56 protein-coding genes, 1 tRNA gene and 2 rRNA genes (1 of these 59 cut by a window edge) are annotated in these 56,062 nt (G+C 60.9%); 29 read left to right on the top strand and 30 right to left on the bottom strand.

Annotation, left to right across the window (positions count from 1 at the left end; translation table 11 throughout):
- From INS80_RS10190 to INS80_RS10180, 3 genes are all read left to right on the top strand, one after another.
- Window positions 1-60 carry the final stretch of a VOC family protein gene (locus tag INS80_RS10190; protein WP_192965528.1) on the top strand. 321 nt of this gene lie to the left of the window's left edge, so the window shows 60 of its 381 coding nt (coding positions 322-381); its start codon lies off the left edge, out of view; its stop codon occupies window positions 58-60.
- 325 nt (window positions 61-385) lie between these two features.
- Entirely contained in the window at window positions 386-856 is a 471-nt protein-coding gene (greA, locus tag INS80_RS10185) for a transcription elongation factor GreA (RefSeq protein WP_192965527.1), read from the top strand.
- Between the two features lie 21 nt (window positions 857-877).
- Complete coding sequence (locus tag INS80_RS10180) at window positions 878-1,900, top strand: hypothetical protein (protein WP_192965526.1); 1,023 nt, start codon at window positions 878-880, stop codon at window positions 1,898-1,900.
- A gap of 212 nt (window positions 1,901-2,112) precedes the next feature.
- Here INS80_RS10180 and INS80_RS10175 read toward each other — a convergent pair whose 3' ends face one another.
- From INS80_RS10175 to INS80_RS10150, 6 genes are read right to left on the bottom strand one after another with little or no spacing between them, the layout of a single operon-like run.
- Window positions 2,113-3,369, bottom strand: a complete 1,257-nt coding sequence (locus INS80_RS10175) for a molybdopterin-binding protein (protein WP_192965525.1) — start codon at window positions 3,367-3,369, stop codon at window positions 2,113-2,115.
- Entirely contained in the window at window positions 3,366-4,178 is an 813-nt protein-coding gene (locus INS80_RS10170; RefSeq protein WP_192965524.1) for a molybdopterin guanine dinucleotide synthesis, read from the bottom strand. Before INS80_RS10170 ends, INS80_RS10175 begins: the two co-directional genes overlap by 4 nt.
- On the bottom strand, window positions 4,175-4,666 hold the full coding sequence (gene mobB / locus INS80_RS10165) for a molybdopterin-guanine dinucleotide biosynthesis protein B (protein ID WP_192965523.1): 492 nt from the start codon (window positions 4,664-4,666) through the stop codon (window positions 4,175-4,177). The genes INS80_RS10170 and mobB overlap by 4 nt, the downstream gene beginning before the upstream one ends.
- Window positions 4,663-5,298, bottom strand: a complete 636-nt coding sequence (mobA, locus tag INS80_RS10160) for a molybdenum cofactor guanylyltransferase MobA (protein WP_192965522.1) — start codon at window positions 5,296-5,298, stop codon at window positions 4,663-4,665. Before mobA ends, mobB begins: the two co-directional genes overlap by 4 nt.
- On the bottom strand, window positions 5,295-5,660 hold the full coding sequence (locus INS80_RS10155) for a hypothetical protein (RefSeq protein WP_192965521.1): 366 nt from the start codon (window positions 5,658-5,660) through the stop codon (window positions 5,295-5,297). Before INS80_RS10155 ends, mobA begins: the two co-directional genes overlap by 4 nt.
- A 52-nt stretch (window positions 5,661-5,712) precedes the next feature.
- A complete protein-coding gene (locus INS80_RS10150) occupies window positions 5,713-6,618 on the bottom strand; it encodes a formate dehydrogenase accessory sulfurtransferase FdhD (protein WP_192967248.1) in 906 nt (301 codons plus the stop codon).
- A gap of 47 nt (window positions 6,619-6,665) precedes the next feature.
- On the opposite strand from INS80_RS10150, the gene INS80_RS10145 reads away from it, so the two are divergent.
- Both INS80_RS10145 and INS80_RS10140 read left to right on the top strand, forming a co-directional pair.
- Window positions 6,666-7,388 (top strand): AzlC family ABC transporter permease, encoded by a 723-nt coding sequence (locus INS80_RS10145; RefSeq protein WP_192965520.1) that lies wholly within the window; start codon window positions 6,666-6,668, stop codon window positions 7,386-7,388.
- Complete coding sequence (locus INS80_RS10140; RefSeq protein WP_192965519.1) at window positions 7,385-7,717, top strand: AzlD domain-containing protein; 333 nt, start codon at window positions 7,385-7,387, stop codon at window positions 7,715-7,717. The genes INS80_RS10145 and INS80_RS10140 overlap by 4 nt, the downstream gene beginning before the upstream one ends.
- An 18-nt stretch (window positions 7,718-7,735) precedes the next feature.
- Here the strand turns inward: INS80_RS10140 and INS80_RS10135 are convergent, their stop codons facing one another.
- The 5 genes from INS80_RS10135 to INS80_RS10115 form a co-directional block, all read right to left on the bottom strand.
- On the bottom strand, window positions 7,736-8,371 hold the full coding sequence (locus INS80_RS10135) for a hypothetical protein (protein ID WP_192965518.1): 636 nt from the start codon (window positions 8,369-8,371) through the stop codon (window positions 7,736-7,738).
- 15 nt (window positions 8,372-8,386) lie between these two features.
- On the bottom strand, window positions 8,387-8,521 hold the full coding sequence (locus tag INS80_RS10130; RefSeq protein WP_192965517.1) for an aa3-type cytochrome c oxidase subunit IV: 135 nt from the start codon (window positions 8,519-8,521) through the stop codon (window positions 8,387-8,389).
- Window positions 8,522-8,677: 156 nt separating this feature from the next.
- Window positions 8,678-9,157: a DUF6173 family protein gene (locus tag INS80_RS10125; protein ID WP_192965516.1), complete on the bottom strand. Its 480-nt coding sequence runs from the start codon at window positions 9,155-9,157 to the stop codon at window positions 8,678-8,680.
- A gap of 45 nt (window positions 9,158-9,202) precedes the next feature.
- Entirely contained in the window at window positions 9,203-10,246 is a 1,044-nt protein-coding gene (locus INS80_RS10120; protein ID WP_192965515.1) for an MBL fold metallo-hydrolase, read from the bottom strand.
- On the bottom strand, window positions 10,246-11,949 hold the full coding sequence (locus INS80_RS10115) for an acyl-CoA dehydrogenase (protein WP_192965514.1): 1,704 nt from the start codon (window positions 11,947-11,949) through the stop codon (window positions 10,246-10,248). Before INS80_RS10115 ends, INS80_RS10120 begins: the two co-directional genes overlap by 1 nt.
- A 153-nt stretch (window positions 11,950-12,102) precedes the next feature.
- On the opposite strand from INS80_RS10115, the gene INS80_RS10110 reads away from it, so the two are divergent.
- Both INS80_RS10110 and INS80_RS10105 read left to right on the top strand, forming a co-directional pair.
- Window positions 12,103-13,068, top strand: coding sequence for an L-threonylcarbamoyladenylate synthase (locus tag INS80_RS10110; RefSeq protein ID WP_192965513.1), 966 nt, complete (start codon window positions 12,103-12,105; stop codon window positions 13,066-13,068).
- A 199-nt stretch (window positions 13,069-13,267) separates the two neighbouring features.
- The gene (locus tag INS80_RS10105; RefSeq protein WP_192965512.1) at window positions 13,268-13,714 is read left to right on the top strand and encodes a DsrE family protein; all 447 of its coding nucleotides are present in this window, start codon (window positions 13,268-13,270) and stop codon (window positions 13,712-13,714) included.
- Window positions 13,715-13,877: 163 nt separating this feature from the next.
- Here INS80_RS10105 and INS80_RS10100 read toward each other — a convergent pair whose 3' ends face one another.
- The gene (locus INS80_RS10100; protein WP_369411387.1) at window positions 13,878-14,480 is read right to left on the bottom strand and encodes a YqgE/AlgH family protein; all 603 of its coding nucleotides are present in this window, start codon (window positions 14,478-14,480) and stop codon (window positions 13,878-13,880) included.
- 170 nt (window positions 14,481-14,650) lie between these two features.
- On the opposite strand from INS80_RS10100, the gene INS80_RS10095 reads away from it, so the two are divergent.
- On the top strand, window positions 14,651-15,553 hold the full coding sequence (locus INS80_RS10095; RefSeq protein WP_192965510.1) for a protein-disulfide reductase DsbD domain-containing protein: 903 nt from the start codon (window positions 14,651-14,653) through the stop codon (window positions 15,551-15,553).
- Window positions 15,550-15,999, top strand: a complete 450-nt coding sequence (locus tag INS80_RS10090) for an NUDIX hydrolase (RefSeq protein WP_192965509.1) — start codon at window positions 15,550-15,552, stop codon at window positions 15,997-15,999. Before INS80_RS10095 ends, INS80_RS10090 begins: the two co-directional genes overlap by 4 nt.
- Here INS80_RS10090 and INS80_RS10085 read toward each other — a convergent pair.
- The 6 genes from INS80_RS10085 to INS80_RS10060 form a co-directional block, all read right to left on the bottom strand.
- Window positions 15,942-19,388: an efflux RND transporter permease subunit gene (locus INS80_RS10085; RefSeq protein ID WP_192965508.1), complete on the bottom strand. Its 3,447-nt coding sequence runs from the start codon at window positions 19,386-19,388 to the stop codon at window positions 15,942-15,944. The genes INS80_RS10090 and INS80_RS10085 overlap by 58 nt on opposite strands.
- Window positions 19,389-19,391: 3 nt before the next feature.
- The gene (locus tag INS80_RS10080; RefSeq protein ID WP_192965507.1) at window positions 19,392-20,855 is read right to left on the bottom strand and encodes an efflux RND transporter periplasmic adaptor subunit; all 1,464 of its coding nucleotides are present in this window, start codon (window positions 20,853-20,855) and stop codon (window positions 19,392-19,394) included.
- A 124-nt stretch (window positions 20,856-20,979) separates the two neighbouring features.
- Window positions 20,980-21,522 (bottom strand): molybdenum cofactor biosynthesis protein B, encoded by a 543-nt coding sequence (moaB, locus tag INS80_RS10075; protein ID WP_192965506.1) that lies wholly within the window; start codon window positions 21,520-21,522, stop codon window positions 20,980-20,982.
- A gap of 12 nt (window positions 21,523-21,534) precedes the next feature.
- Entirely contained in the window at window positions 21,535-22,155 is a 621-nt protein-coding gene (locus INS80_RS10070; RefSeq protein WP_192965505.1) for a LysE family translocator, read from the bottom strand.
- Window positions 22,148-22,750 carry a metallophosphoesterase family protein gene (locus INS80_RS10065; protein ID WP_192965504.1) on the bottom strand — a complete coding sequence of 201 codons (603 nt, stop codon included), beginning with the start codon at window positions 22,748-22,750 and terminating at the stop codon, window positions 22,148-22,150. Before INS80_RS10065 ends, INS80_RS10070 begins: the two co-directional genes overlap by 8 nt.
- Window positions 22,751-22,763: 13 nt before the next feature.
- Window positions 22,764-23,540, bottom strand: a complete 777-nt coding sequence (locus INS80_RS10060; protein ID WP_192965503.1) for a uracil-DNA glycosylase — start codon at window positions 23,538-23,540, stop codon at window positions 22,764-22,766.
- A gap of 157 nt (window positions 23,541-23,697) precedes the next feature.
- Between INS80_RS10060 and INS80_RS10055 the strand changes: the two genes are divergently transcribed.
- From INS80_RS10055 to plsY, 6 genes are read left to right on the top strand one after another with little or no spacing between them, the layout of a single operon-like run.
- Entirely contained in the window at window positions 23,698-24,678 is a 981-nt protein-coding gene (locus INS80_RS10055; protein ID WP_192965502.1) for an aspartate carbamoyltransferase catalytic subunit, read from the top strand.
- A gap of 5 nt (window positions 24,679-24,683) precedes the next feature.
- Window positions 24,684-25,217 (top strand): hypothetical protein, encoded by a 534-nt coding sequence (locus tag INS80_RS10050; protein ID WP_192965501.1) that lies wholly within the window; start codon window positions 24,684-24,686, stop codon window positions 25,215-25,217.
- Between the two features lies 1 nt (window position 25,218).
- Window positions 25,219-25,614: a hypothetical protein gene (locus tag INS80_RS10045; protein WP_192965500.1), complete on the top strand. Its 396-nt coding sequence runs from the start codon at window positions 25,219-25,221 to the stop codon at window positions 25,612-25,614.
- Entirely contained in the window at window positions 25,611-26,156 is a 546-nt protein-coding gene (locus tag INS80_RS10040) for an aspartate carbamoyltransferase catalytic subunit (protein WP_192965499.1), read from the top strand. Before INS80_RS10045 ends, INS80_RS10040 begins: the two co-directional genes overlap by 4 nt.
- The gene (gene pyrC / locus INS80_RS10035; protein ID WP_192965498.1) at window positions 26,153-27,463 is read left to right on the top strand and encodes a dihydroorotase; all 1,311 of its coding nucleotides are present in this window, start codon (window positions 26,153-26,155) and stop codon (window positions 27,461-27,463) included. Before INS80_RS10040 ends, pyrC begins: the two co-directional genes overlap by 4 nt.
- Window positions 27,463-28,068, top strand: a complete 606-nt coding sequence (plsY, locus tag INS80_RS10030; protein WP_192965497.1) for a glycerol-3-phosphate 1-O-acyltransferase PlsY — start codon at window positions 27,463-27,465, stop codon at window positions 28,066-28,068. Before pyrC ends, plsY begins: the two co-directional genes overlap by 1 nt.
- Before the next feature lie 19 nt (window positions 28,069-28,087).
- On the opposite strand, the gene INS80_RS10025 is transcribed toward plsY, so the two are convergent.
- Window positions 28,088-28,813: a GGDEF domain-containing protein gene (locus tag INS80_RS10025; RefSeq protein ID WP_192965496.1), complete on the bottom strand. Its 726-nt coding sequence runs from the start codon at window positions 28,811-28,813 to the stop codon at window positions 28,088-28,090.
- Between the two features lie 383 nt (window positions 28,814-29,196).
- Between INS80_RS10025 and INS80_RS10020 the strand changes: the two genes are divergently transcribed.
- The 6 genes from INS80_RS10020 to INS80_RS09995 all read left to right on the top strand — a co-directional run bounded on the left by INS80_RS10020 (window position 29,197) and on the right by INS80_RS09995 (window position 32,718).
- The gene (locus INS80_RS10020) at window positions 29,197-29,673 is read left to right on the top strand and encodes a YHS domain-containing (seleno)protein (RefSeq protein WP_192965495.1); all 477 of its coding nucleotides are present in this window, start codon (window positions 29,197-29,199) and stop codon (window positions 29,671-29,673) included.
- Window positions 29,674-29,803: 130 nt separating this feature from the next.
- The gene (locus INS80_RS10015; protein ID WP_192965494.1) at window positions 29,804-30,337 is read left to right on the top strand and encodes a GbsR/MarR family transcriptional regulator; all 534 of its coding nucleotides are present in this window, start codon (window positions 29,804-29,806) and stop codon (window positions 30,335-30,337) included.
- 80 nt (window positions 30,338-30,417) lie between these two features.
- The gene (locus tag INS80_RS10010) at window positions 30,418-30,807 is read left to right on the top strand and encodes a hypothetical protein (RefSeq protein WP_192965493.1); all 390 of its coding nucleotides are present in this window, start codon (window positions 30,418-30,420) and stop codon (window positions 30,805-30,807) included.
- A gap of 18 nt (window positions 30,808-30,825) precedes the next feature.
- On the top strand, window positions 30,826-31,221 hold the full coding sequence (locus INS80_RS10005; RefSeq protein WP_192965492.1) for a hypothetical protein: 396 nt from the start codon (window positions 30,826-30,828) through the stop codon (window positions 31,219-31,221).
- Window positions 31,222-31,242: 21 nt separating this feature from the next.
- Entirely contained in the window at window positions 31,243-32,052 is an 810-nt protein-coding gene (locus INS80_RS10000; RefSeq protein ID WP_192965491.1) for a fatty acid desaturase, read from the top strand.
- A 126-nt stretch (window positions 32,053-32,178) separates the two neighbouring features.
- Window positions 32,179-32,718: a histidine phosphatase family protein gene (locus INS80_RS09995; RefSeq protein WP_192965490.1), complete on the top strand. Its 540-nt coding sequence runs from the start codon at window positions 32,179-32,181 to the stop codon at window positions 32,716-32,718.
- Window positions 32,719-32,824: 106 nt separating this feature from the next.
- On the opposite strand, the gene INS80_RS09990 is transcribed toward INS80_RS09995, so the two are convergent.
- The 5 genes from INS80_RS09990 to INS80_RS09970 form a co-directional block, all read right to left on the bottom strand.
- Window positions 32,825-34,195, bottom strand: coding sequence for a glutamate--cysteine ligase (locus INS80_RS09990; protein WP_192965489.1), 1,371 nt, complete (start codon window positions 34,193-34,195; stop codon window positions 32,825-32,827).
- Window positions 34,196-34,262: 67 nt separating this feature from the next.
- A complete protein-coding gene (locus INS80_RS09985) occupies window positions 34,263-34,790 on the bottom strand; it encodes a hypothetical protein (protein WP_192965488.1) in 528 nt (175 codons plus the stop codon).
- A gap of 10 nt (window positions 34,791-34,800) precedes the next feature.
- Window positions 34,801-35,238: a hypothetical protein gene (locus INS80_RS09980; RefSeq protein ID WP_192965487.1), complete on the bottom strand. Its 438-nt coding sequence runs from the start codon at window positions 35,236-35,238 to the stop codon at window positions 34,801-34,803.
- Window positions 35,231-35,704 carry a GNAT family N-acetyltransferase gene (locus tag INS80_RS09975; RefSeq protein ID WP_192965486.1) on the bottom strand — a complete coding sequence of 158 codons (474 nt, stop codon included), beginning with the start codon at window positions 35,702-35,704 and terminating at the stop codon, window positions 35,231-35,233. The genes INS80_RS09980 and INS80_RS09975 overlap by 8 nt, the downstream gene beginning before the upstream one ends.
- Before the next feature lie 12 nt (window positions 35,705-35,716).
- Window positions 35,717-36,445 carry a 16S rRNA (uracil(1498)-N(3))-methyltransferase gene (locus tag INS80_RS09970; RefSeq protein ID WP_192965485.1) on the bottom strand — a complete coding sequence of 243 codons (729 nt, stop codon included), beginning with the start codon at window positions 36,443-36,445 and terminating at the stop codon, window positions 35,717-35,719.
- A gap of 12 nt (window positions 36,446-36,457) precedes the next feature.
- Between INS80_RS09970 and ubiA the strand changes: the two genes are divergently transcribed.
- The 3 genes from ubiA (at window position 36,458) to INS80_RS09955 (ending at window position 39,757) form a co-directional block, all read left to right on the top strand.
- Entirely contained in the window at window positions 36,458-37,420 is a 963-nt protein-coding gene (gene ubiA / locus INS80_RS09965; protein WP_192965484.1) for a 4-hydroxybenzoate octaprenyltransferase, read from the top strand.
- A 61-nt stretch (window positions 37,421-37,481) separates the two neighbouring features.
- Window positions 37,482-39,446 (top strand): OmpA family protein, encoded by a 1,965-nt coding sequence (locus INS80_RS09960; RefSeq protein ID WP_192965483.1) that lies wholly within the window; start codon window positions 37,482-37,484, stop codon window positions 39,444-39,446.
- On the top strand, window positions 39,443-39,757 hold the full coding sequence (locus INS80_RS09955) for a hypothetical protein (RefSeq protein ID WP_192965482.1): 315 nt from the start codon (window positions 39,443-39,445) through the stop codon (window positions 39,755-39,757). Before INS80_RS09960 ends, INS80_RS09955 begins: the two co-directional genes overlap by 4 nt.
- A gap of 246 nt (window positions 39,758-40,003) precedes the next feature.
- Here INS80_RS09955 and INS80_RS09950 read toward each other — a convergent pair whose 3' ends face one another.
- From INS80_RS09950 to INS80_RS09940, 3 genes are all read right to left on the bottom strand, one after another.
- A complete protein-coding gene (locus INS80_RS09950; protein WP_226892597.1) occupies window positions 40,004-42,424 on the bottom strand; it encodes a methyl-accepting chemotaxis protein in 2,421 nt (806 codons plus the stop codon).
- Window positions 42,425-42,768: 344 nt separating this feature from the next.
- A complete protein-coding gene (locus tag INS80_RS09945) occupies window positions 42,769-43,929 on the bottom strand; it encodes an ABC transporter substrate-binding protein (protein WP_192965480.1) in 1,161 nt (386 codons plus the stop codon).
- 222 nt (window positions 43,930-44,151) lie between these two features.
- Window positions 44,152-45,060 (bottom strand): LysR substrate-binding domain-containing protein, encoded by a 909-nt coding sequence (locus INS80_RS09940; protein WP_192965479.1) that lies wholly within the window; start codon window positions 45,058-45,060, stop codon window positions 44,152-44,154.
- Between the two features lie 91 nt (window positions 45,061-45,151).
- On the opposite strand from INS80_RS09940, the gene INS80_RS09935 reads away from it, so the two are divergent.
- The 5 genes from INS80_RS09935 to INS80_RS09915 are packed head-to-tail and all read left to right on the top strand — an operon-like array spanning window position 45,152 to window position 51,850.
- Window positions 45,152-46,336, top strand: coding sequence for a pyridoxal phosphate-dependent aminotransferase (locus INS80_RS09935; RefSeq protein ID WP_192965478.1), 1,185 nt, complete (start codon window positions 45,152-45,154; stop codon window positions 46,334-46,336).
- A 12-nt stretch (window positions 46,337-46,348) separates the two neighbouring features.
- Window positions 46,349-47,851, top strand: a complete 1,503-nt coding sequence (gene amaB / locus INS80_RS09930) for an L-piperidine-6-carboxylate dehydrogenase (RefSeq protein ID WP_192965477.1) — start codon at window positions 46,349-46,351, stop codon at window positions 47,849-47,851.
- Window positions 47,852-47,853: 2 nt separating this feature from the next.
- The gene (locus INS80_RS09925; RefSeq protein WP_192965475.1) at window positions 47,854-49,116 is read left to right on the top strand and encodes an NAD(P)/FAD-dependent oxidoreductase; all 1,263 of its coding nucleotides are present in this window, start codon (window positions 47,854-47,856) and stop codon (window positions 49,114-49,116) included.
- A gap of 20 nt (window positions 49,117-49,136) precedes the next feature.
- Entirely contained in the window at window positions 49,137-50,498 is a 1,362-nt protein-coding gene (gene hglS, locus INS80_RS09920) for a 2-oxoadipate dioxygenase/decarboxylase HglS (RefSeq protein ID WP_192965473.1), read from the top strand.
- Window positions 50,495-51,850 carry an FAD-binding oxidoreductase gene (locus INS80_RS09915; protein WP_192965471.1) on the top strand — a complete coding sequence of 452 codons (1,356 nt, stop codon included), beginning with the start codon at window positions 50,495-50,497 and terminating at the stop codon, window positions 51,848-51,850. Before hglS ends, INS80_RS09915 begins: the two co-directional genes overlap by 4 nt.
- 326 nt (window positions 51,851-52,176) lie before the next feature.
- Here the strand turns inward: INS80_RS09915 and INS80_RS09910 are convergent.
- From INS80_RS09910 to INS80_RS09900, 3 genes are all read right to left on the bottom strand, one after another.
- A tRNA-Met gene (locus INS80_RS09910) sits at window positions 52,177-52,253 on the bottom strand.
- 126 nt (window positions 52,254-52,379) lie between these two features.
- A 5S ribosomal RNA gene (gene rrf / locus INS80_RS09905) occupies window positions 52,380-52,494 on the bottom strand.
- Window positions 52,495-52,678: 184 nt separating this feature from the next.
- Window positions 52,679-55,505: ribosomal RNA gene (locus INS80_RS09900) — 23S ribosomal RNA — on the bottom strand.
- Between the last annotated feature and the right edge of the window lie 557 nt (window positions 55,506-56,062).

The raw sequence follows: 56,062 nt of genomic DNA, 5'->3' as shown, positions 1-56,062 counted from the left end.
CGGAGGTTCTATTTCCTGGACAATGAAGGAGTGGAATATGAGCTTGTTCAATACGATTGATATGATGCGCCTGGCCCAGAGCCAGGACAGGTACAAGGTCCGCCGCGACCGGGATCAGCAGAGTTTCTGGCGCATAGAGCGGCATTCTCCGGTCTGTGATCCGCTGCCGCCTCGGAAAGGCGCCAATCGATAGAAACTGCCACAAGCCGCGAGGTTCGCAGCAAAACTCTGCCCGCCGCGTCTGCTCCCTCTTGCATTTGGTCCCGTGATTGGGTCAGGTAATTGGCAACCCGAGCCTACGCCCCGCCGCCCCTGCGGCGGGGCTGCGACGTTCATAAGACAACAACCATAAGCAAAGAACGACCAGACGAAAGCGGACCAGACAATGGAAAAGATCCCGATGACCCCAAAGGGCTTTCAGGCCCTGGAAGCGGAACTGAAAAACCTGAAATCCGTAGAACGCCCGGCCATCATTCAGGCCATCGCCGAAGCGCGCGAGCTTGGCGACTTGTCAGAGAACGCTGAGTATCACTCAGCCCGCGAAAAACAGTCTTTCATTGAGGGCCGGATCAAAGAGCTGGAAGGACTGCTGAGCCTTGCCGATGTGATCGACCCCTCCAAGCTGTCCGGCTCGGTCAAGTTCGGCGCACGGGTCACAGTGGTGGACGAAGATACCGATGAGGAAAAGACCTGGCAAATCGTCGGCGAACACGAAGCCAATATCGAAGCAGGCCTTTTGAACATCAAATCTCCCATTGCCCGGGCCTTGATTGGCAAGGAAGAAGGCGACAGTGTGGAGGTGCGCACCCCAGGTGGAGAGCGCGCATATGAAATTTTGAAGATCGTCTATTCGTGAACAAGGGGATTTCCGCCCGCCATGACCGCTTCGGAACCCAGTAAAAAGCCTATGACCGGCCAACCGTTTGGCACGCTAGAGCGCCCGACATCTCCGGCGCTGGGCGGCGCGGAAACCGTTGCGATCCTTCTGGGCGCCCTCTGGGCACTCGGCGTGCTTGCAGCCTTTCTGCTGGTTCCGTCCGAGGGTGAAGGCTCAGGCGACTGGGGCGACTGGGTATTGAATGCGCTGGCGGTGTTCCTTCCCTTGGCCCTGCTTTGGGTCGGTGCCGTGGTGCTTCGCTCAGTTCGGATCATCCAGGGAGAAACTCAGCGCCTGCAGGCGGCGGTTGACGGGCTGCGGCACAGCTATCTGACCCACGCTCAGCAGGCCTCTGCCGTGGCAGAGCCTTCCGTGGCCAAGAAGCTGGAAGAAATTGCCGAAGCCACGCGTAAAACGGAAAGTGCGCTTGCCACCTTCCAAAGCAGCCGCCGCACGGCACCGCGCCCTGCGATCCCTGCCGAGGCGGCGCAAATGGCCGCAGCCGATCAGGGCACGCTGGCCCTTGGCACACCATCGGAAGAGATAAGCCCACCGCTGGCGATGGACCAATTCATTCGCGCACTCAACTTCCCGGAAACCGCCGAGGACGAAGAAGGCTTCTCCGCCCTGCGCGCGGCGCTCAAGGATCGCAAGGCCGCGCAGGTCATCCAGGCGGCACAGGATGTTCTGACCCTGCTCAGCCAGGACGGGATCTATATGGACGACCTGCGGCCCGACATGGCCCGCCCCGAGATCTGGCGTCAATTTGCGCAAGGCGCGCGTGGTCGCGCTGTGGCGGCCCTTGGCGGCATTCGCGATCGAACCTCGCTCGCGCTGACCGCCGCGCGGATGAAACAGGATCCGATTTTCCGCGATGCCGCGCATCACTTCCTGCGCCGCTTTGATCAGATGTTCGCAGAATTCGAAACCGAGGCGAGCGACAGTGAGATCTCGGCCCTCGGAGACACCCGCACCGCCCGTGCGTTCATGCTCGTGGGCCGTGTCGCAGGCACCTTCGACTAAAGCAGCTACACCTTCACCAAAAAGCGGTGTGCTCCCGCCTGGATCGCAGCAATCAACAGATTGCCGCTCTCCCGTTGGGCTCAGCGCCGCGCGGGGCGCGGCGCGGCTGCCCCCCACGCCCTGCATCGCAGGGCGCCCGGCCCAACCATGAAGGTCATTGCCTGCAATGACACCGAATGGGCGGGAGCACATCGCTCCGTTTTCAACGGTCTCTACAGAGTGAAACTGCCATAGGGGAGGAAACGCACCGGGTCACCGGGCTGGATATGCGCAGCGCCATCGCCAAGCTCCACCAGCCCTTCAGCCCAGCTAAGGCCACTGATCCGCCCCGAACCCTCGGATTTGAACACCTGGGCATGCCCGTCTCGGATGCGGGCGCGCAGGTACTCCCTCCGCCCCGGCTTTTTCCTTTTCTCAAAGGCTGCAGGCACTTCGAAGCTTTGCGGCTCCTTCCAGCCTGTGCCAGCCAGAACCCCCATGGCGGGGCGGGCAAAGATCAATGTGCAGACAAGAGCGGCAACCGGATTGCCCGGCAATCCAAAGACCGGCACCCCCTGCCAAAGCCCAAGCGCCAGGGGCCGCCCGGGTTTCAGGGCGATGCGCCATTCCTGCATGGCGCCCGCCTCGCGCAACAGGGCCGAGACGTGATCCTCATCCCCCGCAGAGGCGCCGCCACTGGTCAGCATCACATCCACTTGCCCCGCCGCCTCATCCAGACGCGCACGCAGGGCGGCGCGGTCATCGCCGACGCGCCCCAGGTCCACTGGCACCACTCCGATCTGACGCAATAGGGCCAAAAGCATCGGACGGTTGGCATCATAAATCTGGCCAAGCCCCGCAGGCGCGCCCGCTTCGCGCAGCTCATCCCCGGTAGACAGCACTCCCACCCTGAGCGCCTTGCGCAAGGGCAATTCCGCAATGCCGGTCGCCGCCGCTAGCGCAAGATCGGCGGGTGTCACGACACGTCCCGCAGGTAGGATCACATCGCCCTGCGTCACATCCTCTCCGGCGCGGCGGGTGTTGGCGCCCTGCTTCAAGGGCCCGTGAAAGGCGATCTGGCGTCCATCGGTGGTCACGTCCTCTTCCAGGATCACTGTATCGACCCCCTCAGGCAAAGCAGCGCCGGTCAGGATACGGATCGCCTTGCCCGGCGGCACCTCACCCACAAAAGGCACACCGGCCGCAGCGCGGCCTTCCACAAGGTCCATCACCTGAGACCCCTCGGGTGCGGGGCCTTGAAAGCCATAGCCATCCACGGCAGTGTTTGGTTGCGGCGGATTAGAACGCCGCGCAACGACATCGCTTGCCAGCACCCGGCCCACCGCCTGATCCAACAGCACCGTCTCGATCCCGGTCACCGGCGCCAACCGGTCACGGAGCAACGCCAGTGCGTCCGCTACCGGGGTCCAGTTCACACCCGCAGGCAGGGCAAAGCAATCATCCCGCAAGGGCGGCGGTTTCAGGGTCATATCGGCAACACTCCCAGGATCCAGCCCTCTTCCGGGGCGGTGACATCAAGCATTCGGCTCAGTTCTGCCACAGGGCGACGGGCAAGTTCCAGTGCCACCTGCTGCACCTGCCAGGCATCCTTGATCATTCCTGCCGGCGGCTGATCCACCGTCAAAGATGGCCAGATCTCCACCAAAGCAATCGGCTTGTTCAGGGTCTCGAACGGCCAAGCCGCAACATTGGGTGCAAAGCGATGGCGCAGGCGGGACAGCACAGGCAGACCCATCATCAACTGTCCGCCAACAGAGCCTGCACCGGCCATTTGCCAGCAGGTAAATGTGCCCCGCGCCAGAGCTTCGACCGCGCGCCGCTCGGCAAAGGGGTTCCGGTATCCAAGCTTGTTCCGCGGCAGCCCGTCTATGTCGCGCTTGAGCCCATTGCCCCAGAACGGGCCCTGACCGCCAAACTGGCGATTGATCGATCCGGCCAGGTCAAAGCGGTTGTTGGCCTTTGGCGTATCCTCGACACGCGCCGCGAACCATTCCCACAAGGTCAGAGGATCGCCCTGCCCCGTCAGTTCAGCTGCAAATCCCGCCGGATAGCCAAAAGGGAAGTCAAAGCCGATGCAAAGCCGTCGACCCAAGCTGAGGGCCTCTTCGACCTGAGCGCAGAGCCAGTCTTCAACCCGGACACGATTGCGAAAATAGTGCGGCTCACGCGCACCATCGCGATCCGCGAGACAGGCCCAGATCGCATCGCGGCGCGGGCGGGGTCCGGTGTCGTTGCCGCCGGACCAATCCACCATCACGAAGGTATCGAACCCTCTCACAAGCCCAGTTCGGTCGCGATGAAATCGGCGATGGCCTTGGTGTCATCCAGGTCAAAGACCGGCCGGTCCAGATCCAGCGGGATGTCACTGGCCACCGCCCGGATACTGCTGTCGCCCGAGGCGATCAGCGGATTTCCGGCACTGGTGCGATAGGCTTCGATCTTTGGATGGGCTTCACGCTTGAAGCCTTCGACCAGCACCAGATCCACCGGGCGCATCCGGGAGAGCAGTTCGGTAAAGGACGGCTCCGGCGCGCCGCGCAGCTCTTGCATGATGGCAACCCGGTTGGGCGAAGCCAGCAGCACCTCCGAGGCGCCCGCCTCGCGGTGGCGGTGACTGTCGGTGCCGGGCTGGTCCACATCGGTGCTGTGGTGCGCATGTTTCAGGGTGGAAATCGTCAGGCCACGGGCGCAGAACTCGGCCACCAGGCGCTCCATCAGGCCCGTTTTTCCGGCATTTTTCCAGCCGGTCACTCCGTATATCTTCATCTCAGCAGTCTTTCCGCACGCGCCAGATCCTCGGGCGTGTTCACGTTGAAAAAGGGATCAAAGTGGGTGGCGTCAAACAGCGCCTCGCGGCCCGCGTGCGCATCGGTCCATAGCACCACCTTGCGCAGGCCATCATTGAGCGCCGCGCGCAGATCATCGCGCAGGGCCACCGGCCAGAGGCCAAATGTGGGATGGCGGTTCACACGGCTGCGCCCGCCGGATTTCAGCTCATCCCCGGTGCGGGGCGTTGTTGCCAGCACCAGAGGGTGCACTTGCCCCGCAGAGGCCGCGACCAGCCGGTCGACCAGATCAGTCGGGAAGAAAGGCGTATCGGCGGCGGCGGTCACGATGGCGTCTGCACCTTGTTCCGCAGCCCAGTCGAGCCCCGCCAGAACACCTGCCAGCGGTCCGGCAAAACCTTCGATGCTGTCGGCCACCACCGGCAGGCCAAGATCAGAAAAGCGGTCCGGGTCGCCATTGGCATTGAGCGCAAGGCCCGCCACCTGCGGCGACAGCCGGTCGATGACGCGGGACAAAAGGCTTTGCCCGCCGATGTTCAAGAGCCCCTTGTCACCACCGCCCATGCGCGTGGCCAGACCGCCCGCAAGGATCACGCCGAGAGGTTTGGTCATGCTCGGCCTCCCTCGACATCGTACGGTTTGCTCAACACGACTGCTGCCAGAAATAAGGTGAAAAGATAAGCGAACCCCTCAAACCCCATCATGAAAAAGACAAATGCAAAAAAGCCTACATGGCTAGCCATAAACGCTAACCTGCAGGTTTTCACCTTACTGCGCAGCGCTTCGGATCCGCCGCGTATCCCTCGAAAAAGCACCCTACGGGAGGCTGAGCGGTCCCAGAACGATACACCCAGTTCCATGGCGATTGGTTGCCAATAGAGGAACCAAACAAAAAAATGTAACGCAACCCATATAAACAATGGGGCAAAAAACAACGGGAACGGCCCCAACAGATCCAAAATCAGTTCGTTCATAGGCGCCATCCACTATTCCCCATAGAGACGCTTGATACCCGCACTATCGCCATTATCCCGCGCTCTTTCTGCGATGTTTCTTGTCTTCCTGCGGCATGGATGCGGGATCCACGTCGCGCTCCAGACGGTCCTCTCCCGACAGGCAAATGAACCGCTGCCCGCGCATCCGGCCAATCAGGGTCAGGCCGACCTCGCGGGCGATCTCTACCCCCCAGGCGGTGAAGCCCGAACGCGAAACCAGCACCGGGATGCCCATCATCGCCGTCTTGATCACCATCTCCGAGGTCAGCCGCCCGGTGGTGTAGAGGATCTTGTCCGATGGATCGCTCCCGGTGGAGAGCATCCAACCCGCGATCTTGTCCACTGCGTTGTGGCGGCCCACGTCCTCCATGTAGACCAGAGGGCGTTCCTGATGGCACAGCACAGTGCCGTGGATCGCGCCCGCCTCCAGATAGAGGGAGGGCGTGCGGTTGATCTTGTGGGCCAGCGCATAAAGCCACGATGTGCGCACCGGCGTGGCAGGCAGGCGCACGTCCTCAAGCCCCTCCATCATGTCGCCAAAGACGGTGCCCACGGCGCAGCCCGAGGTGCGGGTCTTTTTCTGCAGCTTTTCCTCGTAACTGGTTTCCACCTCGGTGCGCACCACGGCGGTTTCCAGCTCTTCGTCGTAGTCGACGCCGGTGATGACATCATCGTCGCGCAGCATGCCCTGGTTGCGCAGGAACCCCAGCGCCAGGTATTCCGGGTAGTCCCCGATGGTCATGGCGGTGACGATCTCCTGCCGGTTCAGGTAAATGGTCAAGGGGCGTTCCTCGACCACGGAAATCTCACTGGTGGCACCCGTATGATCGACGCCCGTCACGGCGCGGGTCAGCCGCCCGTTCTGCGGCGCGGGCGCTATGATATACTCTGCGTGATCTTCCGCTTTTGCCAATTGCAAACCTCCCCAATCCCCCATAGGCCAGTGGCGCAACCCCATGGTGCGGCTCAACTTAGGACGGGCAAATGGCGATAACCACCACGAAATCGGCCTTTTGGAGAGGCGTGCGGGACGGCGCGCCGTTTCTTCTGGTCTCGGGACCTTTTGGGCTGTTGTTCGGCGTGCTAGCAGCCGAGGCGGGACTGATTGTCCCCGAGGCTCTGACCTTCTCGCTTGCTGTATTCGCCGGATCGGCTCAGTTCACCGCCCTTCAACTGATGCAGGAAAGTGCACCGATTCTCATCGTGCTGATCTCGGCCCTTGCGGTGAACCTGCGGGTGGCGATGTACTCGGCCTCTCTCACCCCCTATCTGGGGTCGGCTCCGCTGTGGCAGCGGGCCATTGCCGCCTATTTCACGGTGGACCAGTCCTACGCCCTGTCGATCGTGAAATTCGAAAGCGAACCCGAGATGTCGGTGCCGGAACGTATGGCCTATTTCTTTGGCACCAACGGGCTGGTGGCGCCGGGCTGGATGGCGGCGACCGTGACCGGCGCGATGATCGGCGCGCAGGTTCCGGACAGCTGGGGACTGGATTTCGTGCTGCCGCTCGCGTTTCTGGCGATGATCGGACCGATGCTGCGTACCCCCGCCCATGTTGTGGCCTGTTTCGTGGCCGTTGTCACCGCCCTGCCCGCCGCCGCGCTGCCTTATAACCTTGGCCTGATCGTTGCGGGCCTTGCAGGAATGATGGCAGGGGCCAGGGCCGAGGTCTGGTTTGAGCGGCGCAGAAGGGAGACCAGCCAATGAGTGAAATAGATCCCGTGACCCTGTGGACCGCGATCATTGGCCTCGCGGTCGGCAGCTACCTGTTGCGCTTTGCCTTCATCGGACTTGTCGGCGGGCGCGCCATGCCGGACTGGCTGATGCGGCACCTGCGCTATACCGCCGTTGCCATCATCCCCGCACTGGTCACCCCTCTGGTGGCCTGGCCTGCGCCCACGGGCGGCACACCCAGCTTGCCCCATGTGGCGGTTGCGGCGCTGACGCTGGCTGTTGGATACATCACCCGGAACGTGCTGTTTGCCATGGGCACCGGAGCGGCGTCCTTTGTCCTGCTGCTGTATTTTGGGGGCTAAACGAGACCGGAAAAGGCCTTATTCACCGTTCAGGATCGCATTGTTACGCGCGAGGCCCACCTGCAGATCGGCGCTGTCGTTCTCGTAATAGCGCGTCTCGGTCACACCCGGAACCTGAGCGATCTGCTCTGCCAGTTTCACGGGGTAGAAGGTGACCTTGATATCCTCAAAGCCGGGGATTTTCTTCAGCACCGATGCGGTGGCATTGGCGCAATAGGCACCCGGCACCCGACCATTGCTGACGACAAGCTCATAGGCAAGCTGTGCCTGCTCAGGCGTAACTGGAATTTCCTGTACCAGAACGTGATGGGTGCTGCGGGCGTGCGAGCCGCGGTAGGCCTTTTCCACCGCTGGGGTGATCCCGTACAGCACATCGTTCCGCTCGGGAACGACGTCGGCATAGAAAGAGCCTGCGGGATCAAAGATCACGCGTTCAGACGCATTGACCATCAGCGAAGTGTGCCCGCCCTGCCCGGTGCGGTTGTTGACCATCGTATAAAGGGTCAGCTTGGGAGGGCCGTCGTGACGGTATGCAACCCTTTCAAGGGTTGCATGATCTGCATTGGGCTGAGGCTGCGCGCCGCAGCCCGACAGCACCATGCTTCCTCCTGCGAGTGACGCCAAAAGCGCCAGTCGCAGCACTGGTTTACTCATCACACAGACCGCAGATCAGGTCGCGAAAACCGCAAGGAAGACTGCAAGAAAGGCCAGGAAAATGCAGAAGCGCACGGTAAACTTGATGAACCCTGCGTAGGTCTGCTCCTGAACGGTGATGTCCATGGATCCGGGTTTATGCTCAGCCATGTGTCGATATCCTATTCGCGTGTGTTTTGCCCGTGGATACTGGAATTCCCGCGCCCTGTCACGACGTCAATAGGGCGCATCCATGCGAAAATCGCGCCTCCTGCGGCGCATTTGCCATGCTGACGCGCTGGTGCGGGGCGTATCGATGCGCGGATCTTACCCCTCCGAATCGCGGCCCTCTTCCAGATCGCGGGCCAGACGGAAACCTATCCGGGTGGCAGGGGTTTCGGGCTGCGCCTTGGGCAGGGCCCGCAGCATCACGTTCAGCTGGGTGACGTGCTGCACAAGCTGGGTACGGGTGCCTGAGCTGTCCGAACCATAGAAGGTCACGATATCAGGGTCGAAATAACCCATGCCTTCGATGCGCATGACACCGGCATCGCCCCCGGCAAAGCCCATAGCGACCTCTTGTTCGCTGTCGAGCTGTTCTTCGAAGTTCTGAATATAGAGGATCATCCGCTCATAGGCCCAGCGGGCGGGGCTTTTGGCCTCGGCAGGTTTCTGCATGGCCTTTGGCAGGACCGGGCCGGTCTGACCGGGTTTGGGATCGCAGTGGACCTCGTGCACCTGAGGCAGGATTGCCGCCTCGGCGATTTCAGCGCTGGTCTCGATACTGCTGTGGATCTTGTCGCTCATATGTCGCCACCCTTTCGCGGCCTCGCATGCCTGTCTCGATGCCGGTTACTTGCGCTGATAGAGCCAGGCGCCATCCTCGCGCTGGATGCGGCTAACCTGGTCCGTGTGGTAGAGATGATTGACATGCGCCACGGCTTCAACCAGCGCAAGACCGTACTCACCGGCGCCGATGGTCCGCTTGAACAGGGGAGAGAAGCACTCTGCCGCCGTGCGCGGAGTATCGAGGTGCTCCATCAGCCGTTCAAGCGCACCGTGGTGGTTATCGATCAGCTGCCGCATGCGCAGCGGCAGGCGCGAAAACGGCAGCTTGTGCCCGCCCAGCGCCAGATGGTCGTGGCGCGCCAGCGGCGCCAGCCGCTCGCAGGCCTCAAGCCATTCGCCAAGCGGGTCTGCCATGGGCTCAGTCGCATAGACGCCGATGTTGGGGCTGATCGAAGACAGGATTTGATCGCCGGTGATCACCAGATTGTCGTCGCGGCTCCAGAAGGTCGCATGCTCGGGCGAGTGCCCGTTTCCCATGTGCACATCCCAGTCGCGCCCGCCCATGCGAAACACGTCATCCTGCTTGATCCGGGTAAAGCCCAGCGGCATCGGATAGACCGTGTCGGAAAAATTGAAGGGTCGCTCGGCGACGCGCTGATCGTAGATATCCCTGTCCATACCGGCACTGCGATAATACGCGAGGGTTTCCTCGGGCCAGGTTTCCTGCACATCCAGCGTCAGCATGCGGGAAAACAACCAGGCGGTACGGGTGGTAACCAGTTCGGCGCCATATTCGGACTGAAACCAGCCCGCAAGGCCGATGTGGTCGGGATGGTGGTGCGTCGCGACCACGCGGGAAACCGGCTTGCCCTTCAGCGGGCCCGCCATCAGCGCCTCCCAGATGCCGCGACTTTTCTTCGTGTTGAAACCGGTATCGACCACCGTCCAGCTGTCGCCCTCGTCAAAGGCATAGACATTGACGTGGTCGAGCTTCATCGGCAGCGGCTGGCGCATCCAAAGGACACCCTCGGCCACCTCGATCGCGTCGCCGGTTGCGGGCGGCTCTTCCCAGGGGGTGCGCGGGCCGACTTCGGGAACAGAGGCCATCAGTGCGCCAACTCTTCAAGGGTGAGTGCCATCACCCCTTCGACGCCTTCCTGCGCGTGCTGCAACAGGCCCGCATGTTCGGGCAGCATCCGCTTGATGTAGAAGCGCGCCAGTTTTTCGCGCGCGCCGCCCTGATCCGCCATGGCCGCGGCGAGGTGATAGTGACCGCCCAGCACGCGGGCAAAGGCGCGCAGATAAGGCACCGCCCCGGCAAAGCGGTTCTGCAGGTCTTCTTGTGCCACCAGCCAGTCAGTCGCCTCGCGCAGGCTTTCGCAAGCCTGCCAGACCGCCTCGGCCATGTTGGGATAGACCGGGCGGGCGCGTTCCGCCTGCTCTTCAATCTCGTCCATCAGCCGGTTGGCCATATCGCCGCCGTCCATCATTTTGCGGGCCACGAGGTCCATGGCCTGAATGCCATTGGTGCCCTCGTAGATCGCACTCACCCGCACGTCGCGGCAGAACTGCGCGGCGCCTGTTTCCTCAATGAAACCCATGCCGCCGTGCACCTGCACACCGGTTTCCGACACACGGATCCCGACATCCGTTCCAAATGCCTTGGCAATCGGTGTCAGGAAGGCCGCACGGGCCTTGCAGAGCGGCTCTTCGGTTGCAGTGGCCATGTCGATGGCATGGGCGCAGGCCAGAAGGATCGCGCGGGCCGCAAAGACATCGGCCTTCATCTCCATCAGCATGCGGCGCACATCCGCATGATCTGCGATGACCCCCGACGGGGTCTTGCCCTGTTTGCGCTCCAGCGCATAGGCCAGCGCCTTTTGATAGGCTGCCTCGGCCACACCGACACCCTGTGCGCCAACCCCAAGACGCGCATTGTTCATCATGGTAAACATGGCCGCCATGCCGCCATGTTCCTCGCCCACCAGCCAGCCGGTGGCCCCGTCATACTGCATCACGCAGGTCGGGCTGCCGTGAAGACCCAGCTTGTGCTCAAGGCTGACCACCTTGAGACTGTTTGCCGGACCCGCTTCGCCATTTTCATCCGGCAGGAACTTGGGCACCAGGAACAGCGAGATCCCCTTGGTGCCCGCCCCCCCGTCCGGCAGGCGCGCCAGAACCAGATGGCAGACATTCCCGGTGAAATCATTGTCCCCCCAGGAGATGTAGATTTTCTGTCCGGAGATCGCATAGGTTCCGTCACCGTTGGACACCGCCTTGGAGCTGAGCGCGCCCACATCCGATCCGGCCTGCGGCTCGGTCAGATTCATGGTCGCGCTCCATTCGCCCGAGATCAGTTTCGGCAAGTAGAGCGCTTTCAGCGTATCGCTTGCATGATGCTCCAGCGCTTCGATCTGACCCTGATTCATCAGCGGCGCGAGCTGCAAAGACAGGCAAGCGCCCGACATCATTTCATTCACCGCCGAGGTAAGGGTCATCGGCAGCCCCATACCACCCTGTTCCTGAAGCGCGCTCATGCCAAGCCAGCCGCCCTCGGCAATCGCTTTCCAGCCTTCCGCGAACCCCGGCGACGTCCGCACCACGCCGTTTTCCAGCCGCGCCGGGTTCAGGTCCCCTGGTCGCTGCAGCGGCACCATCACCTCGTCACACATCTTTCCCGCTTCGGTAAGGATCGCCGAGACCATGTCGTCCGACGCCTCGGCAAATCGCTCGGTCGCTGCGATCTGATCGAAGTCCAGAATGTGGCTGAGCAGGAATTCATACTCGCTAACGGGGGAACGGAAGGTCATTGGCGTCCTCTTGGGGTCCTTTGGGGGCTCTCGTCTGCGCACCAGTCTTAACCCGGACTTGGCAACACATGCGAGGCCCCTTATATCTCGCGGCCTGCTCGATTACCTATCCACTCGCCCTTTTCAATCAACCAAAACGCCGCGTCACCGATCATGAGTAGCCAAATCACGGAAATCCTGAGCCCCAACGATCAGGATTTGATCCACGCCGCCGACCTTCTTAAAGCGGGTAAACTCGTGTCCTTTCCGACCGAGACTGTCTATGGTTTGGGCGCCGATGCGCGAAACGGCACGGCGGTGGCCGCGGTCTACGAGGCCAAAGGCAGGCCCAGTTTCAACCCGCTGATCGCCCATGTGCATTCGACAAAGGCCGCACAGCAGCTGGTGCAGTGGAATGATCTGGCCGACCGGCTGGCCAAGGCCTTCTGGCCCGGGCCGCTCACCCTCGTCCTGCCCCTACGCGAAGGCCACAGGGTGTCGGGCTTGGTGACAGCGGGGCTTTCGACACTGGCGGTCCGGGTTCCTGCGCATCCCACCGCCCTGCGCCTGCTTGAATATGTGGGCGGGCCGGTTGCCGCGCCCTCGGCCAACCCGTCGGGGCGGATCAGCCCCACGACAGCCGCCCATGTTCTGGCCGGGCTGAATGGCAGGATCGCAGCGGTCGTGGACGATGGACCCTGTGCCGTTGGCGTGGAATCCACGATCCTGGGCCTTTCGGGGCCAGAGGTGATCCTGTTACGCCCCGGCGGATTGGCGGCCGAAGAGATCGAGTCCGTCCTTGGACAATCCCTCATGCAGCGCGATGACGCCGGTCCTCTCACCGCACCGGGACAATTGCTGTCGCACTACGCTCCGCAGGCCAGCGTCCGCCTGAACGCCAGTACCGCAACAGAGGGCGAGCTGCTGCTGGGGTTCGGCCCGATGGGATGCGACCTCAATCTCTCCGAGACCGCCGACCTGGCCGAGGCGGCTGCCAACCTCTTTGACCACCTGCACCGGTTGGACGCCATGGGCAGGCCAATCGCGGTGGCGCCAGTTCCGGACCGCGGGCTGGGTGTTGCGATCAACGACCGGCTGCAGCGCGCGGCGGCTCCGCGCAATGGAGCAGACGCCCCCTGAGACCGGCGCGCTCCCGCCCCTTCCCGGATATATTCACATATCCCCGTTCAGGGTTGGGCCCGGCGCCGCGCTGACGCGCGGCGCAACAGCGCCAAGCGGAGACCATCTCTTTTCGCGCCCCATGCATTCACATATTCGCTAGTCTCTATTCATATGGCCAGCCGCAGTCTATCCTGTCCAAACGATAGGGAGGAACATCATGAAACATATCATCACTGCAGCGGCCCTCGCCGCCACTCTTGGCGTCGGCGCTGCAAGCCAGGCTCTGGCCGAGGGCAAAACCCATTACGTCGCGGTTCATGTGAACCAGAACGACCCAAAAGTCATGAACATGGCGCTAAACAATGTGCAAAACCTCACACGTTACTACGAGGCGCAAGGTGATGCGGCCGTTGTTGAAGTGGTCGCCTATGGCCCTGGCCTCAACATGCTCATTCCCGGGAAAAGCCCGGTGGCGGATCGGATCTCGGCAATGAGCCTTGAGAACGAGCAGCTCTCCTTTTCAGCCTGCGGCAATACCCATCGCAAGATGAGCGAGAAAGCAGGTAAAAACGTAGCGCTTATGGAGGAAGCCGCAATTGTGCCTTCCGGCGTGGTGCGCCTGGTGGAGTTGCAGGAGCAGGGCTTCTCATACGTGCGCCCCTGACACGATCAAGCGTTTCATGTTCTCCGCATCGCGGGCTGCAGAACGCAACCGCGCCGCGCATCAGCGCGGCGCCACGCCCAAGCCTTTTGCGCGCATCTCTGATACGCCCCAAAGGCGCGGGAGCCCGCCCTAGGTACACACTGTTTCGGATACCAAGAGCCTCTCAGGCTGTCCCCGCGCTGGCCGAGAGAGACACCGGATCGACCCCAAGTGACCGGAGTGCCGCTTCCCACTTGTCAAGGTCTGCCATATCGAAAATTAGATCGGAAGTGGCCTCGGCCGTCAGCCAGCCATTCGCCACAATTTCGCTTTCGAGCTGCCCTGGCCCCCAGCCGGCATAGCCAAGCATGATAGCTGTCTTAGCCGGTCCGCTGCCTTCGGCGATATCCTCGAGAATATCCAGCGTGGCGGTCATGGCAAAGCCGCCGGGAACAGCAAGCGAATTCACTCGGGATGCATATTCGTCAGAATGAAGAACGAACCCGCGCTGGGTTTCCACTGGCCCCCCGAAACGCACCGGCAAAGCCGCCGCATCGGTGCCTGCCACGATCTCAAGCTGGTCAAGCAAGCTGCCAAGCTGAACCCCTGGGGCGGTCTTGTTTACGATCAGACCCATAGCCCCCTCTTCGCTGTGGGAGCACAGAAACACAACCGAGTGTTCAAACCGCGGATCGCCGATACCGGGCATAGCGATCAAGAGTTTACCTGTCAGATCCATATCGCGTTCTTTTCGCCGTTCTTTCTGTCCGCTCTGCGCAGTGGCCACTCAAAAGGCCGCAGCGTAACGCCAGCATGCAACCCCGGCGCACCCGAAGCAAGGGCAAGGGCTTCAATCGCAAGATCCACGCGACTGCCACCGGGAAATTGTTTGCTTTCTGACCGGAACGTGACTTGGCATTTACCCTTCTGATGCGCATGTATGGTCTAATGACGCACATGCAACCCGACCAAACGCCCGAATACCACACCAGCGCCAAGGTGCCGCCGTCTCGACCGCCAGCGCGGAGGCTCAAGCGCCACCTGTCTCTGCCGCTCGCTGCAGTCATCGCCGCGGGCCTTGCGACACTTGCTCCGCACGCTCGGGCCGCAGAGGGGCTTGGCCCTACCGATCTTGTACAGATCGAAGTGCTTGACGGTGGTCTGACCAGTCGCGGCACCTACCTGGGCGCGCTAAGGCTGACCCTCTCGCAGGGATGGAAAACCTACTGGCGCGCGCCGGGGGATGCCGGCATACCGCCCAGCTTTACCTGGCGGGGCTCGCGCAACGTGGGCGCGGTGTCGATGACGTGGCCAACCCCTGAAGTTTTCCTGACATCGGGCTTTCGCACCATTGGCTATCACGACCAACTGGTACTGCCGATTGAAATTGCACCGGAGCGCCCCGGCGCACCTGTGCGGCTGAAAGGCAGAATGGAACTGGGCATCTGCAAAGATGTCTGCGTTCCCTCCGAATTGCGCTTTGATCACCACCTGAACCCGGACGCAGGCCGCAATCCGGCCATCATCGCCGCGCTGGCCTCGCGCCCCTATTCCGCTTCCGAAGCGGGTGTCTCCTCCGCGACCTGTAGCCTGCGCCCCGGCCGCTACGGAATCAAGGTTGAGGCCCGCATCAAGATGCCCAGCGCCGGCGGAGAAGAAGTCGCTGTGATAGAGCCCGGAACCCCTCACATGATGGCCGGCGAAACCCACACAGAGCGCCGCGGCGGGATGCTTCTTGCCAGCACCGAGTTCCTGCCCGCCACCCAAGGGACCCCAGCCGCAATTGATCGCTCTCATGTGCGCATCACGGTGCTGGGCCGCAGCCATGCTGTAGATATTCGAGGCTGCGACGCCGGATGAGGCGCCCAACGCTTGGCGCGCTTGCCGTGGTGTGCCACCGGATTGCCGGTCAGGACAACGTCATATTGGTCCAACGGCGCAACGCACCGAATGCGGGCTGGTGGGGATTTCCCGGCGGCCACGTGGAATGGGGCGAAACCGCGCTGGAGGCCGCCGCCCGCGAGCTGCGGGAGGAAACCGGCGTTCATGCCCGCCCGCTGGAGTATCTCACCAACGTGGACGTACTGCTGCCCGATCGCAGCGCTACAGGCCTTTCCCATCACTACCTGCTCACCGCGGTTCTTTGCGACTTCATCGAAGGCTCGCCCAGCCCCGACGATGATGCGCTGCAGGCCGATTGGGTTCAGGTGGACGCGCTGCTGCAGGACACCGGCCTGCAGCTGATCGATCAGGTGGCCGAGGTCGCGCTGTTGGCCCGCGCCCGCTGGCGCGCACTGAAAGCATGAGTAAGCGCGCCGATTACATAGGTCAGCAAGATCAATACCACAGAGCCGATGAGGAATATGGCCAAGCCCGCCCGGACCGGGTCCATGGCCACAAGGGGCGGAGCAACCTGCTGTAACCCTTCGCGTAGAGCCGGATGCAAGGCACCCGTCGCCATAGCCCAACCCATGGTCAATCCCAGCCAGCCCAGATGGGCAAAACCAGAGACCCCGATCAGCCACCGCAGCACGCGCGTATGCGCTCTCCCGCGCGAGCGCAACGCCCGCCGCAAAGACGTCAGGGGCCGCGATGCGTCCCGCTGAATGGCGACCAAGGCTGGCACCACAAGCAGCACGAGGAACATCCCAAAGCCAAGCCCATAGACCAGGGTAATCACTGTCGGTTTCAGGAACTGCGCCTGCTGCGAGCCTTCATACATCAGCGGCGCCAGCCCCAGCACCGTGGTCAGGGTGGTCAGCATCACCGGCCGCAAACGATCCGCCGCCCCGTCGATGATGGAGGGGACAAGCCCACGCTCCTTGGCGTATTCGTCGATGGTGGTCACAAGCACGATCGAGTCGTTGATGATGATCCCTGTCATCCCCAAAAGACCAACGACCGTGAACATGCTGAGTGGCACCTCCCAGATGTAATGGCCCCAAATCGTCCCAACGAGACCGAACGGAATGATCGCCATCACCACTATCGGACGCGTCCAGCTGGCAAATATCCATGCCAGCACAAGATAGATACCCGTCAGGCACAGGATCAGCCCAGTGCCTGCTTCGGCCAGGAAGGTATCCTCCTGCTCGCTCAGGCCCGACAGGCGCCATTCCACCTGCCGCTCGCTGGCGATCCTGGGCAGGATTTCATCTTCCAAAGCCTTGATAACCGCCTCGGCGCGGGCCGGATCGTCCTCGGAAATGTCGCCCGTGACACTGATGACCCGGATGCCGTTCTCCCGCCGCACGGTGGAAAAGCCACTGCGCTGACTAACAGAGACGATATCAGCAAGCGGCACATAGCTGCCGTTCGGTGCACGCATCAGGGTGCGTTCCAGGAAATCCGCCGTCAGCTCTCCCTCGGGCAGTTCCACGCGCACCGTGGCGCTGCGCGGCCCATCTGGGTAGGTGGCTGCCTCGATCCCATTCAGCCGCGCGCGCAGGGCACGTCCGAGGCTATCGATGGTGAAATTCAAAGCCTGCCCCTGCGGGGTCAGTTCCAGGATCACTTCTTCCTTGTCATAGGCCAGGTTGTCCTGCACTGCAGAGACTTCGGGGAAGCGCAGGACCGCCGCCTTCAGATCCTCGGAGGCTGCCTTGAGCGTCTGCACATCAGCGCCGTAGAACTGGACGTCCAGCGCATCGCCTCCCGGCCCCGAGCGCCAGCTACGGAAGGAAATTGTCTCGACAAGGGGGTGACGCTCTACCCGCTCCTGCAACTCGGCCACAAAGGCAAAGCTCGAGTAATCCCTGAGGTCCGCGTCGATCAGTTCGATCGATATGCCGCCCAGCAGATCCTTATCCTTTGCCTCAACACCCGAAAGGCCGCGACCGGCGTTGCCGCCCACTTCGGCCATAACAAACTCAAGCGGGTTGCGATCGTAACGTTCCGCGTATTCCGCGCCCAGCGCCTCTGTCGCGCGCTGCATCTCCCGCATCATCGCCAGCGTATCCTCGCGGCTTGCCCCCTCGGCCATCGCAAAATTGCCGGTGACCGATCCGCGTTCGGGCGCATTGAAGAATCGCCATTTCACATCCCCACCGATGAAGAGCACCATTTGGCTGGCCAAAATGACGACCGCCCCGGCGATAACCACGTATCGCGCCTTAACCACCAGCACCATCAACGGGCGGAACAGCGTATCACGCACCCAGCGAAAGCCCTGGTTCACCACCCGGTTCGGCCAGTCGTACCAATGGCGTTTCTGAGCGTGTACCAAGGCATGGGCCATGTGGTTCGGCAGGATCAGGAAACACTCCACCAAAGAGGCCGCCAGCACCATGATCACCGTGAAGGGAATGTCGCGGATCAGATCCCCAAAACGTCCGCCGACAAGTGTCAGCCCGAAAAAAGCGATGATCGTGGTCAGCGTTGCAGCAAACACCGGCATCGCCATGCGACGCGCAGCATTCTCGGCCGCCTGCATCGGCGTTTCCCCCAGTCGGCGCACCCGGAAATCGGCGTGCTCTCCGACGACAATCGCGTCATCCACCACGATGCCGAGCGTGATGATCAGCCCAAAGAGTGAGACCATGTTGATGGTCAGCCCCGCCGCATACATCAGCGCAACGGCCGCAAACATCGCCGCCGGTATGCCAGCCGCCACCCAGAAGGCGATGCGCACATTCAGGAACAGGAACAAGAGCACCAAAACAAGGCCCAGTCCCATCAGACCGTTATCGACCAGAATGTTTAGACGATCCGAGATCGCCTCGGCGCGGGTGCGGATCAGATCGGCGCTGACACCTTGCGGCAGGCTCTGCTGCATTTCGGCGACGACCTTTTCCACCGTGTGCTGAATACCGATGGCATCGCCTTGATCCGAGCGGTCCACCCGGATCGACATGGCTGGATGCTCCCCCACGAAATAGGAGCGCGCGCGGTCCACCCCCTCGACCCGGACCCGCGCTACATCGCCAATGGTGAGCACAGATCCATCCGCGTTGGTGCGCAGGACGATTCCGGCGATCTCATCGGGGTTGCGTTTTTCGCGCCCGGTACGCACGCGCGCATTGGCGCCGCTGACATCGCCCGCCGGATCGGCAGTGACCTCGGAGGCAATGGCAGACGCGATATCGGACATGCTGATATCATGGGTGATGAGCGAGGCCGAGGGCACCTCGACAATGGTTTCAGGCGCGGCAACGCCCCGGATCGTGGTGCGGGTGACGCCCACCTCGAAAAGCCGAACGATCAACTCATCAGCAAATAGACCAAGTTGCTCGGGGCCGATGTCACCGGTGATCACTACATCGGTCACACGATCGCGCCAGGCCCCCCGTTTAACGGTCGGCTCTTCGGCCTCTTCCGGCAGGGTCGTGACAAGGCTGACCGCGGTCTGCACATCATCGGCAGCGCGCGACATGTCCCAGCCGGGCTCGAACTCCAGCGTGATACTCGCAAGCCCCTCACGCGAGGTGGCGCTGCTTTCCTCGACTCCGTCGACCGCCAGCAACGCCGGCTCCAGCGCCTGCACAATGGCGCTGTCCACATCCTCAGGGCCGGCGCCGTCCCATTGGACCCGCACGTTGACGTTCTCGATGATCACGTCCGGGAAAAACTGCGCCCGCATGTTGGGGATCGCCGCCGCGCCCAGCACCAACAGGATCACAAGCAGCAGGTTCGCAGCCGTGCGGTGGCGGGTGAAATAGCTCAGCAGACCGCCCGCAGGCCGCGACAGATCACGCATGGATCAGCCCCCCATCCGGGTTTCGATACGGGTGACCAATTGGGCGGGAACGGCGCGTTCGGACAGCTGAGCCAGAAGCCGTTTGCGTGCCTCCTCCGGCATGCGGCTGTTGCCCTCGACAAAGGCCACCAGCTTGGCGCGGCGGTCTTCGGTCAACTCGATCAGGTCCGGTTCGGCTGGGGCGATCTGCGCATTGGCATCCAGCCGCAGGGGGCGTACCCGGATCCCAGCGCCCAGGAGCGGCGTGCGCGCGGTGACAACCTCGCGCCCCGCAAGCCCCGCACCGCGGATCAGTACATCGTCCCCCTGACGACGCACCAATTCGACTGGCAACGCCTCAAGGCGATCCTCTTCACCTAACACGAGAACCGTGCCATCACTGCCCAGCGCCGAAGCGGCGATGCGCACCACCCGTTCCACCGGTGGTTCCGTGACGGAAACTGTAACAAAATCGCCCGGCTTGAAACCCGGCGCAGCATCAAGACGGGCATAGACCAGACGTCCCGTCTGCCCGTCACCAGCAGCGCCGCTCACGCGGGACAGCGTCCCCGTGGCCGACAGTGCCGCGCCCGACGCATCCAGCATCACCCGTACCGGCGCCGGGATCAGGCGGCCTGCCTCATCCAGAAGCCGCGCATATTGAGAGGTCGAAACGCGAAACGCGGCCTCCAGCCGGTCGGGATCCACCAGTTCGGCGAGTTTTTCGTTTGCAGAGACAAGACGGCCTTCCACCAGACTCACTGATTGCAGCGTCCCGCCAAAGGCCGCCGTGATGGAAGTGTCGGCCAGATCGCGGCGCGCGGTTTCCAGTGCGATCTCGGCGCGGGCCACGCGGGTCTTGGCCTGATCGACGCGCGCCTCGGCCTGTGACACCGCCTGCCTGCGCGAAATCACCGCCTGGCGCGCCTGCGCCGCCGCGAGGGCTGCGGTTTCAACGGTGGCTGCGGTTCCAACGCCGCGCTCTTCCAGATCGAGTTGACGCTGATAGGCCTTTAGGCGCAACTGGGCTTGATCCTGTGCGGCATCCAGTTCATCCCCGGCCAAGACCATCGCCCGCCCCGCATCACGTTCCTCGGCTTCAGCATCCATCATATCCGCCTCTGCCCGGTCCAGCGCGGCCTGGGCATCTGCGGGGTCGATCTGAACCAGTAGAGCGCCCTCTTCCACGCGCCCGCCCTCTTCAAAGTGGTCGGACAAATGGGTTACCCGCCCGCCCAGCGCGGTGCGCAGTTCCAGCGTGCGACGGCTTTCGATACGGCCAAAGGCGATGAGTTCGGGCGCGATGGTCTGCTCATCCGCTGTAACAACCCGCACCGCAAAAACGCGTTCACGCGCAGGCGGGGTGCGCGGCTCTGCGTTCATCCGCGCATCAATGGCACCACGCACGATCCACCCCGCATAGGCCAGCAGCGCCAGCGTCAACGCCATCAGAAGCAGACCTATCAAACTATGCCGCAGAAACCGCATGTCATTTCCTTCCGGTGGCAAATGCTGCCGACAATTCCAGTGAAAACACTCAGGCAAGCGCAATCGCCCACCTGAAAAGATAGCAACTGTACAAATCCTTTACGAGGTTACACGCCCGCGCGGATCACTTCCGTCGCAAATGTTCGTCCAATCGCGGCATTATTTCCACGAAGTTGCAAGGACGGTGACGGAAATCAAGCTGTTTGCCCAGGATTTCATCCCAGCCGTCCTTGCAGGCGCCGGGGCTGCCGGGCAGCGCGAACAGATATGTTCCCCCCGCGACGCCACCCGTGGCCCGCGACTGCACCGCCGAGGTGCCGATCTTCTGCATCGAGATAAGGGTGAACACCGTGCCAAAGGCGTCGATCTCTTTTTCATAGACATCGCGGTGCGCCTCGACCGTGACATCGCGGCCCGTAAGGCCGGTGCCGCCGGTGGAAATCACCACATCGACCTCCGGGTCGGCCACCCAGGCGCGCAGCTGATCGGCAATCTGGTCACGCTCATCGGGCAGGATCTTGCGGTCTGCCAGCACATGGCCTGCCCCGGTCAGACGGTCCACCAGCACCTGTCCCGAACGGTCTTCCTCCAGCGCGCGGCTGTCGGAGACAGTCAGAATGGCGATGCGGACGGGGATGAACTCCTTGCTCTCATCGATACGGGACATGCCTAATGAACCTCATGCTTTTTCAAGAATGGCGAGCCTCAGGGCAAGACCCGCAAAGATACCGCCGGAGATGCGCCCCAGCCAGCGCCCCGCCACCGGATTGGCGATCAGGCGTCGCCCCGCCTGCCCTGCAAAGATCCCGACCAGGCCGTTGATCACGAAACCGCCAATGGACAGGATCGCACCGAAGATCAGGAACTGAATCAGGACCGGACCGGCCTCGGGCACCACAAACTGCGGGATGAAGGCCAGCACGAAGAGGATCACCTTGGGGTTGGTCAGGTTCACGACGAAGCCAGACCGAAAGGCGCGCGCGGCAGGTATGGCAGGCGCTTCGCCCGCAACCGGTCCGCTGCGGAAGGTGGTCCAGGCGAGATATAACAAATAAGCGACCCCGACCCAGCGGATCACGTCGAACAATCCCGGCACCGCCGCCACTGCCGCGCCAAGTCCCAGGCCAGCCAGCACCACATGCACGAAACATCCCGCCGTGATGCCCGCACTGGCCGCCACCGCCGCGCCGCGCCCGGATCGCAGGCCTTGGCCAAGGCAAAACATCATGTCCGCTCCCGGCGTCAAGTTCAGCGCCAGCGCCGCGGGGACAAAGGCCAGAAGGGTCAGCGGATCAATCATTGCTCACCTCAAAGAAATTGGCCATCGGACCAAGGTTCGCACAGTCAGTCCGCCCGATCTGCCCCCTTGCGCCCCAGGCCTCATGCACGTGACCAAAGAGAGACAATTTCGGCTGAAGGCGTTCAATAGCCGCGCGGATCGCGGTGGAGCCAACCGAGAGGCCCGTTGATGTCAAATCGCCTAGCCCCTTTGGCGGGGAATGGGTGACCAGAACATCTGCCCTCTCGCAGGGCTCCAGCAGTGCCTCGGCATCCTCCTCGGAGAGATCCCAGGACCAGGCGCCAAAGGGTGTTTCCGGCACACCGCCGCCCAGCCCCCAGAAGGTGACGCCCTCAATCGTAACGCCATTCCCATGCAGCACATGGGCGTTTGCTGGGGCGGCGGCGCGCAGCTCATCGGCGCTTTCGGCATTGCCTGCCACCATCACCATCGGCGCGGTGATATCCGAGAGCAGCTCCATCGCCTCTGCCAGCCCCTGCCGCGCGTTGCAGAAATCCCCTGCCCCGACCACGAGGTCGGCCTCCGCACTGGCCACAACCAAATCGGCAGCGCGGGCTCGGGCCAGGTGCAGGTCGGAGAAGGCAAGAAGCTTCATTGCTGAAATCTCATCACAGGGCCCCCAGCCGCGCCTTCAGTTCCAGCAGGTCACCCCAGGCGGCGCGTTTTTGGACGGGCTGGCGGAGCAGATAGGCCGGGTGGAACATCGGAATGACCGGCTTGCCCCAGACCTGATCCCACTGCCCTCGCAGCCGGGTGATGCCGCGTTTGCCCAAGACCGCCTGACAGCTGATATTGCCCATCAAGACCAGCACCTCCGGCTCGGCCAGCTCTACATGGCGTTTCAGGAAAGGCACCATCATCGCCACCTCTGCGGGCAGCGGATCGCGGTTCTGCGGCGGCCGCCAGGGCAGGACATTGGTGATATAGACGTTCTTGTCCCTGTCCAGATCGATAGCGCCCAGCATCTTGTCCAACAACTGTCCGGCGCGCCCCACAAAGGGACGCCCCTCGCGGTCCTCGTCCCGGCCCGGGGCCTCTCCGATGATCATCACCCGCGCGCCTGCCTGACCGTCAGAAAACACAAGGTTGCGCGCACCACGCTTCAGCTCGCAGTGTTCAAAAGCACCAATCGCCTCACGCAGGGCTGGCAGGGCGGTTGCCGCGCGGGCAGCTTTTTGGGCGACCTCGACCGGGTCCACTTCAGGCGGGCGCTGGATGTGACCGGGCTTCACCGCTTCGGGCTGCGCATCGCGGGCGGCTTTGCGCGCCTGCTGCTCCAGCTCGTAGCGGTTCACAGGGGTTTCGCACAGGGCCTCGGTCGCGCCCAGTTCGATCTGCCAGGCCAAGAGGGCCCGGGCGCTGTGATAATCCAATGCCGATTCCATGGCGCAAAACTACTCTGCCCACGCGCCAAGCGGAACCACAGACTTGCGCAGCGGGACAAGAGGTATCACTCCACTCCCCAGACAGCGACACCACAGCGCCTTGCCCGGCCCCGCTGCCCCGCCTATAAGGGCGCGCAAACAGCGCGGAGCCCGTCTCATGTCCCATGCTTCCCCAGCCCCCACCGGACCCAGCTTTGCAGCCCGTCACCTGTTGGGGATCGAGCACCTGAAACCCCATGAGATCACCGAGATCCTGGATCTGGCCGACACTTACGTGGACCTGAACCGGCGCCCGGAAAAGCATTCGGACGTGCTGGCGGGTCTTACCCAGATCAACATGTTCTTTGAAAACTCCACCCGCACACAAGCCAGCTTCGAGCTGGCCGGCAAGCGCCTGGGCGCGGATGTGATGAATATGGCGATGCAGGCCTCCAGCATCAAAAAGGGCGAGACGCTGATCGACACGGCGATGACCCTGAACGCGATGCATCCCGATCTGCTGGTGGTGCGTCACCCTCATTCGGGCGCGGTGGATCTTCTGGCGCAAAAGGTGAACTGCGCGGTTCTGAACGCGGGCGACGGGCGGCACGAGCACCCGACGCAGGCGCTTTTGGATGCGCTGACCATCCGGCGCGCCACAGGGCGGCTGCACCGGCTGAACATCGCGATCTGCGGCGACATCGCCCATTCCCGCGTGGCGCGCTCGAACCTGATCCTTTTGGGAAAGATGGAAAACCGCATTCGCCTGATCGGCCCGCCCACATTGGTGCCAGGCCATTTCGCTGAATTCGGCGCCGAGATCTATGACGACATGCGCGAGGGGCTGCAGGACGTGGACGTCGTCATGATGCTGCGCCTTCAGAAGGAACGCATGGACGGGGGCTTCATCCCTTCGGAGCGCGAATACTACCACCGCTATGGGCTCGACGCCGAGAAACTGGCGCTGGCCAAACCAGACGCTATCGTCATGCACCCTGGCCCGATGAACCGCGGGGTCGAGATTGACGGCACCATCGCCGACGACATCAACCGATCCGTCATTCAGGAACAGGTCGAGATGGGCGTTGCCGTGCGCATGGCAGCAATGGACCTTCTGGCCCGAAACCTGCGCGCCGATCGGATGGAAAAGGCGGGCTGATCCTGATGGAGGGCGTCATCCATATCCCGGCAGGAGAGTACGGAGCAATCCGTCTGTTCCGGCTTGACATGCGCCCCGAACAGGCTGCCTTCCTGAAAGAGCCTGAGGCCCTCGCACAGGTGCTCGGCATTGATGCCATCGACATGGAGCAGGTCGATATCTTCCCGATCCGGGATCTGGAGGAGATCGGCCTTGCCGGGTACCTGACCGAGGGCATGGGCGTGCCCGAGGATCAGATCGCTCAGGACCGCGAACGCCTCGCGGCGCTGGAAGGTCACGTCATGGTGATCCGCTCGCGCGCCTTTGGCGGACGCGAGATGCGCCTGACACCCGCCGATCAGATCCAGCTGATCGCCACCTACGGCACCCCCAGCGCCACATGGACCGCCCCGCCGATCGAGACCGAAAGCGCCAAACCCTATTCCGCGCCGAAACTGCCCCCGCGCAAGGCCCGTGCCGAGGCGCGTCGTATTGGCGCCACGCTCTTTGCCTTGGTCATGGGGCTGATCTTTCTTGTTCTCTATCTGCTGGTGAGCTGACATGCCCAAGACCGAGAACGAGATCACCTTCACCCCCGACCGCAGCGCCTATATCCGCGCCCATGCCTGGATGGCCGCCTTTGCCATGGCGGCGGGCATGGGGGTCCTCTGGGCCGCAGGCAACCCGCACATCTGGACCGGCGCCATCGGGGGGCTTGCCGCCATCGCCCTGCGCGGCTGGTATCTGGCGAGCGAGGAACTGGCCGTGGTCTGGACGATTTCCGGCGGCGTTCTGACCGGCCCCGCAGAACGCAGCGTACCCCTGCATGACATCGAGACCATCCGTTCCATGGGCGGCTATGTGCAGGTGATCACCAAGGGCGGCGACAAACACCTGATCAAATACCAGGCTGACCCGGGCCATACCCTCGCGACCATTAGGGGCGCAATGCCATGACCGATGCGCGAGGCTGGGATGGTCTTCTGGATGCGGATGAGCATGTCCTTTGGCAGGGCCGCCCCGACCCTGGTTTCACTGTGACAGGACAAATGATTGCCTACACAATTTTTGGAATGATCGTCACCGCCTTTGGACTGTTCTGGACCGTAGGCGCCATGTCCTTTGCTGTTCTGCTTGGGATTACCGGCCTTTTCCCGCTCGGCGTCGGACTTTACCTGATTGGCGCTGGACTGTTCTGGCCCTCATATTCCCGTCGTCGCACCTGGTACAGCCTGACCAACCGCCGCGCATTTATTGCCACAGAGCTACCGTTTGTCGGCCGGGGCTTGCGCTTCTGGGACATCGGCAGCGATACCACGATCGAGTTCGAGGAAAGCAAATACTCTACCATCTGGTTTCACGAGGAAACACTGGGTAAGGGCGACAACGCATATACCAAACGTGCGGGCTTTGAACGGATCAGCAACGGGCGAGAGGTGCTCGCCCTGATGCGTCAGATACAGGCCGGAGCGGACAGCATGGAGACACCGGAAACATGACCACTCTTTTCATCAACGCCCGCCTGATCGATCCCGAGGCCGGAACGGATGCGCCGGGGGGTGTTCTTGTGGCGGACGGTCAGATTGCTGAAATCCTGCCCGAGCGCACGGATCCTGCGCAGCTGTTTCGCGCGCGAAACATTGACCCTGCAAAGGCAGACGTGGTGGATTGCGGTGGCAAATGCCTTGCCCCCGGCATCGTCGATATCGGCGTCAAAGTCTGCGAGCCCGGCGAGCGGCACAAGGAAAGCTACAAGACCGCAGGTCTGGCTGCGGCGGCGGGCGGCGTCACCACCATGGTCACCCGCCCCGACACAATGCCCGCCATCGACAGCCCAGAAACGCTGGAGTTCGTCACCCGCCGCGCCCAGGCCGACGCGCCGGTGAATGTGCTGCCCATGGCTGCCCTGACCAAGAGGCGCGAGGGGCGCGAGATGACCGAGATCGGCTTTTTGATGGATGCCGGGGCGGTTGCCTTTTCCGACTGCGATCACGTGGTGGCCAATACCAAGGTGTTCTCCCGCGCGCTGACCTATGCCAAAAGCTGCGGCGCGCTGGTGATCGCCCACCCGCAAGAGCCGATCCTGAGCGCAGGCGCCGCCGCGACCAGCAGCAAGTTCGCCACCCTGCGCGGCCTTCCCGCCGTTTCCCCGATGGCCGAACGCATGGGCCTGGACCGCGACATTGCACTGCTTGAAATGACCGGCGCACGCTATCACGCCGATCAGATCACCACCGCCCGCGCCCTGCCCGCGCTGGAGCGCGCCAAGGCCAATGGGCTCGATATCACTGCGGGCACCTCGATCCACCACCTGACGCTGAACGAGCTGGACGTGGCCGACTACCGTACCTTCTTCAAGGTGAAACCGCCGCTTCGGTCCGAAGAGGACCGGCTGGCGGTGATCGATGCGGTACGCACGGGTCTGATCGATACGATTTCCTCGATGCACACGCCGCAGGACGAGGAAAGCAAGCGCCTGCCGTTCGAGGAGGCCGCCGCCGGCGCCGTGGCGCTGGAAACACTGCTTCCCGCTGCCCTGCGCCTCTATCATGCCGAGCTTTTGGATCTGCCGACCCTGTTCCGGGCCATGTCCCTGAACCCAGCCAAGCGTCTTGGCCTGCCGTCGGGTCGGCTGGCTGCAGGCGCACCGGCGGACCTGATCCTGTTCGATGCGGATGTTCCTTTTGTGTTGGATCGCTATAGGCTGAAGTCAAAATCGCAGAATACCCCCTTTGACGGGCAGCGCATGCAGGGCAGAGTGCTGGTAACCTATGTGGCAGGCAAGCCCGTGTTCCGGAGAGACTGATGCCTGAATTCGAAACTTCCTTTGTGCAGCTTCTGCTGTGGGCCGTTGTTGGCTATGGGCTGGGCTCGATCCCCTTTGGCCTGGTGCTGACCCGCCTCATGGGGCTGGGCAACCTGCGCGAAATCGGCTCAGGCAATATTGGCACCACCAATGTGCTGCGCACAGGATCGAAAGTGGCGGCCCTGCTGACACTTTTGCTGGATGGTGGCAAAGGCGCAGCCGCCGTGGTGATCGCGCGCCTGATGGCCGGAGAGGACGCGGCGCAGCTCGCGGGGCTTGCGGCCTTCTTGGGTCATTGTTTTCCGGTGTGGCTCAGCTTCAAGGGCGGCAAGGGCGTTGCCACGTTCCTGGGTCTGATGCTTGCGCTGGCATGGCCGGTGGGCGTAGCAGCCTGCCTGACATGGCTGGCAGGCGCCGCGATCACACGCATGTCCTCAGCTTCTGCACTGTTGTCGGCGCTGGCTGCGCCCGTCTGGGCAGTCTTGCTGGGTCATCCACAGATCGTTGCACTGACTATCGCGCTGACCGTGATCGTAATCTGGCGCCATTCCGAAAACATCGCCCGTCTACGGGCCGGAACCGAGCCCAAAATCGGACAAAAGTAGAACCGACATGTGTCGCTTTCTACGCAGCCGACTGCGGCGTCTGATGCGGCGTTCCCACCCGGTTGCGACCTTGGTTTTTAGCCAGGTACAGGGCCTCATCCGCTTTGCGCAAAACCTCGACCAGAGGTTTCTCGCCGTCGGCATAGCCAAGCCCGATTGAGATCGTGCATCGCAGATCCTGCCCTGACACGCTAACCGTCTGGTTCTCGACGGCCCGGCGGATCTGTTCTGCGCGGCCCATCGCCTCATCCAGATCCTTTTGCGGCAGGCAGACAACGAACTCCTCGCCCCCATATCGCGCCGCTAGACCGTCCTGGCGCACATGGGTTTCGATCACCTCAGCCACCCGCCGGATCACCTCGTCGCCGACAAGATGGCCGTAGGTATCATTCACCTGCTTGAAAAAATCTATATCAAGCATCAGCACACTGCCCTTGAAGTCGCTGCTCATCTCGTCAAGGCGGCGCATGAAATGGCTGCGGCTCAGGAGGTTGGTCATCTGGTCATGGGCCAAAAGGTGTTCGAGCTGCTGGTTCAGGCGATGGATCTCCAGCATGCGGTTGGCAGACCATAGCGTGACAGGCGGCGCAATCAGCAAGGGCACCAGAATGGATGGCTGCAATGACTGAGTTATCAGCTCACCGCCCTGCATGATCCAGGTCAACAGAATAGAAGCCAGCACCGCGCCCCCGGTGATGGCGACCACAAACCTCCACTTCTCGGCAGTTGTGCGAACTTTCAGCATGGCAACCCTTAATGATACATATGAAACAGACCTTAGCCGGTCGAGGTTAAGGTTCTCTGCTCTGCGTGCCCGATTTTATGCCGAATTGCAGTCAATTCTGGCCGGTTTTCGCTGCGGCGCACAACAGTTGGCAACCAATGCAAGGCGGCTGTCATTGCCCGTGCCCGATGCCATCTTCACAAACGCCGCGCGCCATTGTGATGTGCATTTCCGAACAGTCCAGGCGGCCACACGGCGCAGTCAAAATGAGTTGTTTTGAACGTGATCACCTTCGTCTCCACATGGGTGCTGTGACAGCCGCAACGGGTTGCACACAGTTACACGACCCATGGGCCAACACGCGGGAGCATTACATCCCCGGCCCCCTTTGAAAGGATGAAACCATGAATAAATTCAAGACTGTTTTGAGCGGTGTCGCACTGTCGGTCGCCCTGGCGACTTCGGCCATGGCGGCAGGCGTGGAACTCAACGCTTCCTCGACCGGCCTGGCTCTGCAGGGCTATGACCCGGTCGCCTATTTCACCGTGGGTGAGCCGACCCCCGGCAATTGGAAAATTACCTCGGTGCACAATGAAGCGCTGTACCGTTTCGCATCCGAAGAAAACAAGGTGGCCTTTGAAAAGAACCCCGAAGCCTACCTGCCCGAATACGGCGGATACTGCGCCTTTGGTGCGGCCATGGGCTTCAAGTTCGACGGCGATCCGACCCTGTGGAAAATCGTCGACGACAAGCTCTATCTGAACCTCGCCGAAGACATCCAGAAGCGCTGGGAAGGCGATATCGCCGGCTTCATCGAAAAGGCCGATACCAACTGGACCGACATCGCCGACAAGGATCCGGCAGCGCTGCAAAACCAGTAAGCGCCACACAACAAAGCGACCTCACTCACGGACGCAAGATGCGGCGGCGGGATATCCTGCCGCCGTTTTCTGTTGACACGACTCGCAATCCTGTTGTTTCTGAAATTACAGAATTTTCAGGAGAAATCGAATGCACCTCACCCCCGCCATGCAGAACTTCATCCTTCACTGGGGAGAGATGGGCTCCAAATGGGGTGTGAACCGCTCTGTCGCGCAGATCCACGCGCTCTTGCATATCTCGCCCGATGCGATGACCGCCGAGGAGATCTGCGAGACGCTGAACCTTGCGCGCTCCAATGTCTCCAACGGCCTCAAGGAGTTGCAGTCGCAGGGGCTGGTCAAATCCTCCCGTCAGCTGGGCGACCGGCGCGATCATTTCACTTCGATCCGCGACATGTTTGATCTTGTGGATGCCGTGGTCGCCGCCCGGCGCGAACGTGAATTCGCCCCCACCCTACGCGCCCTCGAAGAGGTCATGGCCGAGGCCGAAGAGGACCACACCCCCAAGGTCATCAAGGCACGCATGGGCGAAACCCTGCGCGTGATGCAGATGTTTGATGACTGGTACATGGACTTCTCCCGCCTGCCCCGCGCGGTGCATTTGGCGGTGCTGAAGATGGGATCGAAACTGGTGCGCTTCCTGCCCGGCGGAAAATCCGACTAGGCCCATTCAAAAAAATTTGCCCAGAGCTTTCACAAATAACAGAAATATCTGCCGATACAAAAAACACTGAACCCGAAGTCGTGGCAAAGCGCCACCTGGTGGACCCCGTCGCCTTTTTCATCGCCATGATCGCTGGGCCGGGAGTGATTGCCCTTCTTGGATGGTCCACCATGTTCATTCGGTTTGCCACCCTCATGGGCGGGCCGGTCTTTCTGGTCGTCGGCATACCGGTGATGCTGAACTACATGCGCCGCCATCGCGTCGCGCCATATGACTGGGTCTGGCTCGCATTGCTGGCCCATGTGGTCGTGTTCCTGCCTCTCACTCTCCTTGGCGCGGCCAGCGGTGGAAGAACCGGCGGCTTGGCAATCTTCCTTTTCTTCGGCTGTTTTTTCGCTCCGCTTTGGGGCGGGATCGGCGGTTTCCGCTACGCCGTTCTCGAACGCGATTTCTACAAACAAACCCTCTAACCCGAAAGGACCCCCAACATGCTGTTTCAAATCGCAACCTACCTTGCCCTCGCCCTTCTAATGGTCACCGCGATGACCCTGATGATCCTCAAGATTTCCAGCATCTTAGGCGACTGTCCGCAGTCTGGCCGCGCCGCGCGGGCGGCAGGGGTCACCATCGCCACTGGCTATGCCATGATCGCCCTTGGCGGGGTCGGGCTGATCGGCGCCGCACTGCCGCTGCTTGCATTAGGAAGCCGGGGCCTGCTGCCTGCGATGGGCTCCGCGAGCCTTTTGCCCGCGCTCGGTTTTGCGGCGATCTGCCTTGGCCTTGGCTTCACCCACGCCGTCGCCACTCTGCGCGCCGTGGTCCGCGAGGCGGTGGATGCGGCTCAGCCCCCTGCCCCGCAGCCCCCTGCCCCAAGCCCCGCATAAATCCGAAGAAAGGAGAAAGACATGCACCCGCGCGAGACCGCTCCGTCCCAAGTGCAGTGGCAAGACCTGTCAAACCTGCGCCCATGGCAAAAGATGGTGGAGCTCACCCTGCCGCTGCCATGGCTGGCGCTGTCCTGGGCGCTTTATGCTTCGCCGATCTGGCCCTTGGGGGCGGTCGCCAGCTTCATGTTCTTTCTCTGCGCCCTGCGTCTGAACCATGAGGCGATCCATGGCAATCTCGGCCTGCCTCGGCGGTTTGACATTGCACTGCTGCACCTCCTCAGCGCGGTCATGATGGGCTGCAACTCCTCCGTCGCCTGGAGCCACATGCAGCACCATCGCCACGCCATGGGACCCGGCGACCTGGAAGGGCATTGCGGGCACATGAACGCAGGCGAGGTCCTGCTCTATGGCCCGCGCTTTCCGCTCGACCTGATCCGTCACTGCTGGCAGGGCGGCGGTCGCAAGCGGCAGCGGCGGATGCTGCGGGACGGTCTGTGCGTTGCTGTGACCGTTGGAGCTATCGTATTGAGCGGTGTGGATTTCCTGCTTCTGCATCTGGCGGCCATGGCAGTTGCGCAATGTCTGACAGCCTTCTTTGCGGTGTGGATCACCCATCAGGGCACGGCCCATAGCGGACTTGCCGGGCGCAGCCAGCGCGGCATTCTGGCCCGGCTCGCCTATCTGATGTTCTATCACCGCGAGCATCACCTCTTTCCCAAGGTGCCGGTCAGCCGCTTGCCGGACCTCGCCGCGCGGCTGGATGCCGACGTGCCCGGCTATGCCAAGGCCCGCCAGCCCGTGGTCCCCTGGCTGGATTCTGGGGCCTAGATGTCGCGCACGCCCCGCAACGCACATCCCGCCAACAAGCGCCGCCGTTTGCCGTTTTGCGAAACTGAACCATGTCAATGCCAGGAGCAAAATGCCCCGTATTCGCACCTCTGGGAGATCCGCCGCATGATCCGACTGCTTGTTATATTTCTGGCCCTGCCCATGATGGCAGCAGCCAATGACTGGGACGCGCTCAAGGCTCCGGGAGCCATGGCAATCATGCGCCACGCGCTGGCACCGGGTACTGGCGATCCGGGGGCTTTCGTGCTGGACGATTGCAGTACCCAGCGAAACCTCGACGCCCGCGGGCGCAAACAGGCCGAACAGACCGGCGCCGCGCTCAAAGCCATGGGTATCACCTTCGATGCCATACTCACCAGCCAGTGGTGCCGTACCCGTGAAACCGCTCGCCTCCTTGACCTTGGACCAGTGACAGATGCACCAGCGCTTAACTCCTTCTTTCAGGACTTCTCCACCCGGGACAGCCAGACACGTGAGGCGCTGGATCTGCTCAAGGAAGCCGAGGGCAGTCTGATGCTGGTCACACATCAGGTGAACATATCTGCTCTTACGGGGCGCAGCACACGATCTGGAGAGATCCTCGTGTTTCGCCTGACCGAAGCCGGAGAGGTAGAGGTGACCGGCAGCATCCTGATCGCGCCCTGACCCCGCCGCCAAATGGGCCAACGACCGAAAGGCGCCGCTTGAGGGCCATCGGCAAGAAAAAGGGGCGTCTCAGCGGCGCCCCCTTCCCATCATCCATCTTTTTGGATCAGTAACTGTATTCGGCGTAGATACGCGTCAGATCGCCGTTCCAGTCGCCATGGTAATGCTCCAAGAGCTCATCCGCTGGGACCTTACCGCTATCGATGCTTTCCTTCAGCGCGTTGAGGAAATGCGTCTCGTCCGGGACCATGCCACCTGCACCGGCCCGCGCGCGCGCCTTCAGGCCCGCCTCGGAGATCTCCAGCACCTGCCGAGCCAGATCGTGCATCTTGATCGCGCCAACCTCGGCCTGCAGCGCCTGTTCGGCCGCGCCCACACGCAGGGCTTCGCGGGTCTCCGCGTCCCAACCCTTCACCAGATCCCAGGCCGCATCGAGACTGCTTTGATCGTACATCAAGCCAACCCAGAAGGCAGGCAGCGCACAAAGCCTGCGCCAGGGGCCGCCATCGGCGCCGCGCATCTCCATATATTTCTTGATCCGCGCCTCGGGAAAGGCGGTGGTCAGGTGATCGGCCCAATCGCTGAGCGTCGGGATTTCGCCGGGCAGTGCAGGCAGTTCCCCCTTCAGGAAATCCCGGAAGGACTGGCCCAGCGCGTTGATGTACTGACCGTCGCGATAAACGAAATACATCGGCACATCGAGCGCGTACTGAACGTAGCGTTCAAACCCCATGCCCTCTTCAAAGACGAAAGGCAGCATACCAGTGCGCGCATCATCAAGGTGACGCCAGATGGTGCTGCGCCAGGATTTCTGACCGTTGGGCTTGCCTTCAAAGAAGGGCGAATTTGCGAACAAAGCCGTTGCCACCGGCTGCAGCGCCAGCGCCACGCGCAGTTTCTGCACCATGTCGGCCTCAGACGCGAAATCGAGGTTCACCTGTACGGTGGTGGTGCGGCGCATCATGGCGCGGCCCATGGTGCCGACTTTGGTCATGTAGTCGTTCATCAGCCGGTAACGCCCCTTGGGCATCAGTGGCATTTCCTCGTGGCTCCAGATCGGCGCAGCGCCCAGACCGATGAAACCCACACCGATCTTGTCGGCGATTTCCTTCACCTCACGCAGGTGGGCGTTCACCTCGTCGCAGGTCTCGTGAATGGTCTCAAGCGGAGCGCCCGACAGCTCCAGCGCGCCGCCCGGCTCAAGGCTGACGTTGGCGCCATCCTTGGTCAGACCGATGAGATTCCCACCCTCGGTCACAGGCGCCCAGCCATAGCGATCACGCAACCCTTCCAGCACCGCCAGGATCGAGCGCTGCCCCTCATAGGGCAGTGGTTTCAGCGTATCCTTGCAATAGCCGAACTTCTCGTGCTCGGTGCCGATACGCCAGTCGGCGCTGGGTTTGCAGCCGGAGGCCAGGTATTCGGCCATCTGTTCGTGGCGTTCAATCGGTCCGCCGCCGGACTGGGGAATGGACATGCCGGACACTCCGTCCTGTTGTTTCGCTCGTTTCGGCGGTCAGGAGTGGGGGGAAAAGCCGCCGGTGTCAATGCAGCCTTTGGTCTATAGGGCGACTGGGACGACGCTCCCAGATCACGACCTGGTGAGCGCCCGCCTTGCGCAATTCACTCAGCATCCGCTCGGTCTTAAGGCCCGGCAGGGAGGCAAAGACATCGAACAGCGCCTCGTGCCCTTCGGCATTCACAGGTATCGCCAGCGGTGCCTGTCCGGGTTGTTCCAACACCCAATGGGGCGGTTTGGAGGTGTGATCGAGCCGCAGCCGCTCGATTTCCGAACGCGCCACTGCGCCGCCTGTCAGCGGGCCGAAATAGGCGATCTGCCCTTCATCCACCTGCACGACACCCGGCCCCCCGGCACCGAGGCGAAAGCGCAGGCGCTGTGCGCCGATCACCGCAAGCACCAGCCCCACAAGGATCAGCGCCCAGCCGGTGACCGCTGTGAACCCATAGGATGTGTAGGCCCATTTCAGACCGATCAGCAGCATCAACGTCGCCACGATCAACTCGCGCCAGCGCCACAGAGTGGCCCGCGCCTCGGGTCGGATAAAACTCATGGCAAGCTCCTCATTCACTGCGCGGGGGATAAAACAGGGCCAGGCCGATCCCAAGCACGACAACAAAGACATGAGGCAGGAAGACGCTGGGATAATGAAGCACAGTCAGGAAATGCCAGCTGCGGTAGACTGCCTCCCATTGCTGGAAAATCATAGGACCATCCATACCTGCGGTGCAGGCCCAGTTCTGCTCCAACCCCTCCAACATCTGCAGATAGACCAATTGGTAGCTTTTCCAGAATGCATCGAGCAGCCAGAACACCCCCGCCGCAGCGGCTGACATCCAGACCACCATACGCCCCTGAGTACCGACTTTTTCGGAGTAGGCAGCGGCAATCGCAGCGAGGGAGAGGGTGACCGACCAGCCTTTCAGAACTAGCGATTGATCGTTGTAGGCCTCATAAACCCCGAATAGCATCTCATATTCAGACCAGAGCTGATCACACATGGCGAAAATACCCCCTGACCTGAGATCGCACTGTCCCCTGCCGCAACATGGCACGCTCTAGTCGTGACATAAGCTTCATGGCACCTCCAGTCCCGGAGCAAACCGCATCATAGTAGACGATCCGGCAGGACGCGCATCCGTTGCCCCTTGAGCCAGGCGGCGTGTAGACCCCGCCAACCTGCACCACGTCAGACATCTGGGCATTGAAGCCACACATGGCAAACGCCCGTCCCGCAATCATGAGCAACCGGTGGCTGCCTCTTTCCACATAACCGTCCACGTCACGCTGTGCCTCTGTGGCGCAGTTTTCATCTGCCGTGCCCAAAATCTCGGCGTGATACGCAGCGCGCCACCCCAGAACCAGATCGCGCAGGTTGCCTAAAAGAAACATCGAGCTTTGCACATGGCGGCGCAGCAGGGCGTCGATGTGCGGCAAATCCGCCTTGGTTGCTATGCGCCAGACCATCTCAATGCGCTCCTATCCCCAATCCCCAAGTGCCTGCTGCCACAGGGTCATCGCCGCGACCGCTGCGGTGTCTGCGCGCAGGATGCGCGGACCCAGGCTGACCACATGGGATTGAGGCAGGGCATGAAGGCGTTTGCGTTCCCCTTCGGAAAACCCGCCTTCGGGACCGATCAGGATGGCCCAGGGCGCGCCTTTGTGGTGTTCGGCAGCCAGTTGCAATGCGTTGCCCACCTCGGCTTCGTCGCAGAACATAAGTTGGCGTTCAGGGGGCCAATGGTCCAGCAGGCGCGACAGTTTCTGCAGATCGGCCACCTCGGGCACATAGGTGCCACCGCATTGCTCGGCCGCCTCTACTGCATGGGCCTGCAGCCGGTCCTGGCGGATGCGCTCGGAGTTGGTGAACTCTGTCTGCACCGGCAGGATACACGCGGCGCCCATCTCGGCGGCCTTTTCCACGATGAAATCGGTGCGCGCCTTCTTGATCGGCGCGAACAGCAGCCACAGGTCGGGCGGCATCTGCAAGGGGCGGGTCTGCTCTTGGCAGATCAACACGCCGCTGCGTTTGCTGGCCTCGACCACCTCGGCCAGCCATTCGCCATCACGCCCGTTGAACAGCGCCACTTTGGAACCCACGGCCAGTCGCATCACCCCAAAAAGGTAATGTGCCTGATCCCGCTCCACAGGAATGGTTTGCTCTGCCCCCAAGGGGTGCTCTACATACAATCTGATCTTCGCACTCATGAGGTCCTACATATGCAAGGGCAATCGCCAACACCAGACGGTCAGGTCGCGGATGCGGTCAAGGGAAATTGGGTCGACACCCATGCGCCCGCCTGGTCCCGCCCCTATCTGCGTCTCAGCCGGGCGGATCGGCCCATCGGCACCTGGCTGTTGCTGATCCCCTGCTGGTGGGGTCTTGCGCTGGCGATTCTCTGGGACCGCACGCCGGTCTGGCAGGATGTATGGATCTTTGTCGCCTGTGGCTTTGGCGCCTGGCTGATGCGCGGGGCGGGCTGCACCTGGAACGACATCACCGACCGCAACTTCGATGGCGCGGTCGAACGCACAAGGTCGCGACCGATCCCATCGGGGCAGGTCACGGTAAAGGGCGCCGTGCTTTGGATGGTGCTGCAGGCACTTATTGCATTTGCCATCCTTCTGACCTTCAACTGGGCCGCCATCGCCATGGGCATCCTTGCGCTGCTGCCGGTTGCGGTCTACCCCTTTGCCAAGCGGTTCACCTGGTGGCCGCAGATCTTTTTGGGACTGGCCTTCAACTGGGGCGCCATGCTGGCCTGGGTGGCCCATACCGGATCGCTCGCCTGGCCGCCGGTGATCCTCTACCTTGCCGGGATCGCCTGGACGCTGTTCTATGACACCATCTATGCCCATCAGGACACCGAGGATGACGCTCTGATCGGGGTAAAGTCCACCGCGCGCCTGTTCGGAGAGAATAGCCCGCGCTGGCTGCGCCGCTTTATCGTGGCAACCGTCAGCCTGATGGCATTGGCCGTCGTGCTGGCCGCGCGCGAGGACGCCAGCCTTGTCACACTTCTGATTGCACTGGCCGGACCTTGGGCGATGGGATGGCACATGACATGGCAACTGCGGGCATTCGATGCAGAAAACAGCCCCCGGCTGTTGCAACTGTTCCGGCTCAACCGAGATACCGGCTTGATTCCGCTTATCTTCTTTGCCGCAGCCAGTTTCGTGTGATTGAACCGCACCCTTTGGCGCTGTAAGACAATGCCCATCCACTGCGGAGAATGCCTATCTTATGCGCCTGTCATCGCTCCTGATCCCGACTCTGTCCTTCGCTGCCGCGGCAGGGCTGAGCTTGGTGGCCGCCAGTTTCGCCGTGACCGCCATTGAGCGCGGCAGCGAACGGGAGGTGCGCCGGACCCTGGACGTTTCCGGCATGCACTGGGCCGAGGTGACAGCAGACGGGCTACGCGTGACCCTGCAGGGCACCGCACCAGATGAGGCAACGCGATTTGCGGCCATTTCCCTGGTAGGCGGTGTCGTCGATGCTGCCCGGGTGATCGACGATATCACCGTCCCCCCGGCCGAAGGTCTGGCACCGCCCAGGTTTTCCGCAGAGATTTTGCGCAATGACCGCGGGATCTCGATCAGCGGGTTGATCCCTCTTTCTGCCTCGCGCGACGACATCACCGATCAGTTGCAGGGGATCGCACGCAAAAGCCGCAAGAAGGTGACGGACCTGCTGGAAGCCGGTGATTACCCTGCGCCGCAGGATTGGGACCCAGCCATGGCGTTCGCACTCGAGGCGCTTGACCTGCTGCCAAGGGCCAAGATCTCGGTTCAGGCGGGGTCTGTCTCGATCACGGCCATTGCCGACAGCGCGGAAGAGCGCAGCGCCTTTGAAAGCCGATTGACCCGCATGGCGCCGCCGCAGATCCGCATCAGCCTCGATATTGCCGCGCCTCGCCCCGTCATCACCCCGTTTACCCTGCGGTTCCTCATTTCCGAAGGCGGCGCGCGCTTTGATGCCTGCTCTGCCGAAAGCGAAGAAAGCCAGGCCCGCATCCTCTCTGCTGCACGCGCGGCCGGGTTGGAAGGCGAAGCAAACTGCGTGATCGGCATGGGCGTTCCATCGCCAAACTGGGCCGATGCCGCCGAGCTGAGCATCCAAAGCCTTGCCGCCATTGGCCAGGGATCGGTGACCATTGCCAATGCCGATATCACGCTGATCGCAGCCGAAGGCACGGCCGACTCGTTGTTTGATACGGTCGTGGGTGAGCTGGAAACCGCCCTGCCCGAGGTTTTTGCACTGCATGCGGTGCTGCCCACGCCGAAAGCCGATGCGGCGGCAGGCCCGCCCGAGTTCACCGCGACGCTCAGCCCCGAGGGACAAGTACAGCTGCGTGGGCGGATCAATGACGCCGCCACCCGCACAATCGCCGACAGCTATGCCAAGGCGCGGTTCGGCTTTGACAGTGTCTACACCGCGGCGCGCATTGTCGACGGCTTGCCCGCAGAATGGCCGGTGCGGGTGCTGGCAGGGCTTGAGGCGTTGTCCTACCTGCAACGCGGCGCTGTGACCGTAACCCCCGACAGTCTGGTCTTGCGCGGGATGAGCTACAACAAGGATGCACCAGCGGATATCGCCCGGTTCCTGTCAGCCAAGCTGGGTGAAGCGGAAAGCTACGATCTTGATATCACCTATGAAGAGCCGCCCGCCCCTGAAGACCAGCCCATGGCCCCTGAGCTGTGTCAAGCGCAACTGATCGGTGTGCAGCTGGATGCTGGAAAGATCACCTTTGAGCCCGGCTCTGCCACCGTCGAGGCCGCCAGCGGCGTGATCCTCGACAAGATTGCAGCTATTCTCGAAGATTGCGGTCCGATCCGGCTTGAGATTCAGGGGCACACCGACAGCCAGGGCCGCGAGGAGATGAACCAGAACCTCAGCCAGGCGCGGGCGCAATCGGTTCTGAATGAATTGAGGGCGCGGCGCATCCTGACCTCGACCTACGTGGCGCGCGGCTATGGCGAAAGCACGCCCATCGCCTCCAACGACACCGAAGAGGGCCGCGAGGCAAACCGACGGATCGAATTCAAACTGATGCTGCCCGGCACCGGGATCGGGGCGGATGGCAAGCTTGATGCCGATCCCGCAGAGACAGCCAGCGAAGAGAGCGCAACCGAGTTGGCTCCTGAGCCAGAAGCACCAGAGGAACCCGCTCAGACAGATGACAGCGCACAGGAGACATCGGACCAATGAACAGAACCGAGTTCATAATCACCACAGCCATCATCCTGTTTGCTGCCTTTGCGATGGGCTGGTTCGCAAATTGGCTGGTGCATCGCTTTACCCGCGTGCGCCAAAGTGACGTAGCTGACCTCGACCGGATGAGCCAGGAGCTGCACGAAGCCGAGGAAACCCGCGATCAGGCGATCACCTACCTGCAGCAGCGCGAAGCTGAACTGACCAACCAGCTGACCCAGACCGAAGCAGAGCTGAACGCAGCAATGGAAGGGCTGCGTGATGCCCGGCGCGAGGCCGAAGAACTGCGGGCGCAGCTGGGGCGCTGACGCGCGCGCCGCCTTTCTTGGCGAAAAAGGGCGAGGCTTGGATTGAAAGCCCGGAAACCACAACGGGCCTGTTCTGACGCCCGGCGCATGTTGCCAATACTGCAGAGAAACTGGACACCTTGCTGTCGTTTTCCAACTGCCAACATCATTGGCGTTCGATGTTTCAGTACCTTCAGCTCGCACTGCACTTGTCGTGGCAATCCGAAAGGCGGCGGGCTCAGGCAGAAGACCGGGCCTGCCGCCGATTTACGACGCCATTCGCACCTCTGATCCGTCCCCCTGATCCGGGATTGCGGCTTGCTCCTGTGACATGCCCATCGAGGTCGTATTGAACTTCGCCATCAAGTCGCTCAGCCGCTGAGCATCGGAGCTGAGCAATTGACCTGCAGCACTTGTCTCCTCGACCATCGCCGCATTCTGTTGCGTGACCTGATCAAGAAGCGAAACCGCCGTGTTGGTTTCAGTCAGGCCAGTTGCCTGCTCATCCGTGGAGGCCGCAATGCCACTCACGAGGCTGGAGATCGCAGCAACACGCTCCACGATGCTTTGCAGGGCATCCCCCGTGCGACTGACCAAGTCCACCCCGGCTTCAACCTGACCGGTACTTGTGGATATGAGTTCCTTGATCTCGCGCGCCGCATCTGTAGTCCGTTGCGAAAGCCCGCGAACTTCCGAGGCAACCACAGCAAAACCGCGACCAGCTTCGCCTGCCCGTGCCGCTTCGACACCGGCATTCAGCGCCAGCAGATTGGTCTGGAAGGCAATATCATCAATGACACCAATGATCTGCGAGATCTGAGACGAGCTGGCTTCGATGTCCTTCATGGCTTTTACTGCCTTTTCGACTACGACACCGCTTTCACTTGCCTTGTTGCGCGCATCCAGCGTGGTTGCCTCGGCCTCTTTTGTACCATCGGCCGAAGAGCGCACACTAACTGTGAGTTGCTCAAGAGCAGCTGCGGTTTCTTCCAAAGTCGCAGCCTGGCTTTCCGTGCGATGGGATAGGTCGTCTGCCGCCTGGCTGATCTCCGAAGAGCCCCGCCTGATCGACCCGGCAACATCGCTGACTTCCTCGACGGTGCCCTTCAGTGTTTCAGCCGTTCTGTTGAAGTCCGCCTTGAGCTGCTGATACCCTTCGGCGAGCTCCGCATCGATCCGGTAGACCAGATTGCCTTGCGCGAGCTCGGACAGCCCGCGGCCGATGGCGTCAACCGCAGCGGCCTGTTTGGCTTGGTTTTCCGCCCGCTCGTTCTCCGCGATACGTTCCAGTTCTTCCTTTTCAACCAACCCGTCGCGGAACACTGTAAGCGCTCGCGCAATTCGCACGATCTCATCGCTGGAGCGGTCAAAGCCGGTTACCGGGCTCATATCGCCCTGCGACAGGCGCTCGGTTGTTCGGCTGATGGCATTGAGTGGGCGCACGATCAGGAGATGGCTGAGCCCAAGGGTCAACAGGACCAGCGCCGCGGCACCAACGCCCACAAGCTCAAGGTTGCCTTTGACCTCTGCGGCATCGTCCGAAATACTGACGGCCTTCTCGTAGATCATGCTTTGGCTTTCAGCCCCGCGAACCGAGGCCTTGCCTGCAATCATCAGCACCGCTTCAACACTGGCCTGAACCGCAGCCGCTGCGTTTTGCTGCGCCCGCAGCGATTTCATCCGGAAAGACGCAAGGCCTGTTTCCGAAGCCGCCAAAGCGGCCGCGCTGGTGATTTGCTCGGCCAGAATGCCGTCACTGAACTCCAGATACTTGGCAAGTCCTGTTGCGGCTCCCAACATGGCTTTTTCTGCGGATTGGACTTGCTCAACAGTCTGTGCACCAACGATTTTCAACCCCTCAACCTGATACGCGCTCAGCCGGGAATTGATCTCGAGGAGCGTGTTCATGAAGTCGACTTCATTGTCGAGCAGGCTTTGAATGGCGTCACGGTTTCCGGTCGCCGCGTCATCTGCTGCGATCGTCAACTCAAACACCATGTCATCCACCGCAGAGGCCAAAAGCGCATCCGCCTCTTGTCTGCTGGACAGAATGGAGGCCTGGTCAAACGCTGCACCGGACGTGCCCGCATTGATCGCAGTCAACATGGTTTCGGCAACCACGACCAGGTCTTCTCCGATCATGCTTCCCACGTCAGTGCCCTCAATGCCCGACATGGAGACCTGCAGTCGATCATAAGACGAGGTGGCAAGATCACCCAAGATTGAAAGCATCGACCTGTCAGTTTCTGTGGCCATGGCCAATGTGATGCCAGACATCAAATTGATCTCGGCGCGGATTTCAAGCAGCGCCTGCAGGATTGCGAATTTGTTCTCAGCAAGATCGAGAAGCGTCTCATCGACCATGCTCATCGTATCATCCCCTTTCACGGAGATGTTGAAATAGGCGTCATCCGCGAGCTGAAGCAGAAGGGATTGCGTATCGGAAACGAGGGCCTGTAGTTCCTGTGTCATGACCTTGACGCGCGCGGAATTCTCGAACGCATTCGAACGGGCCGAAATCGCCGTGTTCAGTGTTTCGGCCACACGGGCCATCTCTTGTTCGAACGATCCGCGCATGTCTTCAGGAAGTTCACCGATCTCGGACTGCAATCCAGATGCCGCAGAGTCGACCTCGGCTGCTGCACTATCAAGGGCGGCGGCGTCCTCAGCGATCAACACAGAAATCATTGCGTCTTTTGTTTTGCCCGCGGCTGTGATTAGGGCGTTGCTTTGCTCCAGCTGGGGCAAGTCACGGTTGGTCATCTCTTGTACAGACCGAGAAACAAAATCAAACGATTGGTAGGTGAAATACCCAGCAGTACCGGCAAGTGCAGCAAGTGAAAGCAGTATAAAGGTAACTTTCCCTCGTATGCTGGAAAGAGGGTTCAGACGACGCAGCAGATTTGGTTCAGTTTTGCGAATCATTAAGGCACCCGTTTAGTACTGTATTGGCGACCAGCTCAGCCCGCGGCGAAGCTGCACTTTGACGAATAGGCTGAGGGCACGGATACCCGTGCCCTCCGGATTCAGTATCAGGAGCCACCACCTGCAACGATGGGCTCAAAGCCACCGTCAGCGGTGATCCGGGTAAGGAAGACATCATCCATTCCCTGATTGTCATCGCGACCGAATTGCATGGCGAGACCGCCAAGGTCCACGGTGTTGAGATCGGCCATTGCAGCCAGGAAATTCTCACGGGTCAGTTCCTGGCCCGCGGCCTGAAGGCCTTCGATGGCAAGGCGACCAACGATGTAGCCTTCCAGCGAAACGAAACCGGGCTGCGCCTCTGCATCAACGGCTCTCAGAGCCTCGGTGTACTGGGCCACAACAGGGATGGAAACGTCCCATGGGAAAGGAACAACCTGACTGATGATCACGCCTTCACCTGCATCGCCAAGCTCACGCGAAAGGGCATCCGAGCCCACGAACGAGATGTTCACGAAGGTGGACTCCATCTTCATCTTGCGCGCCAGCTTGATGAACTCAGCGACGGGTTTATAGGCGCCAACCATCACGACAGCATCGGGTTTTGCCTTGCGAATGGCCAGCAGAGCCTTTTTCACGGCGGTCGTGTTGCGGGTGTAAGTGCCTTCGGCCGCCAGAGACATGCCACGCTTTTCCAGGGCTGCATTGACGCCATTGAGACCCACACGGCCAAAACCGTCGTCCTGATACAACAGGGCGATCGAACTCATACCCTGCTGATCAACCAGATAATTGATCCACGCCTCGGTTTCGGCGGAATAGGTCGCGCGAACATTAAAGACATTTCCAAGGCTCGCATCCCGCAGGAAGCCTGCGCCGGTAAAGGGGCCGATAAATGGCATGCCTGCCTCGGTTGCAATCGGCTGTGTCGCCGAAGAGGTCGGAGTGCCCACCGGACCAATAAGACCGATGTGATTGTTGCCCTCGACAACCTCCTTGACCAGCCCGGCAGAGCGGTCGGGCTCATAGCCATCATCCATGCTATCCAGTTTCAGCATGCGACCATGCACGCCTCCGGCGGCATTGGCCTCTTCAAAGGCAGCGGTAATGCCCAGTCGCATACCCGTTCCCAGCGCTGCGGCGGGACCTTCAAAGGCGGCAACCTGCGCAAAAGTGACACTATTGGGGGTAACGCCCTGCTCAGCTGACGCGAATAGGGGAGCCGCTATAAGCGCAACCGCCGACAGCATAAGTTTCTTAGATAGCATGATTGGACCTCCGTTGGACTGACATACACAGGCCCAAATGCTGCATGAGAATAGTTAAAAAGAGGAGAAGCACATAATATGTGCATACTTTTTTGGATTTAGTTTACATAAAAATGGGCTCGTTCCGGCCTGCCCAGTAGGGGTATTGACGGACACGCACGCCCCCATGTTCGGTGATTTTGGATAAACTCTGGCTCAGGAATTCTGAAGCCGAACCAAGGACTACACCGTGATTTCAGATTTCATTGTTCTGGCGATTTTGAGCCAGGACACGAACAGATCTCTTGGCTGGTAGCCCTGCTCTTCCTTTGGCCAGACGAAATAATAGGAACCGATGCTGATCTTGCTTTCTGGCCAGAGGGGAACCAGCCGCAATTCTTCAACTTCCCGCTCAATCAGATAAGTCGGAACCAACGCCGCGCCCATGCCGTGAAGGGCCGCCTGGATCATGGACGCGAATTGATCAAACAGCATGCCAACCGGCCCATGCAGGTCATACCCGACCGCCCGGGCCCATTTCTCCCAGGCATCAGGCCGGGTATCAAGGTGCAGCAGCGGCAGGGAAAACACCTCCGAAAGGGGTTTGCCGCGCATCGTCTCGGCCAGTTTGGGAGAGGCAACAGGCACGACAAATTCCTGCATCAACTCTTGAAAACAGACATCTGGCCAGTCGCGTTCGCCAAAATGGATGGCACCGTGAAACGGATCTGCATTGAAATCAAACGGCCTCAGCCGGGTGCTGAGATTGACCGTCACTTCGGGATGGCGGGCGACAAAGTCGGGCAGCTTAGGGGCAAGCCAGCGCACGCCACAGGCCGGCAGCATCGCAATATTGAGCTGCCCACCATCGGGGTTTGCCTTCAGCCGCAGACTGGCGGTGCCGATCTTGTCGAGCGCACTGCGGATCTGGGCGCAATAGTCGAGCGCGGCAGGAGTGAGGCTGATGCTCTTTTTATCCCGGATAAACAGCGTCGTTCCAAGATACTCCTCAATAACCTTGAGCTGTCGGCTCACGGCACTCTGGGACACCCCAAGTTCATGCCCGGTTTCGGTGACACTACCTGTGCGCTCGAATGACTCGAGCGCCCGCAAGGCCGTCATCGGCGGAAGAAAGCGCTTGGGATGCGGCATAGGTATGATCTTTTTGCATGAGATAGAAGATAAATGCGTTTCTCATGTCTGGACGTGCCGTGTCAAATGCGTCGTACGACTGGAGATCTAAATGCTAAAAAATTCTGACCGCCTTGATGGAATCGCGCTTTCGGAGATCGTTGCGATCTCGGAAGGCGCTGCTCGCATGCGCGCCGACGGTCATGATGTTTTGGCATTAAGCACAGGGGAGCCGGACTTTCCAACGCCGCCTCATGTCTGCAATGCGGCCCACGAGGCGATGCAAGCGGGCCAGACCCGCTACGCCCCTACCGCGGGCACAGCCCAATTGCGCGGCGCGATTGCAGATAGCGCAGGCGTCGAAGCCAAAAATGTCATTGTGTCCACCGGGGCCAAGCAGGTGCTTGCAAATCTATTCCTGGCCACGCTCAACAGCGATGACGAGGTCATCGTACCCGCGCCCTATTGGACCAGTTATTCTGACATCATCTCGATGTCCGGGGGCAGAACGGTGCTGTTGCATTGCGGGGCAGAGGCCGGTTTCAAAATGACGCCTGAGCAGCTTGAAGCTGCGATCACGCCGCGCACCCGTTGGCTGCTTTTGAACTCTCCCTCCAATCCCTCCGGCGCTGTCTACTCCAAAGAGGAACTGGCGGCTTTGGGGCAGGTGCTGGAACGTTACCCCCACATCTGGATCGCCTCGGATGAGATTTATGGTCTGATTTGCTATAGGTCTTTTGCGTCTTTCCGGCACGCCTGCCCCGCACTTGCCGATCGCACGCTTGTCATCAACGGCGTCTCAAAGGCCCATGCAATGACCGGCTGGCGGGTCGGCTGGGGCATTGGACCTGCCGAGCTGATCAAGGCAATGACCGCAGTACAGGGGCAAATCACCTCTGGTGCCTGCTCCATCTCGCAGGCCGCCGCCCATGCGGCCCTGACTGGAGACCAACGCCACATTGCAAGCCGCGCCGCTGAGTTTCGCGCCCGCCGGGATATGGTGGTGAGCGCCCTCAACGAAATTCCCGGCATCACATGTGCGGCCCCGGACGGGGCGTTTTATGTCTTCCCCTCCTGTCAGGGCATCCTGGGGTGCCAAACCCCAGACGGCAAACTGCTCGAGACCGACGCCGATTTCTGCGCCTATGTTCTGGCCTTCACAGGTCTTGCCATTGTTCCCGGCCGCGCCTTTGGCCTGCCCGGGCATTTCCGCCTTTCTTATGCCTATGCCCGCCGTGACCTCCAGGACGGGTGCCTGCGCCTGAAACGGGCTGTCGCGGCCCTGAACATCTCCTAAAGGACCCTTCCCATGACCTATCAAGATATCCTGACGGCCTGCGGGCTGACGCCTGCCGAAACCACCGGTGGAGCCCTCACCGTGACGACACCCGTCGACGGCAGCGAGATCGCATACGTACCCATGCACAGCGTGCGTGAGGCAGAGGCAGCGATCACAAAGGCCGTTGAAGCCTTCCGCATCTGGCGCAAGGTGCCCGCACCGCGCCGCGGTGAGCTGGTCCGCATTCTGGGAGAGGAGCTGCGGCAGGAAAAAGAAAACCTTGGCCGTCTCATCACGCTCGAATGCGGCAAAATCTACCAGGAAGGCCTTGGCGAAGTACAGGAGATGATCGACATCTGCGACTTTGCCGTGGGGCTCTCGCGTCAGCTTTATGGCCTCACGATAGCCTCAGAACGCCCCGGCCATTCAATGCGCGAAACCTGGCATCCGCTTGGCGTCTGCGGTATTATCACAGCTTTCAATTTTCCGGCCGCGCCCTGGTGCTGGAATGCGGCGCTTGCCCTCGTGTGCGGCGACCCTGTCATCGCCAAACCTTCTGAAAAGACGCCGCTCACACAGCTGGCCATTCAAAGGATCTGCGAGCGGGCGATGGCGCGCTTTGGCGCGGATGCTCCCGATGGGCTGATCCAGACCCTGATCGGTGAGCGTGATCTGGGCGAGGTGCTGACAGCCTCGCGCGATGTGGCGCTGATATCGGCCACCGGCTCGGTTCCGATGGGCAAGGCGGTTGCCGCTGACATGTCCAAACGTCTCGGCAAGACAATCCTCGAACTTGGCGGCAACAACGCCATGATCGTGGCGCCCTCTGCGGATCTCGAAATGGCGGTGCGCGCGATCGTCTTTTCCGCCGTCGGTACCGCAGGTCAGCGCTGCACATCACTACGCCGCCTGATCGTGCATGAAGATGTCTATGACCAACTGATCCCCCGCCTGACCAAGGTCTACGCGGGCCTGTCGATTGGCAACCCGCTGGAGGACGACACACTGGTTGGTCCCCTGATCGACAAGGGCGCGATGACGGCGATGGACAAGGCTTTGACACAGGCGAGAGGCGAAGGCGGTATCATCCACGGCGGCGGGCAGGCTCTGGCTGATCAGCACCCCGATGCAGCCTATGTCCACCCAGCCATTGTCGAAATGCCCGCCCAATCGGCAATCATGCACACCGAAACCTTCGCGCCGATCCTCTACGTGGTGAAGTACACCGATCTGGATGAGGCCATTGCGATGCAGAATGCAGTGCCGCAGGGGCTGTCCTCCTGCATCTTTTCTAACGATGTACGCGAAACCGAGTACTTCCTGTCGGCACAAGGTTCTGACTGTGGGATTGCCAATGTGAACATCGGCCCGTCCGGCGCTGAAATCGGCGGGGCCTTTGGCGGTGAAAAGGAAACCGGCGGCGGACGCGAAAGCGGTTCGGACGCCTGGCGTGCCTACATGCGGCGGCAGACAAGCACGGTGAACTACTCGCGCGAGCTACCGCTGGCACAGGGCATTTCCTTCGAGATTTGACCATGGAGCCGCGTCTCAACAGTCTTTGGTCAACCACGGCCCCTGACCGACCTCGGTGGTCACCTCTTGCCAAGGCGATCACTGCGGATGTGGTCGTGATCGGCGGCGGGTTCACCGGCGTCTCTGCCGCCTATCATCTGGCTGCACGGGGCGCGTCGGTTGTACTGCTTGAGGCTCGCACCATAGGCTTTGGCGGCTCGGGTCGCAACGTCGGACTGGTGAACGCCGGGCTTTGGACGCCGCCGGAACAGGTGGAAGAGAAGCTCGGCAAAGAGGCCGGCGCGCGATTGAATGCAGCTTTGGCCGAGGGGCCGTCGACCGTCTTTGATCTGATCGAACAGCACCAGATCCGCTGCGAAGCGATCCGTCACGGCACGCTACACTGTGCACATTCTGCCGCGGGTTTGCAGGATCTTAAGGCGCGCTATGCGCAGCAGATGGCGCGGGGCGCGCCGGTCAGACTGTTGGATGCGGTTGAAACGGCACGGCGCACCGGGAGCAATGCCTATCATGGCGCACTGTGGGATGGGCGCGCCGGAACGATCCAGCCGCTGGCTTATGTGCAGGGTCTGGCGCGCGCCGCGGAACGGCTTGGCGCACAAATCTACGAAGACTCAAATGCACTGGACATCCGCGAAGATGGCCAGCACTGGAGGATACGCACGGCCCAAGGTGGGGTCCGCGCAGCAAAGCTGATCCAGGCGACCAATGCCTATGGCAAGGATGGGGCTGAGCCAAACGCCATCGTACCTGCCCATTACTTTCAACTGGCCACTGCCCCCCTGCCCACCGAGCTGCGCCAGAGCATTCTGGAAGGTGGAGAGGGATGCTGGGACACCGCCCTCATCATGTCGTCTTTCCGGCTAGATCAGGCAGGGCGCATGATCTTCGGGAGCCTTGGCAATCTGGAAGGCGCAGGCGCGACAGTGCACCGCGCTTGGGCCGCACGCAAACTGACACGGCTCTTTCCGCAGGTGAAGGGCATCCCCTTTGAATGCGAATGGACCGGGCGCATTGCCATGACGAGCACCTATCTGCCCCGCATCCAGCGACGCGGTGATAATGGCATATCTATCTTCGGCTACAGCGGTCGCGGCATCGGTCCCGGCACATTGTTTGGCAAAGCGGCAGCCGATTGGGCGTTGGGAGACGGCGATTTGCCCCTTGAAATCACGGGCGCACAGCCCGAAAAACACGCCGCGCTGAGAGGGCTTTACTACGAGGTCGGCGCGGCATTGACCCATTTCACAAACGGGCGGCTTTGACCGCCAAAGGACACGGACACATGAAAGTATCTCCCAGCAAGATCCGCGCTGATTTCTCTGCCGCCATGTCGGCCATGTACCGAGAGGAAGTGCCCGCATACGGCGATTTGGTCGAAATCGTGGAAGGTGTGAACAAGGATGTTTTGGCGCAACCGGACAATGCACTGGCGCTAACCCCCGGCGAGGACACATCGCGCATCAGCGCCGAGCGCCATGGAGCGATCCGCCTGGGCACCGCGCAGGAACTGGCCATGATGGGCCGGGTCTTTGCCGTGATGGGGATGGAGCCGGTCGGCTATTATGACTTGTCGGTCGCTTCGGTTCCGGTGCATTCGACCGCCTTCCGCCCCGTGGGGCGCGATGCGCTGGCCGAAAATCCGTTCCGGGTGTTCACCTCGCTTTTGCGACTGGAGTTGATTGAAGACGAAGCCCTGCGGGAAAAGGCGGTCGAGACACTGGCGCGGCGACAGATCTTCACCGAAGGCACAATCGCCCTCACCGAAAAGGCCGAAGCACAGGGTGGGCTTGAAGACGAAGACGCCAAACGTTTTGTAGCCGAGGTGCTGGAAACCTTCCGCTGGCACCCGGAGGCCTGCGTGGACAGCGACACCTTTGAGGATCTGATCAAGGCGCACCGGCTGATTGCCGATGTGGTCTCCTTCAAGGGGCCACACATCAATCACCTGACACCGCGCACGCTGGACATCGACGCCGCACAGGCCGCAATGTTGGCCAAGGGTCTGCCCGCCAAGGCGATCGTCGAAGGCCCCCCGCGCCGTACATGCCCGATCCTGTTGCGCCAGACGGCCTTCAAGGCACTGAACGAAGCGGTACGGTTTCCCTGTGCAGATGGCTGGCAAGAGGGGCATCACACTGCCCGCTTTGGTGAGATTGAACAGCGCGGCGTGGCGCTGACACCAACGGGGCGAGCACTTTATGACCGGCTTTTGGCTGAGGTCCGCTCAGAGATACTGCCCGCTGCAGATGGCTCCAACGCGGCTGAGTATGTGGCAAAACTGGAAGAGGTCTTCGCTGCGTTCCCCGACACCTGGCGCGAGCTGCATGATCAGGGACTGGCCTATTTCAAGTATGCCGTCGGCGATGGTGAAGCGCAGGGGATGGATGTGGCAACCCTGCTCGACGCAGGCGCCTTGACCCTCAGCCCCATCATCTATGAGGATTTCCTTCCGGTGAGCGCGGCAGGCATCTTCCAATCCAACCTTGGAGATGACGCGCGTAGCGACCGGCAAGAAGCCTCCAGCAGAGCTGTACTCGAGGCCGCTTTGGGCAAAACAGTCGCCGATGAATTCGCCCTTTACGAGGCGATGCAGGCCGCCTCTCTGGAGGCCAGCCTTGAGCAATTGAACGCGAACGCCGCATGAGCCTGACTGCAGAAATCAAAACCCTGTCAGATCCCGGGGACATGGCAGGGTACCTGCAAGGCGTGCGCGGTGAGGCAGGCAAAAGCCCAGTGGTGTTCTTGCCGGAAACAACTGCCCAGGTCGCCGAATGCCTGCGGTACTGCGCACAAGAAAACCTACCCTACGTGCCCCAGTCCGGCAACACCGGGCTGGTTGGGGCCTCTGTGCCCGACGACAGTGGCACCACGGCGGTTCTCAGCCTGTCGCGCCTGCGGGAGACCTTTGATCTAGATCTGGCAAACCGATCCTTACGGGTCAGCGCCGGCTTCAGACTTTCCGAGGTCAACGACCGGTTGGCCGAACATGGGCTGTGCTTCCCGATCGACCTTGGCTCGGATCCGATGATTGGTGGTATGGTTGCCACCAATACCGGGGGCGGTCGCTTCCTGCGCTACGGCGATGTGCGGCGCAATGTCCTTGGCCTGACTGTCGCGCTCGAGGGCGGAGAGGTGCTCGAGCTGGGCTCGCCTGTGCGCAAGGACAACACCGGACCAGACTGGAAGCAGATACATATCGGCACCTCCGGCTGGTTTGGCACGGTGACCGAGGCAATCCTGAACCTGGAGCCAGTCGTGACTGAACAGGCAACCGCCATTGTGGTGCCTGCCAGTGATGATGCGATGCTGACCCTGTTGCGCCACCTTGAAACCCGGGTCGGTCCGCTCCTTTCGGCGTTCGAGTTCATGTCGCGCGCCGCGATGGTACATACATTTGCCCATGCAAGCGCCTTGAAAAACCCGTTCCCGCGCGGTGAAATTCCCGCAACAGCGCTTCTCATTGAACTGTCGCGCCCAACCAGGGCGCCTTGGGACACCCCGCTTGATGAAGTTCTTGAGGCAGTCCTGGCCGAAGCCTGGCACCTGACCGAGGCGCCGATTGCTGATGCACTGTTTGGGCGCCCCGAAGAGATCTGGTCACTGCGCCATGCGTTGTCGGAAGGTGTGAAATCGGCCGGACCTCTGATCGCTTTTGATCTGGGTTTCACACGGGACAAGGTCATCGCCTTCCGAACGGAAATGACCCAGCGGTTGGCGAAGGACTTCCCGATGATCGAAGTCTGCGACTTTGGCCATCTGGGAGACGGAGGGCTGCACTTCAACCTAGTGAAGACCGATGGCCCCATAGCGCCTGGCTTTGAACGCATACTGCGCGATTATGTCGTTCGGTATGTGGTAGATGACTATGACGGCTCCTTTAGTGCCGAGCACGGAATTGGCCCCAAGAACCTGCGGTACTATGAGGCGCATTCAACGATGCCATCCCGACTTCTGGAGCTCCAGCTGGACCTGTTCCGGCGCAAGAATGGTGCTTGAGATCGCCTATGCTTGCAAGTTGCAAAATCCGTGAAGCCTCGTGGCACCGACTGCACCAGCGCTCGACCTTTTTCCAGGCCGGGCGTTTTTTGGTTTCTGATCGGGATGGCTGACAGTGCTGACAGCACTGACGTTGAACAGGCGTTGTGCTTGTAGTGAGGCCTCGCCGGAGGGAGGGCTGGCAGCGGGTTTTGGTGTTTTCGGCGCCTGCTTTATGATGCTGTTGTTTGCTGCGGGGCGTAGCACCGCTGTAGCACTGCTCAAATGTTACAAACGCCGGAAGCCACCCGGTTGTGGCGTTAAGTATCTTATTTTGTTCGGATATTTGGTTGCGGGAGCAGGATTTGAACCTGCGACCTTCAGGTTATGAGCCTGACGAGCTACCTGGCTGCTCCATCCCGCGGCAGTTTGTCTGTCCTACCGCTTTGCTACTTGAGGACTTTGTTTTGTCGTTGAACCGATGTTTTTTCGGATCAAGTAGCGTGCGTTTTTTTTCGGTTAGAGAGTTTTTTGTTTTGGTATTTACTAGGTTTGGCGGTGACCTACTCTCCCAGGGCTTAAGCCCAAGTACCATTGGCGCGACGGCACTTAACTTCCGGGTTCGGGATGGGACCGGGTGTTTTGCTCGTGCTATGACCACCAAACCGAGTAAATACCAAAAGCCTTCGGCTTTTGGTATTGGCGGCAGGCAGGGTATTTGCAAAGCAAATGCCCGTTGCCGCACCCCCGTTATGTCACGGGGCGGTTTTCCAAAAGCGGAAGGTCAATCAACGTGTTGTCCAAGTGTTTGTGTATGCGTTTTTGGTTTTTGGCTGTCTTTTACTGGATCAGATCAAGCCAATCGGGCGATTAGTACCGGTCAACTGAATGCATTGCTGCACTTACATCTCCGGCCTATTGACGTGGTGGTCTTCCACGGCCCTCAGGGATACCTTGTTTTGAGGGGGGCTTCCCGCTTAGATGCCTTCAGCGGTTATCCTGTCCGATCATAGCTACCCTGCACTACCGTTGGCACGATAACAGGTCCACCAGTGGATCGTTCACCCCGGTCCTCTCGTACTAGGGGCAACTCCTCTCAAGTATCCTACACCCACGGCAGATAGGGACCGAACTGTCTCACGACGTTCTAAACCCAGCTCACGTACCTCTTTAAACGGCGAACAGCCGTACCCTTGGGACCTGCTCCAGCCCCAGGATGAGATGAGCCGACATCGAGGTGCCAAACACTGCCGTCGATATGGACTCTTGGGCAGTATCAGCCTGTTATCCCCGGCGTACCTTTTATCCGTTGAGCGATGGCCCTTCCACTCGGGACCACCGGATCACTATGGCCGACTTTCGTCTCTGCTCGACTTGTCAGTCTCGCAGTCAGGCTGGCTTCTGCCATTGCACTCAACGAGCGATTTCCGACCGCTCTGAGCCAACCTTCGCGCGCCTCCGTTACGCTTTAGGAGGCGACCGCCCCAGTCAAACTACCCGCCACGCAGGGTCCCGGATCCGGATAACGGACCGCGGTTAGACATCAAGAGTGCGAAGGGTGGTATCTCAAGGGAGGCTCCACCGGAACTGGCGTTCCGGTTTCGATGCCTACCACCTATCCTGCACATCACAATCCTGATGCCAGTGCGAAGCTGTAGTAAAGGTGCACGGGGTCTTTCCGTCTAACCGCGGGAAGCCTGCATCTTGACAGGCAATTCAATTTCGCTGAGTCGATGTTGGAGACAGCGGGGAAGTCGTTACGCCATTCGTGCAGGTCGGAACTTACCCGACAAGGAATTTCGCTACCTTAGGACCGTTATAGTTACGGCCGCCGTTTACCTGGGCTTCAATTCGGAGCTCTCACCCCTCCTTTTAACCTTCAGGCACCGGGCAGGCGTCAGACCCTATACGTCGTCTTGCGACTTCGCAGAGCCCTGTGTTTTTAATAAACAGTCGCCACCCCCTGGTTTGTGCCCCCGGATCCAAGTTGCCTTGAACCCGGGCCTCCTTCTCGCGAACTTACGGAGGTATTTTGCCGAGTTCCTTCAACATCGTTCTCTCAAGCGCCTTGGTATTCTCTACCAGTCCACCTGTGTCGGTTTAGGGTACGGTCTGATGGAGGGCTATTTCCAGGGACTGCTCAGCAGCCCAACCAATCCGATAAGGCTGAACTACAGTCGCAATCCGTCACATCCTCCTGGCCCAGGAATATTAACCTGGTTCCCATCGCCTACGCCTTTCGGCCTCGGCTTAGGGGCCGGCTTACCCTGCTCAGATTAGCTTTAAGCAGGAACCCTTGGACTTTCGGCGAGAGTGTCTCTCACACTCTTTGTCGCTACTCATGTCATCATTCTCGCTAGTGATCTCTCCACGGGATCGCTCACGCGCCCGCTTCATCGAAAGCCTCTTGTCTCCAATCTTCCCGAAGGAAGTAAGGAGACATGAGACTATGTCACACTACGCTCTGCTACCATGCACAAAGTGCATCCTCGGCTTCGGCTCATGGCTTGAGCCCCGTTACATCTTCGCCGCAGGACAACTTATTTAGACCAGTGAGCTGTTACGCTATCTTTAAAGGATGGCTGCTTCTAAGCCAACCTCCTGGTTGTTTTGGTCGTCCCACCTGCTTTCCCACTTAGCCATGAATTAGGGGCCTTAGCCGGAGGTCAGGGTTGTTTCCCTCTCCACTACGGACGTTAGCATCCGCAGTGTGTCTGCCATCTAGTACTCCCGGGTATTCGGAGTTTGGTTAGGATCAGTAAGCCTGTGGGGCCCCATTACCCATCCAGTGCTCTACCCCCCGGGGTATTCGGATGACGCTCTACCTAAATAGATTTCGCAGAGAACCAGCTATCTCCGAGTTTGATTGGCCTTTCACCCCTAGGCACAACTCATCCCGACCTTTTTCAACAGGTGTGGGTTCGGCCCTCCAGTAAGTGTTACCTTACCTTCAGCCTGGTCATGCCTAGATCACTCGGTTTCGGGTCTGATCCCACGAACTCATGCGCCCTATTAAGACTCGCTTTCGCTGCGCCTACACCTAACGGCTTAAGCTTGCTCGTGAGACCAAGTCGATGACCCATTATACAAAAGGTACGCTGTCAGCCCTCAAGGGGCCTCCAACTGATTGTAGGCGTTCGGTTTCAGGTACTGTTTCACTCCCCTCGTCGGGGTGCTTTTCACCTTTCCCTCACGGTACTGGTTCGCTATCGGTCAGTAAGGAGTACTTAGCCTTCGAAGGTGGTCCTCCGATCTTCAGACAGGATTTCACGTGTCCCGCCCTACTTAATACGTCCGTCAAAGCTTCCTATACGGGGCTGTCACCCGCTATGGCCACGCTTCCCAACGTGTTCTAGTCACTCATCCGGCTCGGCTGGTCCCCGTTCGCTCGCCGCTACTAGGGGAGTATCAATTGATGTCCTTTCCTCCGGGTACTTAGATGTTTCAGTTCCCCGGGTTTGCTCTTAAAACCCTATGTATTCAGGTCTTAAGTACCTGGTTCAGCAAGATATTGAGTACCGAAGTAACAATATCGAACTGTCAGGTGGGTTCCCCCATTCGGAAATCCGTGTATCAAAGCCTATTCTCGGCTCCACACAGCTTATCGCAGAGTATCACGTCCTTCATCGCCTCTTACTGCCAAGGCATTCACCAAACGCCCTTCTCGCGCTTGATCTGATCCAGAAAGAGACAGCCATGCCCGAAGGCATTTCGTCGTGATGCGGAAGCTGGTTATCAACCACATCTTCTGTTTCTGAACCAAAAAGCATACTTTCCCGCGCTTTCTTAATGTCCTACCGCTTCGCTACTTGAGGACCTGAGGCCCTAAGAGCTGGCGGAGCGTTCAGGATGTCGGTCCTGAACCTTAAGAAAGCACAATGCATGATCGGGTAGATCATGCGGGTTAGTGTACTTGACTTGGACAACTACTGTCGTTTCAGGCAGGCAAACATCCGGGCGTCTGAGGAAACATGACGGATCCGGTTGCTGTCGGCAAAGCAAGCTCTGCGTCACCTATCTGAGGTCTGTCCCACACTCGGGACGACCAACAGTGTTGTTGATATTTCTCTCTAAACGATGTCAATTCGCTGCATTTTCAGGGAAAATGTCAGCAGCTGCACTTTCATCGAAAGTGTCAGCAAGTCCGATTGGACGTTTGAACGCTTCCGCAGAAGCCCTCAAAGGTCAAATCGAACCCTTTGTTCTGTTGGATGACTTGGTTGATATAGCGGC

It is taken from the genome of Phycobacter azelaicus, assembly GCF_014884385.1.
GTDB classification, from domain to species: domain Bacteria; phylum Pseudomonadota; class Alphaproteobacteria; order Rhodobacterales; family Rhodobacteraceae; genus Phycobacter; species Phycobacter azelaicus.
This window is presented reverse-complemented; position numbering and strand designations above follow the sequence as displayed.

Coding starts and splice junctions, on each gene's coding strand:
- INS80_RS09960 (WP_192965483.1), top strand. CDS start 37,482: ATGCGCCTGTCATCGCTCCTGATCCCGACTCTGTCCTTCGCTGCCGCG.
- INS80_RS10050 (WP_192965501.1), top strand. CDS start 24,684: ATGGAGGGCGTCATCCATATCCCGGCAGGAGAGTACGGAGCAATCCGT.
- INS80_RS10130 (WP_192965517.1), bottom strand. CDS start 8,521: ATGGCTGAGCATAAACCCGGATCCATGGACATCACCGTTCAGGAGCAG.
- INS80_RS09995 (WP_192965490.1), top strand. CDS start 32,179: ATGATCCGACTGCTTGTTATATTTCTGGCCCTGCCCATGATGGCAGCA.
- amaB (WP_192965477.1), top strand. CDS start 46,349: ATGACCTATCAAGATATCCTGACGGCCTGCGGGCTGACGCCTGCCGAA.
- INS80_RS10145 (WP_192965520.1), top strand. CDS start 6,666: ATGGCGATAACCACCACGAAATCGGCCTTTTGGAGAGGCGTGCGGGAC.
- INS80_RS10005 (WP_192965492.1), top strand. CDS start 30,826: ATGCTGTTTCAAATCGCAACCTACCTTGCCCTCGCCCTTCTAATGGTC.
- INS80_RS09945 (WP_192965480.1), bottom strand. CDS start 43,929: ATGCTATCTAAGAAACTTATGCTGTCGGCGGTTGCGCTTATAGCGGCT.
- INS80_RS10070 (WP_192965505.1), bottom strand. CDS start 22,155: ATGATTGATCCGCTGACCCTTCTGGCCTTTGTCCCCGCGGCGCTGGCG.
- hglS (WP_192965473.1), top strand. CDS start 49,137: ATGAAAGTATCTCCCAGCAAGATCCGCGCTGATTTCTCTGCCGCCATG.
- INS80_RS09990 (WP_192965489.1), bottom strand. CDS start 34,195: ATGTCCATTCCCCAGTCCGGCGGCGGACCGATTGAACGCCACGAACAG.
- INS80_RS09980 (WP_192965487.1), bottom strand. CDS start 35,238: ATGTGTGATCAGCTCTGGTCTGAATATGAGATGCTATTCGGGGTTTAT.
- INS80_RS10105 (WP_192965512.1), top strand. CDS start 13,268: ATGAAACATATCATCACTGCAGCGGCCCTCGCCGCCACTCTTGGCGTC.
- INS80_RS10065 (WP_192965504.1), bottom strand. CDS start 22,750: ATGAAGCTTCTTGCCTTCTCCGACCTGCACCTGGCCCGAGCCCGCGCT.
- ubiA (WP_192965484.1), top strand. CDS start 36,458: ATGCAAGGGCAATCGCCAACACCAGACGGTCAGGTCGCGGATGCGGTC.
- INS80_RS10020 (WP_192965495.1), top strand. CDS start 29,197: ATGAATAAATTCAAGACTGTTTTGAGCGGTGTCGCACTGTCGGTCGCC.
- INS80_RS10040 (WP_192965499.1), top strand. CDS start 25,611: ATGACCGATGCGCGAGGCTGGGATGGTCTTCTGGATGCGGATGAGCAT.
- mobB (WP_192965523.1), bottom strand. CDS start 4,666: ATGAAGATATACGGAGTGACCGGCTGGAAAAATGCCGGAAAAACGGGC.
- greA (WP_192965527.1), top strand. CDS start 386: ATGGAAAAGATCCCGATGACCCCAAAGGGCTTTCAGGCCCTGGAAGCG.
- INS80_RS10110 (WP_192965513.1), top strand. CDS start 12,103: ATGAGTAGCCAAATCACGGAAATCCTGAGCCCCAACGATCAGGATTTG.
- INS80_RS10055 (WP_192965502.1), top strand. CDS start 23,698: ATGTCCCATGCTTCCCCAGCCCCCACCGGACCCAGCTTTGCAGCCCGT.
- INS80_RS09950 (WP_226892597.1), bottom strand. CDS start 42,424: ATGATTTCTGTGTTGATCGCTGAGGACGCCGCCGCCCTTGATAGTGCA.
- INS80_RS09985 (WP_192965488.1), bottom strand. CDS start 34,790: ATGAGTTTTATCCGACCCGAGGCGCGGGCCACTCTGTGGCGCTGGCGC.
- INS80_RS10115 (WP_192965514.1), bottom strand. CDS start 11,949: ATGACCTTCCGTTCCCCCGTTAGCGAGTATGAATTCCTGCTCAGCCAC.
- INS80_RS09955 (WP_192965482.1), top strand. CDS start 39,443: ATGAACAGAACCGAGTTCATAATCACCACAGCCATCATCCTGTTTGCT.
- INS80_RS10015 (WP_192965494.1), top strand. CDS start 29,804: ATGCACCTCACCCCCGCCATGCAGAACTTCATCCTTCACTGGGGAGAG.
- INS80_RS10095 (WP_192965510.1), top strand. CDS start 14,651: ATGCAACCCGACCAAACGCCCGAATACCACACCAGCGCCAAGGTGCCG.
- INS80_RS10135 (WP_192965518.1), bottom strand. CDS start 8,371: ATGAGTAAACCAGTGCTGCGACTGGCGCTTTTGGCGTCACTCGCAGGA.
- INS80_RS10175 (WP_192965525.1), bottom strand. CDS start 3,369: ATGACCCTGAAACCGCCGCCCTTGCGGGATGATTGCTTTGCCCTGCCT.
- INS80_RS10045 (WP_192965500.1), top strand. CDS start 25,219: ATGCCCAAGACCGAGAACGAGATCACCTTCACCCCCGACCGCAGCGCC.
- INS80_RS10140 (WP_192965519.1), top strand. CDS start 7,385: ATGAGTGAAATAGATCCCGTGACCCTGTGGACCGCGATCATTGGCCTC.
- INS80_RS10085 (WP_192965508.1), bottom strand. CDS start 19,388: ATGCGTGATCTGTCGCGGCCTGCGGGCGGTCTGCTGAGCTATTTCACC.
- INS80_RS10155 (WP_192965521.1), bottom strand. CDS start 5,660: ATGAACGAACTGATTTTGGATCTGTTGGGGCCGTTCCCGTTGTTTTTT.
- INS80_RS09935 (WP_192965478.1), top strand. CDS start 45,152: ATGCTAAAAAATTCTGACCGCCTTGATGGAATCGCGCTTTCGGAGATC.
- INS80_RS09925 (WP_192965475.1), top strand. CDS start 47,854: ATGGAGCCGCGTCTCAACAGTCTTTGGTCAACCACGGCCCCTGACCGA.
- INS80_RS10150 (WP_192967248.1), bottom strand. CDS start 6,618: ATGGGGGATTGGGGAGGTTTGCAATTGGCAAAAGCGGAAGATCACGCA.
- INS80_RS10180 (WP_192965526.1), top strand. CDS start 878: ATGACCGCTTCGGAACCCAGTAAAAAGCCTATGACCGGCCAACCGTTT.
- mobA (WP_192965522.1), bottom strand. CDS start 5,298: ATGACCAAACCTCTCGGCGTGATCCTTGCGGGCGGTCTGGCCACGCGC.
- moaB (WP_192965506.1), bottom strand. CDS start 21,522: ATGTCCCGTATCGATGAGAGCAAGGAGTTCATCCCCGTCCGCATCGCC.
- INS80_RS10090 (WP_192965509.1), top strand. CDS start 15,550: ATGAGGCGCCCAACGCTTGGCGCGCTTGCCGTGGTGTGCCACCGGATT.
- INS80_RS10000 (WP_192965491.1), top strand. CDS start 31,243: ATGCACCCGCGCGAGACCGCTCCGTCCCAAGTGCAGTGGCAAGACCTG.
- INS80_RS09970 (WP_192965485.1), bottom strand. CDS start 36,445: ATGAGTGCGAAGATCAGATTGTATGTAGAGCACCCCTTGGGGGCAGAG.
- INS80_RS09940 (WP_192965479.1), bottom strand. CDS start 45,060: ATGCCGCATCCCAAGCGCTTTCTTCCGCCGATGACGGCCTTGCGGGCG.
- INS80_RS09975 (WP_192965486.1), bottom strand. CDS start 35,704: ATGGTCTGGCGCATAGCAACCAAGGCGGATTTGCCGCACATCGACGCC.
- plsY (WP_192965497.1), top strand. CDS start 27,463: ATGCCTGAATTCGAAACTTCCTTTGTGCAGCTTCTGCTGTGGGCCGTT.
- INS80_RS09915 (WP_192965471.1), top strand. CDS start 50,495: ATGAGCCTGACTGCAGAAATCAAAACCCTGTCAGATCCCGGGGACATG.
- INS80_RS10125 (WP_192965516.1), bottom strand. CDS start 9,157: ATGAGCGACAAGATCCACAGCAGTATCGAGACCAGCGCTGAAATCGCC.
- INS80_RS10120 (WP_192965515.1), bottom strand. CDS start 10,246: ATGGCCTCTGTTCCCGAAGTCGGCCCGCGCACCCCCTGGGAAGAGCCG.
- pyrC (WP_192965498.1), top strand. CDS start 26,153: ATGACCACTCTTTTCATCAACGCCCGCCTGATCGATCCCGAGGCCGGA.
- INS80_RS10025 (WP_192965496.1), bottom strand. CDS start 28,813: ATGCTGAAAGTTCGCACAACTGCCGAGAAGTGGAGGTTTGTGGTCGCC.
- INS80_RS10080 (WP_192965507.1), bottom strand. CDS start 20,855: ATGCGGTTTCTGCGGCATAGTTTGATAGGTCTGCTTCTGATGGCGTTG.
- INS80_RS10060 (WP_192965503.1), bottom strand. CDS start 23,540: ATGGAATCGGCATTGGATTATCACAGCGCCCGGGCCCTCTTGGCCTGG.